Below are 56680 nucleotides of genomic sequence, written 5' to 3'. Positions count from 1 at the left end.
CGCAGCACCCATCCGACCGATGCGATCGCCCGGGTCATGGTGTGGCCCGTGGCCATCGTGCCCGGCGAGGCCACGCTGCTGGAGGTCGCCGAGGCGCTGGCGGCCGACGGCATCGGCGCCGTCGGCGTCGTCGAGAACGGCCACCTCGCCGGTGTCATGTCCGAGCGCGACATCGTGCACCACCTCGCTCAGGGGTCGAACCCCGAGCACGTGACGGCCGCCGACGTGATGGCCACCGACCTGGTCACCGCCCGCCCGGACGACTCGATCCTCGACACCGCCCGGCGGATGCTCGAGGCGCAGGTCCGGCACGTGCCCGTGATCGAGGGTGACACGATCGCCGGCTTCGTCTCGATGCGCGACCTCTTCGAGGTGCTCGTCGACGTCGCGTCGCACGAGGAGGACGTGGTCGTCGTCCCGAGCGGCACCCGGGTCGTCGTACGCCAGGAGTGAGCCTCAGAGTGCGGCGACGACCTCGGTGCCCTGCTTGATGGCGCGCTTCGCGTCCAGCTCGGCAGCGACGTCGGCCCCGCCGATCAGGTGGGCGGCGGCGTGGTCGAGTGCGTCGTAGACGTCCCGCACCGAGTCCTGGCCGGCGCACACCACGATCGTGTCGGCCTCGACCACCCGGGCCACCCCGTCGACGGTGACGTGGAGGCCGTCGTCGTCGATGCGGTCGTAGGTCGCACCGCTGACCATCGTCACCCGCGACTGCTTGAGCACCGCGCGGTGCGCCCAGCCCGAGGTCTTGCCGAGCCCGATGCCGATCGGCGTGGTCTTGCGCTGGACGAGGGTCACCTCGCGCGCGGGCGTGCGCGGCTTCGCCTCGGTCAGGCCGCCCTCGTGCAGGGCCGGGTCGCCGACGCCCCAGTGCGCCATCCAGTCCTCGAGGTCCTCATCCTCGTGCGTGAGGAAGACGCTGACGTCGACGCCGATGCCGCCCGCGCCGATGACGGCGACCCGCTTGCCGGGCGTGACGGCGCCGCTCAGCACGTCGGCGTACGACGCCACGCTGGGGTGGTCGATGCCCGGGATCTCCGGGATGCGGGGCTCGACGCCGGTGGCGACGACGACCTGGTCGAAGCCGGCGAGGTCGTCGGCGGACGCGGGGGTCGAGAGGCGTACGTCGACGCCGAGGACCTCGAGCCGCCGGGTGAAGTAGCGCAGCGTCTCGGCGAAGTCCTCCTTGCCGGGGACCTGCATCGCGAGACGGAACTGGCCGCCGATGGCGGGCGACTTCTCGAAGAGCGTCACCGCGAAGCCGCGCTCGGCGGCGGACGTCGCGGCGGCGAGGCCGGCGGGCCCGGCGCCGACGACGGCGACCGTCTGCTTGCGCAGGGTCGGCATCAGCACGAGCTCGGTCTCGTGGCAGGCGCGCGGGTTGACCAGGCAGCTCGCGCGCTCGTTGCTGAACACGTGGTCGAGGCAGGCCTGGTTGCAGGCGATGCAGGTGTTGATCTCGTCGGCGCGCTCGTCCATCGCCTTGGCGACGAAGGCCGGGTCGGCCAGCAGTGGCCGCGCCATCGAGACCAGGTCGGCCTCGCCGGCCGCGAGGATGTCCTCGGCCAGCTCGGGGGTGTTGATCCGGTTGCTCGCGCAGACCGGGACGTCGACGACCTGCTTGAGTCGCGCGGTGTGGGACCGCCACGCCCCGCGCGGGACCTGCGTGATGATCGTCGGCACCCGCGCCTCGTGCCAGCCGATGCCGGTGTTGAACACCGTGACGCCGGCGGCCTGGAGGTGCAGCGCCAGCTCGGCGGTCTCCTCCCAGGTCTGGCCGCCCTCGACCAGGTCGAGCAGGGAGATCCGGTAGACGATCGGGAAGTCGGGGCCGACCAGCTCGCGCGAGCGGCGTACGACCTCGACGGCGAAGTGCATGCGGCGCGCGGCCGAGCCGCCCCACGCGTCGTCGCGGTCGTTGGTGCGCGCGGCGAGGAACTGGTTGATGAGGTAGCCCTCGGAGCCCATGATCTCGACCGCGTCGTAGCCGGCCTTGCGGGCCAGCGCGACGCTCTTGGCGAAGGCGGTCGCGGTGTGGTCGACCTCCTTGCTCGACATCGCGCTCGGCTTGAACGGCGTGATCGGCGACTTCTTGTCCGAGGCGCTCTGCGAGAGCGGGTGGTAGCCGTAGCGGCCGGCGTGCAGCACCTGCAGCGCGATCGCCCCGCCCGCGTCGTGCACGGCGCCGGTGATCCGCTCGTGGCGCATCGCGTGCAGGCGGTTGGTCATCTCGCTCGCGAACGGCTTGAGCCAGCCGCGCTTGGTCGGCGCGTAGCCGCCGGTGATGATCAGGCCCACCCCGCCGCGCGCCCGCTCCGCGAAGAACTCGCCCAGCTTGTCGATGTCCCACGGGTGGTCCTCGAGCCCGGTGTGCATCGAGCCCATCACCACGCGGTTACGCAGGGTGAGCGGTCCGAGCGTGAGCGGCTCGAGCAGGTGCGGGTAGGTGGGGTGCGTCATCTCAGTCTCTTCCATCGAGGTGGGCGTCGAGGTACTCGGTGAGCCAGTCGATCCAGAACTGCTCGAGCCGGATGCCGCCGCGCAGCACCAGCCAGCGGTCGCGCACCCCGGGCTCGAGGTCGTCGGGGTGCGGGAACTGCTCCTTCTCCATCTGCTCGTACGCCGCCAGCCGCAGGGCGTGGTCGGCGCGCGCGTCGGCCAGGTGGCGCAGCAGCGTCGCGCGATCGCCGTACGACGCCCCGCGCAGCTTCACGGCCACCTCGCTGCGGAACGCCTCGACGGGCATCGGCGTGGCCAGCCAGTCGGCCAGCACCTCGCGCCCGACGGCGGACGGCGTGTGCACGCGCTTGTCGGGGCGACCCTCCTGCTCGACGACCTCGACCGTGACCCAGCCGTCGGCCTCCATCCGGGCGAGCACGCGGTAGATCTGCTGGTGGGTGGCCTGCCAGAAGAAGCCGAGCGACCGCTCGAAGCGCCGGGTCAGCTCGAGCCCGCTCGCGGGGCGCTCGCTGAGCGCGACGAGGAGGGCGTGCTCGAGGGCCATGCCCGGCAGTCTGGCGCACCTATGCAACGAGTTGCAAGGTGGGGTGGGTCACGGCCCGCCTGCCGGGGTAGTCCAGTGGGCGATGGTCGCGAAACCGGCCCGCCCACGACCATCTGCCACTGGACTACCCCGGAGAAGCGACCATCTGTCACTGGACTACCCCTCCCGACGGTGACAGTGGTGCTGTCATGATCGGCGGCATGACGTACGAGCTGGGGCAGGGGACGGGGCCGCTGCGGGGCGTGCGGGTGGTCGAGATCGCCGGCATCGGCCCGGGGCCGCACGCGTGCATGATCCTGGCCGACCTGGGGGCCGACGTGATCCGCGTCGACCGGCCGGGCGGCAACCCGCTGTCCGCCGGCGACAAGGACCTGCTCAACCGCGGGCGGCCGAGCGTCGCGCTCGACCTCAAGCGGCCCGAGGCGGTGGCGACGGTGATCGACCTGGTCGCGCAGGCCGACGTGCTCGTCGAGGGGATGCGGCCGGGTGCGGTCGAGCGGCTCGGCCTCGGCCCGGACGACTGCTGGGCGCGCAACCCGCGCCTGGTCTTCGGCCGGATGACCGGCTGGGGGCAGGAGGGTCCGTGGAGCCAGGTCGCCGGCCACGACATGAACTACATCGCGACCAGCGGCGCCCTGCACGGCCTCGGCCAGGACCGCGACCGCCCGCACTTCCCGAGCAACCTGCTCGGCGACTTCGGGGGAGGGTCGACGTACCTCGTCATCGGCGTCCTCGCCGCGCTCCTCGAAGCGCGCGTCAGCGGCCGCGGCCAGGTCGTCGACGCCGCGATCGTCGACGGCACCGCCCACCTCAACGCGATGGCGTCCACCTTCGCCGCGCTGGGGCTCGACTCCGGCCGCCGCCGCTCGGGCCTGCTCGACGGCGGCACTCCCTGGTACGACCTCTACGAGACCGCCGACGGTCGGCACGTCAGCGTCGGCGCGCTCGAGCCGCAGTTCTGGGACGAGCTGGTGGCGCGCATCGGCGTCGACCTGCCCGACCGCGACGACCCCGCCAACCTCCGCGCCATCCGCGAGGCGCTGACCGCCCGCTTCAAGGAGCGGACGCAGGCCGAGTGGGCCGAGGTGTTCGACGGGACGGACGCGTGCGTCGCCCCGGTCGTCCCCCTGGCCGACGCACCCGACCACCCGCACCTCGCCGCCCGCCAGACCTTCGTCTCACTCGACGAGGTCACCCAGCCGGCGCCCGCGCCGCGCTTCTCGCGCACCGCGTCGACGATCCGCAGCGCCCCGCCGCTGCCCGGCGAGCACACGCGCGAGGCGCTGACCGCGTGGGGGATCGCCGACGTGGACGCCCTCATCGAGTCCGGCGCCGCCGTGCAAGCCTGACCCCGTGCGCCCCTTCCTGTTCCTCGGCACCCGGGCCGAGGACGACGTCGCCCAGCAGGAGTACGACGCCGTGCTGGCCGGCTGCGGCCTCCACGCCGACGAGCTGGTGCGGGTCCGTCTGGAGCAGCGGCCGCTCGGTCCGGTCGACCTGGCCGACTGGTCGGGCGTCATCCTCGGCGGCGGCCCGTTCAACGCGTCCGACCCGGAGGAGGTGAAGTCCGACGCCCAGCGCCGGGCCGAGGCCGACCTGCGCGGGCTCGCCGAGCAGGTCCTCACCGCCGACTTCCCCTTCCTCGGCGCCTGCTACGGCATCGGCGTGCTGGGCGGCCTGGGCGGCGGCGTCGTCGACCGCACCTTCGGCGAACCCATCGGCGCGCTGCCGGTGCGGCTGACCGCGGACGGGCAGGCCGACCCGCTCTTCGGCGTCCTGCCGAGCGAGTTCACGGCGTACCTCGGGCACAAGGAGGCGGTCTCGCGGCTGCCCGAGGGCGCGGTCCTGCTGGCGTCCACGGACACCTGCCCGGTCCACGCGTTCCGGCTCGGGCGCAACGTCTACGCCACGCAGTTCCACCCCGAGCTCGACGCCGTCGCCATCTGCGACCGCATCGACGCCTACAGCGCGCACGGCTACTACGAGCCGCACGAGCGCGAGTCGCTCAAGGCCGCCGCGCGCGAGGCGATGGTGACCGAGCCGGTCCGGCTGCTGGCGAGGTTCGTCGAGCTGCACGCGCGCGGCTGAGGTCGGGACGTTCGGCCCTACGGCGGCCCGCGGGGACCGACCTACCGTCTAGTCATGGACGAGCCGATCACCCGGATGAGCACCGAGCAGTGCTGGGACTTCCTGGACCGCCACGAGCTCGGCCGACTGGCGTACCACCTCCTCGAGGAGGTGCACATCGTGCCGGTCAACTACGCCGTCGACCGCGACCACAGCGGCCACCGCACCCTGCTGTTCCGCACGGCCGAGGGGTCGAAGCTGATCGGCGTCGTGATGAACGCCGACGTGGCCTTCGAGGCCGACGAGATGCTGGACGACGCCGCGACCAGCGTCATCGCCCGCGGTCGCGCCCGGGTGCTGGACGAGGTCGAGGAGCACCGCGCCGAGAACGTCCCGCTGCGCCCCTGGGTCGCGACGCCGAAGTACAACGTGGTGGAGGTCGAGATCACCGAGATCAGCGGCCGCCACTTCGAGCTGTCCCGGCCGTGGGAGCACATGATCCCCTAGTGATGTAACTCGTAGTTACAAACTCGGGTGGATCGCCTAGTCTCGGAGGTGTGACCGACCACGTCGACGTGCTGATCATCGGTGCCGGGCTGTCCGGCATCGGCGCGGCCGCCCACCTGGCCAAGGACCTGCCCGGGACGTCGTACGCCGTCCTCGAGCGGCGCGAGGCCAGCGGCGGCACGTGGGACCTGTTCCGCTACCCCGGCGTCCGCTCGGACTCCGACATGTTCACCCTCGGCTACCGCTTCCGCCCGTGGCGCGGCACGACGGCGCTGGCCGACGGTGCGTCGATCCTGCGCTACGTCCGCGACACCGCCAGCGCCTACGGCGTGGACCGCCACATCCGCTACGGCCACCGGGTCACCTCCGCGGCCTGGGACAGCACCACCGCCCGCTGGACGGTGACCGTCGAGGTGGACGGCGAGACGCGACAGCTCACCGCCGACTTCCTCTGGGCGTGCAGCGGCTACTACGACTACGACCAGGGCTACGCCCCGCACTTCGAGGGCCAGGAGCGGTTCGCCGGCCGCGTGGTGCACCCGCAGCACTGGCCGGAGGACCTCGACTACGAGGGCAAGCGGGTCGTGGTCATCGGGTCGGGCGCCACGGCGGTGACGCTGGTCCCGGCGATGGCCGCCGGCGGGGCCGGTCACGTCACGATGCTGCAGCGCTCGCCGACGTACGTCCTGCCGCTCCCGGCCCAGGACGGCTTCGCCCGACGTGCCCGCCGGGTCCTCGGCGACCGCCTGTCCTACCCGCTCGTGCGCGCCAAGAACATCGGGCTGGCGACCGCGCTCTACGGGCTGAGCCGGCGCCGGCCACGGCTCGTCCGGCGGCTGATCCGGGCCGCCAACGTCAAGCTGCTGCCCGAGGGCTACGCCGTCGACACCCACTTCAAGCCGGACTACGACCCGTGGGACCAGCGGCTGTGCCTGGTGCCCGACGGCGACCTCTTCCGCGCGATCAGCGAGGGAGGGGCCGACGTGGTCACCGGCCGGATCCGCACGTTCACCGAGACCGGCGTCGAGCTGGAGTCCGGCGAGCACCTCGAGGCGGACGTCGTCGTCACGGCCACCGGGCTGAACGTGCGGATCTTCGGCGGTGCCGACCTCGTCGTCGACGGGGCCGCGGTCAAGCCGCACGAGACGATGGCCTACCGCGCGATGATGCTCAGCGGCGTGCCCAACTTCGCCTTCACCATCGGCTACACCAATGCCTCCTGGACGCTGAAGGCCGACCTCGTCGCGGAGTACGTCGTCCGCCTGCTGCGGCACCTGCGCGAGACCGGCGCCCGGACGGTCGTCCCGGTCCGGGACCCGGCCGTAGGCGAGGTGCCGCTGATGGACTTCGACGCCGGCTACGTGCAGCGGGTCATCCACACGCTGCCGCGGCAGGGCGACGTCGCACCGTGGCAGCTGAAGCAGAACTACCTGCACGACTCGCGCACGCTGCGACGCGCGCGGATCGATGACGGGGTGCTGTCCTTCCGGTGAGGGAATGGGCGACCCGCCGATGTGGTTGAGTCTTCAACCAACTCACGCCCCGGAGGCCCGTATGACCAGCCCGTTCCCCGATCCCGTCGTCGCCTGGTCCGGAGGCGCCGACCGTCCGGACCTCCCCCTGGTGGTGCTGCTCCACGGCCGCGGCGCCGACGAGCGCTCGATCCTCGGCCTCGCCGGCCACCTCCCCGGCCACCTGTCCTCCGTGTCGTACGCCGCCGTGCGCGCGCCGATCGCGGAGGGAGGTGGCTACGCGTGGTTCGCCAACCGCGGGATCGGCCGGCCGCTGCCCGAGTCGCTGGCCGCCACCACCGCGTGGTTCCGGACCTGGCTCGACAGTGTCGCGCCCGAGGGCCGTCCGGTCGTGCTGGTGGGTTTCAGCGGTGGGGCGGCCTTCGCCGGCGGCGTGCTGCTCGACGACCCGCAGCGGCTCGCCGGGACCGCCGTCCTCCACGGCACGCTGCCCTTCGAGGACGCCGGCGTCGACGTCACCCCCGGCCGGCTCGCGGGCTCGTCGGTGTTCCTCGCCCACGGCGACGCCGACACCGTGATCCCGCTCGAGCTGCAGGCCCGCACGTGGTCGTGGCTGCACGAGGAGTCCGGCGCCACCGTCACCTCGCGACGCGACCCGGGCGGCCACGGCCTCTCCGCGGAGACGGTCGCGGAGCTGGCCGACTGGATCGCCGGCCGCACCGGCACCGAGGCGTGAGGGAGGATCACGGACATGTCCCGCGACGAGAGCTACGACGTCCTCGGCACCCGCGAGAACCCCTCGCTCGGCCTGGACACCTTCGGTGACGCGCCGGTCGGCGCCGCCCCCGCCAACCATGCCGCGACGATCCGCGAGGTCGTCGCCGAGGCGGCCCTGGCCGACCGGGTCGGCGTCGACTACATCGGCCTCGGCGAGCACCACCGTCCCGACTACGCGATCACCGCACCGGACGTGGTGCTCGCGGCGATCGCCGGCCGGACCGAGCGGATCCGGCTCGGCACCGGCGTGACGGTGCTGTCGAGCGACGACCCGATCCGGGTCTACCAGCGCTTCGCGACCCTGGACGCCGTCTCGGACGGGCGTGCGGAGGTGCAGCTCGGGCGCGGCTCCTTCATCGAGTCGTTCCCGCTCTTCGGGCTCGACCTGAAGGACTACGACCGTCTCTTCGCCGAGAAGCTCGACCTCTTCGCGGCGCTGCAGGCCGAGGGGCCGGTGACCTGGGAGGGCACGGTCCGGCCGCCGATCGAGGGCAGGCGGGTCTACCCGACGACGGCCGCCGGACGGCTCCCGGCCTGGATCGCCGTCGGCGGCACCCCGGAGTCGGTGGTGCGCGCCGCGAAGTACGCCATGCCGCTGGTGCTCGCCGTGATCGGCGGCTCGCCCGAGGGGTTCGTGCAGTTCGCCGACCTCTACCGGCGTGCCCTCATCGAGTACGGCCACCCCGAGCTGCCCATCGGCATGCACTCGCCCGGCCACGTCGCCGCCACCGACGCGGAGGCGAAGGAGCAGCTCTACCCCCACCAGGCCGAGCTGTTCACCCGCATCGGCCGCGAGCGCGGCTGGGGTCCCTACAGCCGCACCGCCTTCGAGCAGGGCGCCTCGCCCAAGGGTGCGCTGTTCGTCGGCTCGCCGGACACCGTGGCGGCCAAGATCGCCTGGGCCGTGCGTACGCTCGGGCTCTCCCGCTTCCAGCTGAAGTACTCGGTCGGCGAGCTCCCGCACGAGCAGCGCCTGGAGTCGGTCCGGCTCTACGGCGAGGAGGTCATCCCCCGCGTGCGGGCCCTGCTCGCCTCGGACTGAGGGTCGTGTGAAGTGGTCTAGAGTGGAAGCGCTTTCAAGCACTTGAACGTGACAATCACGCAGACCATTGACACTCCCTGTGACGGCGGTCATAGTGAGGGACGGACGGAAGTGGAAGCGCTCTCACACCTCGCTCACCGTCCACCTCCCCCAGCCGGACACCCCGTCCGGCGCCTCAGGACGGCAGGAGTGCAGTGGTGCAGACACGGAAGACCCGGCGGGTACGAATCGCCACGAGCGCGCTGGTGGCGCTCACCCTCGCGTCGACGGCTGCCGCGTGCGGCGGCAGCGACGACGACGGCACGACCGCGGACGGCAAGATCAAGCTGACCGTCGCGACCTTCAACGAGTTCGGCTACGAGGAGCTCATCGAGGAGTACAACGCGATGCAGGACGACGTCGTGGTCGAGCAGAAGAAGGCCGGCACGGCCAACGAGCACCAGGACAACCTCTACACCAAGCTGGCGGCCGGCTCGGGCCTGTCGGACATCGAGGCGATCGAGGTCGACTGGTGGTCCGCGCTGATGGAGCAGTCCGACGCCTTCGTCGACCTCTCCGATCCCGAGGTCGAGGGCCGCTGGCTGGACTGGAAGACCGAGGCGGCGACGACGCCCGACGGCAAGCTGATCGGCTACGGCACCGACATCGGCCCCGAGGGCATGTGCTACCGGTCCGACCTGTTCAAGAAGGCGGGCCTGCCCACCGACCGCGAGAAGGTCGCCTCGCTGTTCGCCGACTGGGACACCTACTTCGAGACCGGTCGCGAGTTCGTGAAGAAGGTGCCCGACACCGCCTGGTACGACAGCTCCGGCGGCACCGCGCAGGCGATGATCAACCAGACCGAGTACTCCTTCGAGGACGAGGACAACACCGTCATCGCGGCCGACAACGCCGACGTGAAGGCGGTCTTCGACACCGTCACCGCCAACGTCGCCGACGGCCTCACCACCGGGCTCACCCAGTGGAGCGAGGACTGGACCGCGGCGTTCCAGAACGACGGCTTCGCCACCATGGCGTGCCCGGGCTGGATGCTCGGCGTCATCGAGGGCAACGCCGAGGGCATCGAGGGCTGGGACATCGCCAACGTGTTCCCCGGTGGCGGCGGCAACTGGGGCGGCTCCTACCTCACGGTGCCCGCGCAGGGTGACCACCCGGAGGAGGCCAAGGCGCTCGCCGCCTGGCTGACCGCGCCCGAGCAGCAGATCAAGGCCTTCGAGGCCAAGGGCACGTTCCCGAGCCAGGTCGACGCGCTCGACGACCCGGCCCTGACCGGCGCCACCAACGCGTTCTTCAACGACGCCCCGACCGGCGAGATCCTCGCCGAGCGCGCCGAGGCCGTGCCGTTCATCCCGCACAAGGGCCCGAAGTTCGCCGACATCAACACCGCATTCCAGCAGGCGATCCAGCGGGTCGACGAGGGTCAGGAGACCCCCGACGAAGCCTGGGACTCCTTCCTGGCCGACGTCGAGCGGCTCGGCTGACCCGACCCATGGATGCAGGTTCCACCGCCGTGAAGCCGGTCGGGGACGCCACTCACCTGGCGTCCCCGACCGGGGACCGGCACGACGGACGGCGCGGGCCGCGCCCGGAGTGGCGGCAGCGACTGTCGCGGCTCGACGTGCGGTTCACGCCGTACGTCTTCGTCTCACCGTTCTTCCTGCTGTTCCTGCTGGTCGGGATGTTCCCGCTCGGCTACACGGCCTGGGTCTCGGTGCACCAGTGGGGCCTGCTGTCGGGGCAGGGTGACTTCTCCGGCCTCGACAACTACCGCCGCGTCCTGGAGGACCGCTACTTCTGGAACGCGCTGCGCAACACGATCAGCATCTTCCTGCTCTCCTCGGTGCCGCAGGTGATCATCGCGCTCGCGCTCGCCGGCCTGCTCGACACGCAGCTGCGGGGGCGCACCCTGTGGCGGATGAGCGTGCTGCTGCCCTTCGTGGTGGCGCCCGCGGCCGTCGCGCTGATCTTCGGCAACGTCTTCGGCGACCGCTACGGCCTGGTCAACGAGGCCCTCCAGGGCATCGGCCTCGACCCGATCCGCTGGCACGTCGACCGGCTCTCGAGCCACCTCGCGATCGCCTCGATGGTCAACTGGCGCTGGACCGGCTACAACGCGCTGATCTTCCTCGCCGCGATGCAGGCGGTGCCGCGCGACGTCTACGAGTCCGCCGAGCTCGACGGCGCCGGCAAGGTACGCCAGTTCACGAAGATCACCGTCCCGCTGATCCGCCCCACGCTGATCTTCGTCATCATCACCTCCACCATCGGAGGGCTCCAGATCTTCGCCGAGCCCCGGCTCTTCGACACCCAGGGCCTCGGCGGCTCCGACCGGCAGTACCAGACGCTGACGATGTACCTCTGGGAGCTCGGCTGGCGGGTGCGCGACCTCGGCATGGCCTCGGCCGTGGCCTGGCTGCTCTTCCTGATCATCATCGTCTTCGCGCTGTTCAACCTGTTCCTCAGCCGGCACACCGGCGCGTTGAAGGGACTGCGCCGATGAACCGCCGCCCCGGCCTCTTCGTCTACGGCCTGCTCACCGCCTTCCTGCTGGGCTCGTGCGCCCCGCTCTACTGGTCCTTCCTCGTCGGCTCGCACAGCCGCGACGTGCTGACCAAGCGGGTGCCGCCGCTGATCCCCGGCGGTCACTTCTGGGACAACGCGCAGCGGGCGTTCGACGCCGTGCCGTTCTGGAAGGCGATGGGCAACAGCCTGATCGTCTCCGGCACGGTCGCCACCTCGGTCGTCTTCTTCTCCACCCTGGCCGGCTTCGCCTTCGCCAAGCTCGCCTTCAAGGGACGTACGCCGCTGCTGGTCTTCGTGGTCGCGACCCTCGCGGTGCCGACGCAGCTCGGGATCATCCCGCTCTTCATCGTGATGGCCAAGCTCGGCTGGGTCGGCTCGCTGTGGGCCCTCATCGTGCCCGGCATGGTCACCGCGTTCGGTGTCTTCTTCATGCGCATTCCCCTCGTCCCCGCGCCCCCCGCCGTCGTCCTGGTGGGCGGGGGGGGGGTGGGTGGCGGGTTGGTCCGCACTTTCTGCACGGGCGGGGCCCCGGCCGGGGGCCCGCCCGCCGGGATCCTGTGGCTGTTCACCTTCATGGCCACCTGGACCGACTTCTTCTGGCCGCTGGTCGTGCTGCCCGCGAGCAACCCGACCATCCAGATCGCCCTCCAGCAGCTGCAGAGCGGCTACTACGTCGACTACAGCCTGGTGCTCGCCGGCGCCACGTTGTCGACGGTCCCGCTGCTGGTCCTCTTCGTCCTCACCGGCCGCCAGATGGTCGCCGGCATCATGCAAGGAGCAGTCAAGGGATGAGTGTGCAGAGCAGGCCGGAGACGGCCGCAGTGACCCATGCCGAGGCGCGGTTCCCGCGCGACTTCGTGTGGGGCATGGCGACCGCGTCGTACCAGATCGAGGGTGCCGTCGCCGAGGACGGGCGCACCGACTCGATCTGGGACACCTTCTCCCGGGTCCCCGGAGCGATCCTGGGCGGGGACACCGGCGAGGTCGCCTGCGACCACTACCACCGGATGCCGGCCGACGTGGGCCTCCTCGCCGACCTCGGTGCCACGTCGTACCGCTTCTCGGTGGCGTGGCCGCGGGTGCGCCCCGACGCGGGGCCGGTCAACGCGGCCGGCCTCGCGTTCTACGACCGGCTGGTCGACGAGCTGCTGTCCCGCGGCATCGCGCCGTGGCTGACCCTCTACCACTGGGACCTGCCGCAGGTGCTCGAGGACGCAGGCGGCTGGACCAACCGCGACACGGCGCACCGCTTCGTCGACTACGCCACGGCGGTGTACGACGTGCTCGGCGACCGGGTGCCCACGTGGACGACCCTCAACGAGCCGTTCTGCTCCTCGCTGCTGGGCTACGCCGCGGGCCACCACGCGCCCGGGCGCCAGGAGGGAGCGGCCGGGCTGGTCGCCGCGCACCACCTGCTGCTCGCCCACGGCCTGGCCACCGAGGCGCTGCGCGCCCGCGGCGACGACGTGCGCTTCGGGCTGAGCCTCAACCTGACCGTGCCCGACCCGAGCGACCCGACCGACCCGGTCGACGTCGACGCGGCCCGGCGCATCGACGCGCTGCACAACCGGCTCTTCCTCGACCCGGTCTTCCGGGGTGCCTACCCCGCCGACCTGCTCGAGGACACAGCCGACCTCCAGTGGCAGGGCCGTCCCTGGCACGACGTCGTGCGCGACGGCGACCTGGCCACGATCTCCACGCCGATCGACGTCCTGGGCGTGAACTACTACCACGGCAACGAGGTGTCGGGTCACCCGCGCACCGACGTCGTCGGCATCGGCGCCGACCACCCCGACCGGGTCGCGCTCTCGCCGTTCGTCGGCTCGGAGCACGTCACCTTCCCGAGCCGCGGACTGCCGGTCACCGACATGGGGTGGGAGATCCAGCCCGACGGGCTCCACCGCCTGCTCCGGCGGCTGCACGACGACTACCCGCACCTGCCGATCTACCTCACCGAGACCGGAGCGGCCTTCGCCGACAGCCCGGGCGACGACGGCGAGGTGCACGACCCCGACCGCATCGCGTTCCTCGACGCCTACCTCCGCGCCGTGCACCGCGCGGTCGAGGAGGGGGTCGACGTGCGGGGCTTCTTCCAGTGGTCGTTCTGCGACAACTTCGAGTGGGCCTTCGGCTACGCCAAGCGGTTCGGCCTCGTCTACGTCGACTACGAGACCCAGCAGCGGATCCCCAAGTCCAGCGCCCACTGGTACGCCGCGCTGTCCCGCACCGGCACGCTGCCCGCGGTGGACGGCTCGGCCCACTAACGTGGCGCGCGTGAACACCCCGCGGACCCCTCACGGCTCCGGGACCCCCACCCTGGACGAGGTGGCCCGAGTCGCGGGTGTCTCGCGCGCCACGGCCTCGCGTGCGATCAACGGCGGCCAGCGGGTCAGCGCCCGCGCGCAGTCCGCGGTCGACCTCGCCGTGCGCGAGCTCGGCTACGTCCCCAACCCGGCGGCGCGCAGCCTGGTCACCCGGCGCACGGACTCGATCGCCGTGGTCGTGCCCGAGCCCGACGACCGGGTCTTCTCCGACCCCTTCTTCGCGGGCACGCTGCGCGGTGTGAACCGGGTGCTCGCCGAGCGCGACATCCAGCTGGTGCTCCTGCTCGCCCGCCCGGGGGCCTCCTCGGCCCGCACCCTGCGCTACCTCACCGGTCGGCACGTCGACGGCGCCCTGGTGACCTCGCACCACCGCGACGACCGGCTCGCCGAGCACCTCTCCGACATCGGCCTGCCGTGCGTCTTCGGCGGGCGGCCCTGGACCGGTGGCGACCGGGTGGCCTACGTCGACGTCGACAACACCGCGGGTGAGCGCGAGGCCACGGAGGTGCTCATCTCCCACGGCCGCAGTCGCATCGGGCACGTCGCCGGACCCTTCGACATGACGGCCGCCGCCGACCGGCTCGCGGGCTGGCGGCAGGCGATGGTCGCCGCGGGACTGCCGACCGACGCGGTGGAGCACGGCGACTTCACCGAGGAGAGCGGCGTGCACGCGACGCGCGCACTCATGGAGCGGTGGCCGGACCTCGACGGGCTCGTCGTCGCCTCGGACCTGATGGCGATCGGTGCCCTCCGGGTGCTCGCCGAGCTGGGCCGCAAGGTCCCTGACGACATCGCGGTCGTGGGCTTCGACGACCTCGGTGTCGCGGAGCGCGCGACACCGCGGCTGACGACCGTGCGCCAACCGGTCGTGGCGATGGCCGAGCGCGCCACCCGGCTGCTGCTCGAGCGGGTCGACCACACCGAGGGCAGCCACCCGATGCGGCTGATCATCCCGCCGACGCTCGTCCACCGCGACAGCGCCTGACCCCTCGTCAGCGCGGCGACGGCTCCCGCGCGCCGGCCAGCACGAGCACCGACACCGCCGCGAGGCCGGCGAGCAGCGCGAACGTCGCGTCGTACGAGCCGAGCACCGCGGCGAGCACGGCGCCCACCCACGGCGCGAACGCCGACACCACGGTGATCGCGCCGGTGAGGATGCCGTTGCGGTGCCCGATGTCGCCGATGCCCCACCTGTCCACGACGGCCGTGGCCTGGATGAGGGTGAAGATGCCGCGCACGGTGCCCGACAGGAACGTCAGGACGCACACGAGCACGAACGGCGACTGCCACACCGCCAGGGCGCCGGTGGTCACGACCACTCCGACGATCGTCACGACCGCGCGGAAGGTCGGGCCCGTCGCGCTGAGGACAGGGCCGTAGAACAGCCGGCCGACGACCTGCCCGACCCCGCCGACGCCGAGCGCGGTCGCCGCCTGTCCGGTCGTGAGCCCGTTGCCGGTCAGCAGGGGCACGAGGTTGATCACGACGGCATAGACGGCGAACCCGGCCAGTGCCATCGCGACGACCAGGAGCGTGAAGGCCCGGCCGTCGAAGCCCTCGGGGTGCGTGGCCGCGTCGGTCCCGGTCGTCGGGGTCGTCCGCAGCCGGGTCGACGTCCAGGGCAGCCGGAGCGCCCAGGCGTGCAGCGGCACCGTCGCCAGCAGCACGACCGCGAGCGCCAGGTAGGTGCCCCGCCACCCCAGTCCGGAGAGCAGGTACGCCGTCAGCGGCGCGAAGACCGTCGAGGCGAGCCCGGCGACCAGGGTGATGGCGGTCAGCGACCGCACGCGGCGCACGGCGTCGTCCCCGCTCCATCCGGTCACCGCGGCGAACGCCGGCGCGTACAACGTCGCGGACATGGCCGCGCCGGCGAGCACCCAGGCGGCGAAGAACCACGGCAGGGACGGTGCTGCGGCCAGGGCGAGCACCGCGGCGACGGCCAGCGCGGAGCCTGCGGTCATCACGGTCCGCGGGCCGGCGTGGTCGATGCGCCGCCCGACCCGGACACCGCACACGCCGGACGTCACCAGGGCCAGCGTGAACGCCGCGACCAGCCACACCATCGGCCAGCCCTCCTCGGTGCTGATGCTGCTCGCCAGCACGGGGAAGGCGTAGAACAGCACGCCCCACGACACGATCTCGGTCAGGCACAGCACCGCGACCACGCCGGAGAGCCCCGGGACCGCGCGTGCTGCGGTCCCGGGGTCGACGAGGCGGTCCTCGGTCATCCGCAGCAGCTCGAGCTGCTGTCCTCCTGCGCGACGGGCACGGCGGTGGCCGGGGCGCCGATCGTCACCAGCTGGGGCGTCGTGGCCGCGGGGGCGCCGCAGCAGCCGCCGGCACCCGCGAGGGCCACGGCGTCGGGGTCGTCGAACGCCCCGGCACCGTTGCAGACCCCGGTCTCGGGCAGGACGAGCTCGACCCGGTCGGCTGCTTCGAGGTCGCCGTCCAGCGCCGCCACCACCGAGCGGACCTGCTCGTAGCCGGTCATCGCCAGGAAGGACGGCGCACGGCCGTAGGACTTCATCCCGACCAGGAAGAGGCCCTGCTCGGGCTGCGCCAGCTCGCGGTGGCCGTGCGGGGCGACGTCGCCGCAGCTGTGGTGGTCCGGGTGGATCTGGTCGGCCAGGATGCGGGCGGAGCCGAGGGCGGGGTCGAGGTCGAGTCGGACCTCCGACAGGAACGTGAAGTCGGGGCGGAAGCCGGTCACGACGATGACCTCGTCGACGTCGACGACCTCCTGGCCGTCAACCGAGGCGATGGTCAGGCGGCCGTCGTCCTGCCCGGCGACCGACACCGTGCGGAACTGGGTGACGCTGGTGACGATGCCGCTCGAGGCAGCCGCCCGGGCGTCCTGGCCGAGCTTGCCGCGCTGCTCGAGCTGGTCATTGTCGCCCCCGCCGAAGGCGTCCCCGACCGACGGACGACGGAGCAGCCAGGACACACGCGTGCCGGCCTCGGTCCGGGCGAGCCGGGCGAGGCCGATGAGCACGCCCTGCGCCGAGGCGCCCTTCCCGGCGACGGCCACGTGCTTGCCGGCGTAGCGAGCCGCCACGGCCGGGTCGCGGAAGTCGGGGATGCCGTAGGTGATCCGCGCCGCGTGCTCGGTCTCGCCGAGCGCGGGGTAGCCGTCGGCGCCGAGCGGGTTGGGGTGCGTCCACGTGCCGGAGGCGTCCACGACCGCCCCGGCGAGCAGCCGCTCCGGTCCGTCCGGCCCGTCGACGTGGAGGGCGAACGGCGCGCCGTCACGCCCCGAGTCGACCATCAGGTCACGACCGGCGCGGCCCACGCCCACCACCCGGGTGCCGTAGCGCACGGAGCCGCCGGGGGTCGCCGCCAGGAGGTCGGCCAGGGGCTGGAGGTACGCCGCGCGCCACTCGCCGCCGGTCGGGTAGACGCTGTCGTCGGGGGCCGTCCACGACCCGGACTCCTCGAGCAGGCGACGTGCCGCCGGGTCGACGAGCTCCGACCAGGACGAGAACAGCCGGACGTGGGACCACTCGCCCACGGCGGCACCCGCGTCCGCGCCGGCCTCGAGGACGACGAAGTCCAGGCCGCGCTCGGCGGCGTACGCCGCGGCGGCGAGGCCGATCGGGCCGGCGCCGATGATGGCGACGGGGAGGGTGGCGGGGAGGGTGGCGGTGGTGGTGCTGGGCGACGTGGTCACGGCGGTGCTCCTGCGAACATTGACGGGGATCGATGTAGTGGGACAGTATCGACCCGAATCGATGAAAGCAAGGGTTTCATCGACGAACTTCGATGTAAGGTGGACCCGTGACCACGACGACCCACGCCGAAGCTGCCCAGACGCTCGAGCGAGACCCGGTCGAGGTCGCGCCGGGAGCCGGGTGCGACGACCCCTCCTGCGAGCCGACCGGGAACGACTCCTCCCTGGTGCTGGGGCGCGACGAGGCCGAGACGTTCGCGAGCTGGTTCGCGACGCTCTCCGACCCGACGCGGGTGCGCCTGCTCCACGCGGTGTCGACCGCGCCCGCCGGGCACATCCGCATCGGCGACCTGGCGCTGGAGCTCGGCATCGGCCAGCCCACGGTCACCCACCACGTGCAGAAGCTCGCCGAGGTGGGCTTCGTGTCGGTGGACCGCGTCGGCACCAGCAAGCACGTCTCGGTCAACCCGGCCTGCTGCTCCGGGCTCCCGCACGCCGCCGACGTCGTCATGGGCACCCTCGCCGCCCGGCCGTGCTGCCCCGAGGACCTGCCGGCCGACGTCACCACCCGCGCGATGACCGACGCCGACCTCCCCGTGGTGCGCGACATCTACGCCGAGGGCATCGCCACCCGCAACGCCACCTTCGAGACCGAGGTCCCCGACCTCCCCGCGCTGTCGACCAAGTGGCTGCCCGGCCACCGGTGGGTCGCGGAGGCCGAGCTCGACGGCACCACCCGGGTCGTGGGGTGGACGGCGATCTCGCCCGTCTCCGAGCGCGCCTGCTACGCCGGCGTCGGTGAGAGCTCGGTCTACGTCACCGAGGCCGCCCGCGGCCGCGGCGTCGGCAAGGCGCTGCTCTGGCGCCAGGTCAACGAGGCCGACGCCGGTGGTCTGTGGACGCTGCAGACCGCGATCTTCCCGGAGAACCGCGCCTCCATCGCGCTGCACCACTCCGCCGGCTACGCCACCCTCGCGGTCCGCTCCCGCATCGCCCAGCTCGACGGCGTCTGGCGCGACACCGTGCTCCTCGAGCGCCGCCGGGCCGACTGACGCAGGAGTGCTGCGGCGCGTCGATCAGGCGAGGACGGACGGAGGCAGCTCGAGGTCCGGGACCAGCTCGACCAGCAGCGCACGGACCCGCCCGTCGATGTCGGCGATGATGCCTCTCACGGTCTCCTCGTCCTGGCCGCCCGGGTCGGCGACCGGCCAGTCGACGTAGCGCACGCCGGGGACGTACGGGCACTCCTCCCCGCAGCCGAGGGTGATCGCCATGACGGACGCCGCGATGGTCTCGCGGGTCAGCTTCGTCGGGGTCTCGGCGGACGTGTCGAGGCCGAGCTTCTCCAGCGCCTCAGCGACCTCGGGGTGGATGTGCTCGCCCGGCTGTGTGCCGGCCGAGAGAGCGACCACGCGGCCACCGGCGTAGTGCTCGGCGAGGACTCGGGAGATGACGGAGCGGCCGCCGTTGCGGATGCAGGCGAAGACGACCTGCGGTGCGTCGGTGGGGGTCGTTGTGCTCATCGAGGGCTCCTGGTGCCTGCTGGTGCGGGGGACGAGGTGGTGTGCGGGACGACGACGTCGTCGGCGGTGCCGGCGACGTCGGGGAACAGGTAGCGGACCAGGAGGATGCCGACGAGTCCGCCGACGACCTGGGCGCCGACGAAGCCCGGCACCGAGGCCGGGTCGATGCCGGCGAAGGAGTCGGAGAAGACCCGGCCGATCGTGACGGCGGGGTTGGCGAAGGACGTGCTCGAGGTGAACCAGTAGGCCGCGCCGATGTAGGCGCCGACGGCCGGCGCGGCCACCGCGCCGCGCCCCGTGCGGGCGAGGGCGAAGACGAGTGCGACCAGTCCCGCGGTGGCGACGACCTCGGCGACGAGCAGGTGCGAGCCGGTGCGGTCCTTCACCGACAGCTCGGTGATGCTGAGGTCGAACATGGTGTTGGCCAGCACCGCGCCGGCGACGGCACCGACGGTCTGCGCCAATGCGTACGCACCCACCTCCGCGGCCGTGAGCCCGGTGCCGGCGCGACGACCGAGCAGCCAGTCGGCCGCGGACACGACCGGGTTGAAGTGGGCGCCCGAGACCGGGCCGAACAGCAGGATGAGGACGGTCAGGCCGAGGACCGTCGCCGTCGAGTTCTGCAGCAGCTGGAGTCCCACGTCGTCCGGCGAGAGCCGCTGGGCCGCGATGCCCGAGCCGACGACGACGGCGACCAGGAGCGCGGTGCCGAGCAGCTCGGCGACCAGGCGGCGGTGGAGGGGCGGGTTCACGGTGTCTCCCCGGAGGCGGCATGGAGGCGCTGGGCCAGGTCGGCGACGCGGACGGCGATCTCGTCGTGTGCGGCGTCGAAGGCGGCTTTCGTCCCTGTCGCGACCGGGTCGGGCACCGACCAGTGGCTCACGCCCGCCAGGCGGACGGTTGTCGGGGACGCCTCTCCGACGACACGGAGCTCCTCGTGCGCGGCGTCGCACACCGTCACGACGTAGTCGCCGTCGCGCAGCACGCCCTCGAGGGACTGGGGGCGGTCCCGGACCAGGGTCAGTCCGTGTCGGTGGGCCGCCGACACGGCGCCGGGGGCGATCGCCGTGCCCGGGTGGGTGCCACCGGACGCCACGGGAATCGGGCTGGCCTCCTGCCACAGCGCGGCGGCGAGCTGCGACCGCGCCGAGTTCGCGGTGCACACGAACACCACCCGCTCCACCCCGCCGACCTCACCGCTCTGTGACCTGGCACTGGGCAGCAGTCCGGCCAGCCGGTCGCGGTGCAGCCGCAGGTAGGTCCGCCGCTTGTCGGCGTGCGAGCGGTGGCGCGACACGATGCCTGCCTCCTCCAGCACCTTGAGGTGGTGGGCGAGCAGGTTCGACGAGAGCCCGACCTGGGCACGCAGCTCGCCGGGGGACGCGTCGCCCTCGCCGAGCAGGTCGACGAGCCGCAGGCGCGCCGGGTCGGCCAGCGCGGCCAGACCCTGCACTCGTGCCTCGAAATCCACCCTCGTCCCTTTCGCTCAACTGCGATTGAGTCAATCATCACTGACTGAGTTGCGAGCGCGCAAGTGGGCTGAGGGCGGGCTCACACGGTGCCCGATTCACGGGAACACCACCCGCACCACTAGCGTTGACCCCACAGACGCCCGGCCGGTCTTGCCCCGGGCGCAGGTCGTCGCCACGTGCGACACCTCCCTCACTCTGAGGCACGTACGCCGCTCCCACCTGATGGCAGGGCGGCTCACGGTGGCGAGACGCCAACCGAAAGCAACGCACATGACCTTCGCCGACCTCGGCGTTCCGTCCTCGCTCGCCCAGATCCTGGAGCAGCAGGGCATCACCACTCCCACTCCCATCCAGGCCGCAACGCTGCCCGACAGCCTCGCCGGCCGTGACGTCCTGGGCCGCGGCCGCACCGGCTCGGGCAAGACGTACGGCTTCCTGCTCCCGCTGGTCGCCCGTCTCGACGCGAGCAAGCTGCCCGCGATGCCGCGCAAGCCGCGCGCCCTGATCCTCGCCCCGACCCGCGAGCTCGTCGGCCAGATCCACGCCTCGCTCGCGCCGCTCGCCAAGGCCGCCGGCCTGTCGACCGTCGTGGTCTTCGGCGGTGTCGGCCAGGGCCCGCAGGTGACCGCGCTCAAGAAGGGCGTCGACATCGTCATCGCCTGCCCCGGCCGGCTCGAGGACCTGATGGGCCAGGGCCACGCCGACCTCTCCGCCATCGAGATCACCGTGCTCGACGAGGCCGACCACATGGCCGACCTCGGCTTCCTGCCGGGCGTCCGTCGGATCATGGACAAGACGCCGCAGCCGGGCCAGCGCCTGCTGTTCTCGGCCACCCTCGACAAGGCGATCGACGTCCTGGTGAAGCGGTTCCTCACCAACCCGGTGACGCACGAGGCCGACTCGGCGCAGTCGCCCGTCGCGACGATGCACCACCACGTGCTGCACCTCTCCCGCGAGCAGCGGGTGCCGGTGCTGGTCGACCTGACCAGCGCGCCGGGCCGCACGGTCGTCTTCACCCGCACCAAGTACGGCGCCAAGGCGCTGGCCCGCCAGCTCAACAAGTCCGGCGTGCCGAGCGTCGAGCTGCACGGCAACCTGTCGCAGAACGCCCGCACCCGCAACCTCGACGCGTTCCACTCGGGCACGGCCACCACGCTGGTCGCGACCGACATCGCCGCGCGCGGCATCCACGTCGACGACGTGTCGCTGGTCGTGCACGCCGACCCGCCGGTCGAGCACAAGGCCTACCTGCACCGCTCGGGCCGTACGGCACGCGCCGGCAACGAGGGCACCGTCATCACCCTGATGACCGACGAGCAGGTGCGCGACGTGCGCGACCTGACCCGCCAGGCCGGCATCAAGCCGGTCACCACCAAGGTGAACGGCCCCGACCACCCGGTGCTCGTGCAGCTGGCCCCGGGCGAGCGGTCGCTCGTCCCCGGCGGTCTCGTGGTCGAGACGCCGACCGGTGCCGGCGCCCAGGGCTCGCGTGCCGGCGGCGGCGGGCGCAACCGCTCGCGTCGCCGCGGCAACGGCGGCGGCCAGTCCGCCGGCCAGGGCGGCGGCCGTCGCTCCGGCGGTGCCGGTGGCCAGGGCGGCAAGCCGCGCACCGGCCAGTCCGCCGGCCAGTCCGCCGGTCAGTCCGGCAAGGGCGGCCAGTCGCAGGGCGGTGACCAGCGCCGTCGTCGCAGCGGTGGCCAGTCCGGCGGCCAGTCGCGCAGCGGCGGCCACAGCGCGGCTGGCTTCTCCGGCCGCCGCTGACCTCCTGACGCACCTCGCTCGCCCGTGAGTCTCTCGGAGACTCACGGGCGAGTCTGTGTCCTGGGTCAGCCTCCCAAGGTGGCGGCTGAACGGCGTTACCTAGGCTGGGCGCCATGCGCACCTGGATCCGCCGATCGTTGTGGGACGTCGTCCCCCGCGACCAGCGCGACACCGACGCGGCCTTCCGGCGCCGGCAGGTCGTGGCCGCGGTGGTGGTGCTCGTCGGTGCCGGCGTCCTCGGCTGGTCGCTGCGGCTGGAGCCGGGCGGCACGACGTTCTACGTCGCCGCCGTCGTCCTCGCGGGCGTGTGGGCCGCCGGCGCGTTCCTGTCGGGCCGGCTGCACCTCGGTCGCATCGCCGGCGAGGGCGAGCTGTTCGTCCGACCGATCCTGGCGCCGATCCTGCTGGGCCTGCTGATGGTCGGCGTCTTCGTGCTGGGTGCGCTGGTGGTGCGCGAGATCGACCCGCTGGCGACGTACGTCTCCTCCGTCCTGGAGTACGCCGACGAGGGTTCGCTGACGGCCCTGGCGGTCATCACGTTCTTCAACGGCATCGCCGAGGAGCTCTTCTTCCGGGGCGCGATGTACGCCGCGATCCCGCGGCACCCGGTGCTGTGGACGACCGTGGCCTACGTCATCGCGACGCTCGCCACCGGCAACGTGATGCTGGCCTTCGCCGCCGTCCTGCTCGGCGCGGTGTGCGGCCTCGAGCGGCGGGCGAGCGGCGGGATCCTGGCGCCGATCCTGACGCACATCACGTGGTCGCTGTCGATGCTGTTCCTGCTACCCCTGCTCTTCGCCTGAGCCGTCGCGCTCGGCCAGCGCCCGGCGTACGGACTCGCGGTAGGTCAGCGGCTCGCCCGGCACGACGTCGCGGATCGAGGTGTCCCTGACCACCACCTCGGTCGACATCGAGTCGATGAGGTTGCGCCCCGTCGTGACGTCGACGTCGGTGACCAGCGCCAGCCAGTACGACGACAGCCGCGGCGTCAGCAGCGGGACCACCACGATCGGCAGCGGGCGGCTGCCGGCGACCTCGTTGGCGACGACGAGCATCTCCTTGTAGGTCAGCTGCTCGGTGCCGCCGATCTCGAAGGTGCGGCCGACGGCGTCGGGGTGATCGACCACGCCGGCGAGGTAGCGCACCACGTCGTCGATCGCGATCGGCTGGGTGCGCGTGCCGACCCACTTCGGCACGACCATGGCGGGCAGGTTCTTCACCAGCTGCCGGGTGATCTCCCAGGAGATGCCGCCGTGCCCGACCACGATCGCCGCGCGCAGCACGGTGACCGGGACGCCGTCGGCGGCCAGCAGCCTCTCCACCTCGCGACGCGAGCGCAGGTGTGCGGAGAGGTCCTGGTCCTCGTCGCCCAGACCGCCCATGTAGACGATCTGCCTGACCCCGGCGCCGGCCGCGGCGGCGCTGAAGTTCCGCGCGGCCTCGGCGTCCTTGCGCTCGAAGTCGGGGTCGTCGAGGGAGTGGACGAGGTAGACCGCGACGTCGACGCCGTCGAGCACCGGGGCCAGCGAGTCGGCGTCCATCACGTCGGCGCCGACCGGCTCGCCCGGCCCGTCGTAGGTGTCGGGGTGGCGGGTCATCGCCCGCACGTCGTGCCCGGCGTCGAGCAGGGCGGGGACGAGGCGACGACCGATGAAGCCGGTCGCGCCGGTCACGAGAACAGTCGCCATGCCCCCATGCTGTCAGCCCGGGCGAACGGGGTGCCTCATCCCTGCGTGCCTGTGCGTCCGCGGCGCGCGTCGAGGCGGGCCATGGCCGGCGTGGCGGTGACGCCGTGCAGCAGCACCGAGATGATCACGGTGAACGCGACGGTCGACCACAGCCACGGCTCGTCCGGGAGGTGCTCGTGGGAGGCGGCGTACGCCAGGTAGAACAGCGAGCCGACGCCACGGACGCCGAAGAACGCGACGGCAGCCATCTCGCCGCGGTCGAGCCCGCCGTCCTCCTGCTCGTCGCGCGCGAGCACGGCGACCGCGAGCCACCCGGCGACGGGCCGCACGACCAGCACGAGGGCCGCGGCCACGACGATGCCCCGCCAGTCGAGGTGGGCCAGCAGGCCCTGCGTCATCGCCATGCCGAGGACCAGCAGCACGAGGAGCGTCATCAGTCGCTCCAGGCGCTCGACCACCGCGTGCATCGCGCGCTGGTAGGAGTGCCCGTGGTGGGACGCGCGCAGGGTCATCGCGCAGGTGAAGACGGCGAGGAAGCCGTAGCCGCCGACGAGCTCCGCGGCGCCGTACGCCGCCAGCAGCGCCGCGAGGGCCAGCAGCGGCTCGCCCACGTCGGCCAGCCGGAGGTTGTCGCTCTTGGCGCGGAAGGCCTGGCGGCCGAGCAGCCACCCGAGGACGAGACCGACCGCCACGCCGACGGCGACCTTCCCGAGGACGTACCAGCCGAGCCAGGCGACGCCGTCGACCAGGGTGAAGCCGCCCGCCATCACCAGGAGCGCGAGGTGGACGAAGGGGAAGGCGAGGCCGTCGTTGAGCCCCGCCTCCGCGGTCAGGGCGAACCGGATGTCGTCGTCCTCGTCGTGCCCCTCCTCGTCCTCGGGGTCGTCGATGTCGTCGGTGAGCGGCTCGCCGACCTGCACGTCGGAGGCCAGCACGGGGTCGGTGGGCGCCAGCACGGCGCCGAGCAGCAGCGCCACCGACGGCGCGAGGCCGGCCACCCACCAGCCGAGCAGCGCCACGCCGGCGATGGTGAGCGGCATGGTCACCAGCAGCAGCCGCCAGACGGGCGACCAGGTGCGCCAGGACCGCCACGAGGTGAGCTCGAGCATGCGGTCGATGGCGAGCCCGACGCCCATGAGGGCGACGAGGACGGTGAACTCGGTGACGTGGGTGATCAGCGCGTGGTGGTCCTGCGGCTCGAGGTTCGCGCTGTCCGCCTGGGGGAGCAGGCCGAACAGCATCCCGAGCGCGACGAGCACCATCGGCGGTGACAGCGCGATGCGGCGCGTCACCTGGGGCAGGACCGTCGCGACGAGCAGCGACAGGCCCAGCAGGAAGTAGACCGCGGCTGCGGTCATCAGGTCCGCGGGTGGCTGCTCGGGCGGGTCACCCCCTCAGCCTCCCAACTCCCGCCGAGTGGGCGAACACCCCGATGGGCGGTCAGCGCACCCGCTTGCCGTCGTACGACGCCTGGCTCTCGTCGATCGCCTGCTCGTAGGCGGTGACCAGGCCGGCGATGGTGAGCGGCTTGAGGCGGTGGATGAACTCGCGCAGCTGCTCGGCGGTGTAGCCGTGCTCGCGGAACTGCGGCCACACCATGGTGCGCACGATCTCCGACAGCTCCTCGGCGACCTGCCGGCCGTGCTCGGCGTACACCTCGGCGACGGCCTCGGCCGCCTCGGGCGAGATGCCCATCCCCGACAGCCCGCCCGGCACGTCGACGTCGCGGTCACCGGTGACCGGGGCGAGCAGCGAGAGGTGGCGGGCGATGTCGGACGGGGTGGCGCTGTCGGGGATCTGGTCGACGTACTTCTCGATAGCGGCGAGGGTGAAGCCGTGGCCCTGGAGCTCACGGACCAGCTCGAGGCGGGCGACGTGGTCGGGGCCGTAGTAGCCCGAGCGGCCGCGGCGGATGGGGGAGGGGACCAGGCCGCGGGAGGCGTAGAAGCGCACGTTGCGCGCACTCACCCCGGTGCGCTCCGTGAGCTCGTCCAGCGTCAGCAGCTCGGTCTCCACGCACCCATCCTCTCGTCGTCGGTCCGCGGGACCGACGTGACGCCGACCACACCTGTTGGACTGTGACAGTAATGGTGTCACAATCGCCCACATGGCAGAAGCATTCGTCTACGACCACATCCGCACACCTCGCGGCCGCGGCAAGGCCGTCGGTTCGCTGCACGAGGTGAAGCCGGTGGACCTGGTCGTCGGACTCCTCGACGAGCTCAAGACCCGCAACCCCACTCTTGACCCCGCCCGCGTCGACGACGTGGTGCTCGGTGTCGTGACCCCCATCGGCGACCAGGGCGGCGACATCGCCAAGACCGCCGCGCTCAAGGCCGGCTACCCCGAGACCGTCGCCGGCGTGCAGCTCAACCGCTTCTGCGCCTCCGGGCTCGAGGCCGTCAACCAGGCCGCGCAGCGTGTGCGGTCGGGCTTCGAGGACCTGATCGTCGCCGGTGGTGTCGAGTCGATGAGCCGCGTGCCGATGGGCAGCGACGGCGGCGCCTGGGCGATGGACCCGGCCACCGCGCTGCAGACCGGCTTCGTGCCGCAGGGCATCGGCGCCGACCTGATCGCCACGATCGAGGGCTGGAAGCGCGAGGACGTCGACGCGTACGCCGCCGAGTCCCACCACCGCGCCGCGAAGGCGTGGGCCAACGGATACTTCGACGACGCCGTCATCCCGGTGCGCGACCTGAGCGGGGTCACCGTGCTCGACCGGGACGAGACCGTCCGGCCCGACACCTCCGTCGAGGGCCTCGCCGGCCTGAAGCCGTCCTTCGCCCAGATCGGCCGCGACGCCGGCTTCGACGACGTGGCCCTGGAGAAGTACCACTGGGTCCCGGCGATCGACCACGTCCACCACGCCGGCAACTCCTCGGGCATCGTCGACGGCGCGGCCCTGATGGCGATCGGCACCGAGGAGGTCGGTACGTCGCTCGGGCTGACCCCGCGGGCCCGGATCATCTCGACCGCCGTCTCGGGCGCCGACCCGACGATCATGCTCACCGGGCCGGCCCCGGCCGCCCGCAAGGCGCTCGCCCGCGCCGGCCTCGAGGTCGACGACATCGACCTGTGGGAGATCAACGAGGCCTTCGCCGCCGTGGCGATGCGCTTCATGCGCGACATGGGCATCAGCTACGACGTCACCAACGTCAACGGCGGCGCCATCGCCATGGGCCACCCGCTCGGCGCCACCGGCGCGATGATCCTCGGCACCCTCGTCGACGAGCTCGCCCGCCGCGACCAGAAGCGCGGCCTCGCCACGCTCTGCGTCGGCGGTGGGATGGGCATCGCGACGATCGTGGAGCTCGTCTGAGGTTCCCTCCGGTCCGGGGTGGCGGCAGATCGCACCTCACGAGCCACGTGGCCCGCAATGTGCCGCCACCTCCGCCGGCCCGCCGCCCGTGGTGGCGGCAGAACGCAGCTGACACCCCGACTTCCGTGCAATGTGCCGCCACCCCGAGCGGCGCGAAGGAGAGCACCAGCATGAGCACCACCGACACCCAGACCGCCGTCCGCTACGACCAGGACGCCGACGGCATCGTCACCCTCACGCTCGACGACCCGAACGCGAGCGCCAACACCATGAACGAGCTGTACGTCTCGTCCATGGAGGCCGCCGTGCAGCGGCTGCACGACGAGCAGGACGGCGTCACCGGCGTCGTCATCGCCAGCGCCAAGAAGACCTTCTTCGCCGGCGGCGACCTCAAGAGCATGGTCACCGCGACACCGGACGACGCGCCGGTGCTCTTCGCCACGGCGGAGGCGATCAAGGCGAGCCTGCGCCGGCTCGAGACGTTCCCGCGTCCGGTCGTCGCCGCCATCAACGGCGCCGCCCTCGGCGGTGGCCTGGAGATCGCGCTGGCCGCCAACCACCGGATCGCGGTCGACGACCGCTCGGTGAAGATCGGGTTGCCCGAGGCGACGCTCGGCCTCCTGCCCGGCGGCGGCGGGGTCACCCGCGTCGTACGCATGCTGGGGCTGCAGTCAGCTCTGATGGACGTGCTCATGCCGGGCACGCAGTTCGACCCGCAGGGCGCACTGGCCAAGGGCCTCGTCGACGAGCTCGTGCCGACCCGCGAGGAGCTCCTGCCCGCCGCCAAGGCGTGGATCCTGGCCCACCGCGACGACGAGGAAGCGGCGCGGAACCCGTGGGACCGCGCCGGCTACAAGATGCCCGGCGGCACCCCGAAGACCCCGGCGCTCGCGCAGTTCCTGCCGGCGTTCCCCGCCCTGCTGCGCAAGCAGACCAAGGGGGCGGTCTACCCGGCGCCGCGCGCAATCATGAGCGCCGCGGTCGAGGGCGCTCAGGTCGACTTCGACACCGCCTCGCGCATCGAGACCCGCTACTTCACGAACCTGGTCGTCAACCAGCAGGCCAAGAACATGATCCAGGCCTTCTTCTTCGACCTCCAGGCGATCAACTCCGGATCGCTGCGCCCGCAGGGCATCGAGCGCTGGCAGGCCACCAAGGTCGCCGTCCTCGGCGCCGGGATGATGGGCGCCGGCATCGCCTACTCGTGCGCTCGCGCCGGGATGCAGGTCGTGCTCAAGGACGTCTCGCTCGAGGCGGCGGAGCGCGGCAAGGCGTACACCGAGAAGCTCAACGCCAAGGGCGTGGAGCGCGGCAAGATCACGCAGGACAAGGCCGACGAGCTGCTCGGCCGGATCACGCCCACCGCGGACGCGTCGGACCTGGCCGGGTGCGACCTCGTCATCGAGGCCGTCTTCGAGGACCCGTCGCTGAAGGCGAAGGTGTTCGCCGAGGTGGCGCCGTTCATCAACGACGACGCGCTGCTGTGCTCCAACACCTCGACGCTCCCGATCACCGAGCTCGCCGAGGGCGTCGACCGCCCGAAGGACTTCATCGGCCTGCACTTCTTCAGCCCCGTCGACAAGATGCCGCTGGTCGAGATCATCCGAGGCGCCGAGACGTCCGACGTCGCGCTGGCCAAGGCGTACGACGTCGTGCAGCAGATCCGCAAGACGCCGATCGTGGTCAACGACTCGCGCGGCTTCTACACCTCCCGCGTCATCGGCACCCAGATCAACGAGGGCCTCGCGATGCTCGCCGAGGGCGTGCACCCGGTCTCCCTGGAGCGGGCGGCCACGTCCGCCGGCTTCCCCGTCGGGCCGCTGCAGATCAGTGACGAGCTCAACATGGAGCTGATGGCCAAGATCCGCAAGGCCACCGAGGACGCCGCCGCCCGCGACGGCATCGACCTCGGCGACTACCCGGCCGGCGCGGTCATCTCGACGATGATCGGGATCGGTCGCCCGTCGCGGCTCAAGGGCGCCGGCTTCTACGACTACGACGAGAACGGACGGCGTACGACGCTGTGGCCCGGGCTCGCCGAGACGTTCCCCGTCGCCGAGCAGCAGCTCCCGATCCGCGACGTCCGTGACCGGATGCTGTTCATCGAGGCGCTCGAGACCGCGAAGTGCTTCGAGGAGGGCGTGATCACCTCGGCCGCGGCGGCCAACATCGGCTCGATCATGGGCATCGGCTTCCCGGCGCTCACCGGCGGTGCTGCGCAGTTCATGACCGGCTGGCAGGCCCTCGACGAGACCGGCAAGGGCGTGGGCCCGATCGGCCTCGAGGCCTTCCTGGCCCGCGCCGACGAGCTGGCCGACGCCTACGGCGAGCGCTTCCGCCCCACGGCGTACCTCCGCGACCTCGCGGCGAAGGGCGAGTCCTTCCCCGCCTGACCGGGCGCTTCCTCCCCGTCCTGCGTGCCGACCGGGCACTTCCTCCCCGTGAGTGGGGAGGAAGTGCCCGCTCGATTCTCCTGTGCGGATGCGCCGACTCGGGGACGATGGTGCGGTGAACCACAGCCCCGCCGTCGTCGTGCGCGACCTCCACGTCCGCTTCGGCGACGTCGAGGCGGTCTCCGGCGTCGACCTGACCGCCGCGAGCGGGCAGGCGACCGCGCTGCTCGGGCGCAACGGCGCGGGCAAGTCGACGACCATGAAGGTGCTGGCCGGGGTCGTCCCGCCGACCGCGGGTGAGGTGACCGTCGCCGGTCACGACGCCGCGACCGACGCGCTCCGGGTGAAGCGGGTCGTGGGCTACTGCCCGGACGTCGGCGGCCTGGTGCCGCGGGCCACGCCCTGGGAGCACCTGCAGCTCAGCGCCCACCTGCGCCGGATGGATGACTGGGAGGAGCGCGGTCGCGACCTGCTCGAGCGGTTCGAGCTCGGCGACGTCGCGCACCGCGTGGTCGGCGGGTTCAGCCACGGCATGAGCCGCCGGCTCAGCGTCGTGCTGGCTGCGCTCCACGAGCCAGCGGTGCTGCTGCTCGACGAGCCCTTCGACGGCGTCGACCCGCTCGGCGTCGAGGCCACCCTCGAGGTCGTCGCCGACGCGCGGGCCCGTGGCGCCTGCGTGCTGCTCTCCACCCACCTGCGCGAGCTGGCCCTCGAGGCCTGCGGCACGGCTGTCGTGCTCCGCGGCGGCAACCGCGTCGCCGCGATGCAGGCCGCCGAGCTCACCGGCGAGGCCTACCGTGACCTCCTCGACTGACTGGGTCGAGGCCGCACGCGACACCGGCCAGCTGGTGCGCTTCCGCGCCCGGACCGTACGCCGTCCCGCTGCCGCGGTGACCGGAGCCGTCGTGGTCCTCCTTCTGACCCTCGGCTTCGCCGTCACGCCCGCCTTCCTCGACCTCGAGTCGGTCCGCAGCGAGACCGTGCAGAAGGCGGTCACCGCCCTGCAGGCCAACCTCGGCGCGACGTTCGTCGGCTTCCTGCTGCTCTCGGTCAGCTCGGCGATGAGCAGCGGCGGCGGTCGCGAGCTGCTGTCGCGCAGCGAGGCGGCGATCCACCCGATCAGCCCGGTCACCGAGCACCTCGGCGCGCTCCTGCTCGCGCCGGTCAACCTGGCGTGGCTTGTCCAGATGTGGGGCCTCCTCGCCGTCTCCGCGCTCGTGGCCGCGCCCGAGCACCTGCTCGGCGCGCAGCTGGTCGTGCTGGCCTGGGTCGTCGCCGCGTCGGCTGCCGGGCAGGCGATCGGCTGGACGGTCGAGGGCGTACGCCGCACCGCGCACGGCGTCGTCGCGGTGCGGGTGGCGAGCGGGCTCGTCCTGCTCGGGCTGGCCGGGCTGCACCTGGCCGGCGCGCTCGGGTCGCTGGTCCGGGCGCTGCCCACGACGTGGCTCGCCGAGGCGGCCCCGACCTCGCGCTGGCCGCTCGCCGTCCTCGTGCTGCTGGTCCTCGCCGCGGCCGCGGTCGTCGTCGGCGCACGCCCGGCGACCTGGGCGCTCGGACTGCCGCCCCGCGAGGAGCTGCGCGTGCAGTCCGGCGTGCACGAGGCGCGGCACGTCCCCGAGCCGCGCTGGGGCACGACCGAGCGAGCGCTGCTGCGGCGGCTCGACCGGGGCTCGGTGTGGCGCTCCGTCGGGATGCGTCGCGGCCTGCTGGTCCTCGGCTTCGGTCCGGGCCTGATCGCGCTGGTCGCCGGGCTCCAGTGGAGCTCGGTCATGCTGCTGCCCGGACTGACCGCGAGCGGCGCCGCGCTGCTCTTCGGGGTCAACGCCTGGTGCCTCGACGGCAAGGGGATGGTCTGGCGGGAGACCCTGCCGGTGTCGGCACGCGACGTGTTCGACGTACGGGCGCTGGTGGTGGCCGAGTGCATGGCGATGGTGTCGGGGGTGACGGTCGTCCTCGCCCTGCTGCGCAACGGCCTGCCGCCCCTCGTGACCGGTGTCGCCGTCGTCTCCTGCTGGCTCGTCGTGCTCGTCCAGGTGCTCGCGATCGTGATGACGTGGTCGGTGCGCTCGCCGTACTCCGTCGACCTCTCCTCGCCACGCGCGACCCCCGCGCCGCACGGTGCCATGGCCGGGTACGCCGGCAAGCTGTCGCTGGTCACGACCCTCACGGCGATGCTCTTCACCGCCCTCGCCGCGCTGCCCTGGGCCTGCCTTCCGGCCGCCTTCGCGGTGCCGTTCCTGGCTTGGTCGACCCGCCGTCTCCTCCGCGCCCGCCGGCGCTGGCTCGACCCCGCCGACCGGGCCCGGGTCGTCCTCACCGTCGCCGCCGTCTGACGTCTTTCAGCCTTCGAAGTCCCGGGGTAGTTAGGGACGTTTCGGTAGGTCATCAGGGCGTGCGGCCTACCACAACGTCCCTAACTACCCCCCGCTCGGGAGACGAAGAAGGCGGCGGCACGACTGCATACGTGGTATACATACCCGGTATCCATCGCTCACGGGGGGCGACGGACGGGACCACGGAGGCGCGGATGTCGATCCGACAGGCGATGCTGGCGATCCTGGAGCAGGGGCCGATGTACGGCTACCAGCTGCGGGCGGAGTTCGAGCAGCGGACCGGCGAGACGTGGCCGCTCAACATCGGGCAGGTCTACACCACCCTCACGCGACTCGAGCGTGACGGACTGGTCGAGGTCGTCGAGCTCGGGGGAGCCGACGACCACCAGTCCGGATCGGAGCGGCACGTCAGCTACCGCGCCACCGAGGCCGGGCGGGGCGAGGTGTCGGAGTGGTTCGCCACCCCGGTGCCTCGCTCCCAACCCCCACGCGACGAGCTCGCCATCAAGCTCGCGATCGCGGTGACGCTGCCCGGCGTCGACGTCGGCACGATCATCCAGCGCCAGCGCAGCGCGACCATCGCCGCGCTCCAGGACTACACCCGCCTCAAGCGCACCGGCCGCGCCGCGGCGCCGGAGGCGCCCGAGGACCTCGCGTGGAGCCTGGTCCTCGACTCCCTCGTCTTCGACGCCGAGGCCGAGGTGCGCTGGCTCGACCACTGCGAGGCCCGCCTGCGCCGCGCGGCGCTGGACCGCGAGGACGTACGCCGTGACGCGCCCGCCGCGGCGACCACCGAGGAGGTCACCCGGTGAACGCCGTCCTCCACCTCGCCGCCGTCACCCGGGTCCACGGCGAGGGTGCCACCGAGGTGCACGCCCTCCGCGGCGTCACCTTCCGCGCCCACCCGGGCGAGCTGGTCGCGGTGATGGGCCCGTCGGGCTCCGGCAAGTCGACCCTGCTCACCCTGGCCGGCGGCCTCGACGCCCCGACCGCCGGCTCGGTCTGGATCGAGGGCACCGACCTGGCCTCGCTCGACCACGCGGGTCGCGCGCGCATGCGGCGTACGTCGGTGGGCTACGTCTTCCAGGACTTCAACCTGATCCCCGCGCTGACCGCCGCCGAGAATGTCGCCCTGCCCCGCGAGCTCGACGGCGAGAAGTCGCGGATCGCCCGCCGCCTCGCGCTGACCGCGCTGGAGGAGGTCGGCATCGTCGACCTCGCCGACCGGTTCCCCGACGAGATGTCGGGCGGTCAGCAGCAGCGCGTGGCGATCGCCCGCGCGATCGTCGGCGAGCGCCGCCTGATCCTCGCCGACGAGCCGACCGGCGCCCTCGACACCGATACCGGCGAGGAGATCCTGCGGCTGTTGCGCGCCCGTTGCGACGCCGGCGCGGCCGGCGTGATGGTCACCCACGAGGCCCGCCACGCCGCCTGGGCGGACCGGGTGGTGTTCCTGCGCGACGGCGTCATCGTCGACGAGACCGGGGCCGACGAGCCCGAGGAGCTGCTGGTCGAGGAGGCCGGCCGGTGAGCGGTTGGCGCCCGGCGCTGCTGATCGCCTGGCGCGACGCGCTGCGCCACAAGGGTCGCAGCATCCTCGTCCTCGTGATGATCAGCCTGCCGGTGCTCGCCGTCAGTGCCGCCGCGGTGATCATCAAGACCTCCGAGGTCAGCGGCATCGAGGGCGCCGACCGCACCCTCGGTGCTGCCGACGCGCGGGTCCGGACCGAGGGCCGGGGTCGGGTCGTGCAGTCGGCCGATCCGATGCGCGGCCAGTGGATGCAGCTCGGCGACTTCGACTACGACGACCCGCTCGACGAGGCTGACGTGCTCGGCGTCCTGGGCGACGACGCCCGGCTGGTGCCGATCGCCACCGGCTGGCAGCGCGCGCGGTTGGGGAGCAAGGTCATCAGCTTCACCACGACCGGCGTCGACCTCTCCGACCCGGTTGCCGAGGGCCTCTTCGAGGTCGAGTCGGGGCATCTCCCCGAGGGCACCGGCGAGGTCGTCGTCAACGACGCCATGCTCGACAAGGGCTTCGCCGTCGGCGACGAGCTGGACGTCGACGGCTCCACGCTGACGATCGTCGGCGTCGGCCGTGACGCGACCGCCCGCGACTACCCCGTCATGCTCGGTTCGGTCGCCGACCTGCCCGGCGACTCGACCAACGTCCACGAGTGGCTCGTCGACGCCGGACCTGTGTCGTGGTCGACGGTCCAGCAGCTCAACGAGATCGGTGGTCTCGTGACCTCGCGCGCCGTCCTCGCGGACCCGCCCGACCTGGCCTCGATGGCCGAGCAGATGGGCTACGACACCGGCACCGACGAGATGGTCGCCGTCGTCGTGCTCATCGTCGTGATGGCCCTGATCGAGGTCGTCCTGCTGGCCGGACCGGCCTTCGCGGTCGGTGCCCGCCGCCATGCCCGCACGCTGGCCCTCATCGCCGCCTCGGGAGGTACGCCGCGGCAGTCGCGGCGGGTGATCCTGGGCAGCGGGCTCGTCCTCGGGATCGTCGCCTCGGCTGTCGGGCTGGTGCTCGGGATCGTCGTGGGCTGGGCGCTGCTGCCGCTGGTGCAGCGCTTCAACGGCGACTGGTTCGGCCCCTTCGAGCTGCCGTGGCGCTACCTCGCCGCCATCGTCGCGTTCGGCCTCGTCTCCGCGCTGCTCGCCTCCGTCGTGCCGGCGTTCCTCGCCAGCCGCCAGGACGTCGTCGCCGTGCTGGCAGGACGTCGCGGCGACCGGCGCCCGCGCGCGTCGACCCCGGTGGTCGGCGTGGCGCTCCTCGGTGCCGGCATCGCCGCCTCGACCTACGGGGCGTTCACCTCCGACAGCGGCAACGGCGCCTACTGGATCGCCGCCGCGGCCATCGTGTCCGTGCTCGGCATGATCCTCGTCGTCCCCGTGGTCGTCTCGGCCGTCGCGAGGGCGTCGGGCCGGCTGCCCCTCACGGCGAGGTACGCCGCCCGCGACGCCGCGCGCCACCGCACCCGCACCGTCCCCGCCGTCGCCGCGGTCGCGGCGACCGTCGCCGGTGTGGTCGCCCTCGGCATCGCCAACGCCAGCGACGAGCTCGAGAACGAGAGGACCTACACCCCGCAGGCGCCGATGGGCGGCGGTTACGTCAGCTGGGCGCCGGACGTGCTGCCGGGCGAGGACGCACCCGACACGGTCGGCACGTGGACGCGCATCCAGGAGGCAGTGGAGGCGGCGGCGCCCGAGGTCGAGGTCGGCGTGGTGCGCGGCCCCAACGACACCTACTCGCCCAGCGGCTACACGAGCACGTGGGTCGAGGTGCCCGGTGCCGAGGACGAGTGCTGCCTCAACGTCTACGGGCCGGTGATGGCCTTCGCCGACAGTGCTGCGGAGCTCGGCATCGAGGGCGAGCCGGCGGGCGCGATCGACGAGGCCCTCGCGGCGGGCCGCGCGGTCGCACTCACGACGAGCACCGACACGGTCTCCGACGTCGTCGTCAAGCAGGAGACCTGGGGTGTCAGTGACTCCGAGCCGGAGTCGAGGCGCCGCGACACCGTCTCGGCGACCCTGCTGGCGTGGGACGACGACTGGGGGCCGGCGCCGGCCTTCTCGATCCTGCCGACGTCGGTCGTCGACGAGCTCGGGCTCGAGGTCGCGACCGCGAGGCTGAGCCTGGACGGGGACATGTCCGCGGCCACGGAGACCCGCATCAGGGAGGCCGTGCAGGGAGCGGCTGACGGGTCCGACCTCTACGTCGAGCGTGGCTACCAACGTCCTCCGGAGGCCGTGATCGTCCTGCTGGTGCTCGGCGCCCTCGGCGGTGTGCTGATGCTCGGCGGCACCCTGACCGCGACCTTCCTCGCGCTCTCCGACGCCCGTCCCGACCTGGCCACGCTCGCGGCCGTCGGCGCCGCGCCCCGCACCCGGCGGCGCGTCGCGGCGGCGTACGCCCTCGTCCTGGGCTTCGTCGGTGCGGTGCTCGGCGCCGCGGTCGGCTTCATCCCGGGCATCGCGATCTCGCGGCCGCTCACTTCGTTCAGCGAGACCGGCCCCTACCTCGACGTCCCGTGGCTGCTGATCGCCGTGATCGTGCTCGCGCTGCCGCTGCTCACCGCCGCGGTCGTCGGCCTGACCGCCCGCTCGCGGCTGCCGCTGGTCGCCCGACTCGACTGAGCCCCGCGGTCAGCGGCTCAGCTCCACGTCCGCGGAGACCGCCTCGGCGTCGAGCGCGTCGGTGAGCAGCGCCTCGAGATCGGCCAGCGCGGAGCCGGCGTCGCGCCGCATCAGCCGATCGGGCTTGATCGGACCGTTGCCGACCGGCTTCGTCGGGGACGACGTCGGGACGGTCCCCGTCGGCGTCGGCTCGGTCGGCGTCGGCTCGGTCGGGGTCGGCTCGGGTGTCGGCGGCTCGGTGACCGACGCGCGGACGACGGCGGCCTGCTCGTCGAACCACGCCCGCAGCCCGGCCAGGTCGGCCTCGCCCATCGGCTCGGCGTCGTCGGCGACGAGCACGACCTGGAAGGCCAGCGCGGACGTACGACACGTGTCGCACGCCGCGGTCACCGACAGCGCGCGGTTGTTGGGCACCGCCGTCGGCCGGCCGCGCAGCACCACGACCTGCACCGACAGTGCGGTGCCGGTGCACCCGGTGCACTCCTGCGCCCAGGCGTTGGCCACGTTGTCGAGGTGCGCCCGGCGCGGCCGGCCGGCGTAGATGACCTGGAGCGTGGTGCTCTCGCCGGCGCATCCGTCGCAGGTGGCCGAGGTGAGCGCCGCGGTGTCGGCGGAGACGTCGGAGCCGCGGACCCAGCCGCGGGCGTCGTAGGCGCGGTCGACGACGGTCGGCATCGCACCCGACGGGTGCGCACTGGCCAGCAGGTCGATGGTGCTGGTCCGGCTGCGCTCGGGATGGGCGGCCGGCGAGGAACCGCCGTACGTCGCCACGAGGACGAGCGCGGCCGCGACGGCCGGGAGCACGACGGCGCGGCGGTTCACGGTCGTGCCTCCATCCGGGCGAAGTTGTCGGCGACCGCGGCGGCGATGTCGACCAGGCTGTCCCGGGTCTTGCGGTGCAGGGAAGACATGTCGGTCAGGGCTCCTTGCTCGAGGGCTCCGTCCCACGGGACGGTGACCACGCGTTGGCAACGTTTCTCGAAGTGACGTCGCATCCTCTCGGGAGGTGCGGCGCCGTGGCGCTGCGCATTGACGACGACGACCGCCCGCGAGACGAGGTCGCCGAAACCGTGCTCGTCCATCCAGTCCAGGGTCAGTGCCCCGGCCCGGCCGCCGTCGAGGCCGGCGCGGACGACGAGGACGACCTGGTCGGCCTCGCTGAGGAGGCCCTGGTTGGCGCTGTCGAGGATCCCGGTGCCCGTGTCGAGCAGGATCAGGTTGTAGAAGTGGTCCAGCAGGCCGACGAGACGGTGGTAGTCGTCGCGGTCGAGCGCCATCTGGATGCGCGGGTCGTCGTCGGAGGCCAGGACCTCCAGGCGCGACTCGATCGCCTGGGACGTGTAGCCCCGCAGCGCGGCATAGCTGGTGATGTCGTCGAGGTCGCGCAGCACGTGGGTGATGTTCATGTCGTGCGGTGGCGCGACCCGGTGGGCGAGGTTGCCGGCGTCGGGGTTGGCGTCCACGGCGATCACGCGGTCCCCGCGCAGCATCGCGAAGGTGCTGCCCAGCGCGAGGGTGATCGTGGTCTTGCCGACGCCGCCCTTGCGGCTGAGCACCACCACGCGTCGGGACCCCTCGATGGGCGTGCGCAGTCGTCGCTCGAGCTCCTGGCGGCGCTGCTCGGTGGGGCTGGGGCCGGGATTCACCACGTGCCCGCTGCCCTGGTAGACCGCGCGGCGCCAGCCCTGGCGCGGCGGCGGGACGCGCGGGGCGTACATGATCGCGTCGGTGAAGTCGGCCGCCGAGAGCACCGTGGGCTCCGGGGCGGGTGGTTCGTCGAAGGTGTCCATGCGTCCCTCCTCGGTGCGCAGCCGCGCGGCGACCCGGAGCTCCAGGTGGCGCCGTACGACGGTGGACAGGGTCGTGGTCAGGCGCCACAGCAGCACCGCGATGCCGACCAGCGGCACGAGCAGCAGGGTGATCGAGACGACCGCCAGCGCCATGGCCGGCCAGTCCCGGCGTTGCCAGGCCAGGTCGAAGACCAGCTGCTGGAGGCGGATCCCGTCGCGACCGCGGTCCACGAACTGGGGCAGCGCCCACAGGAACCAGAGGACGGCGCCGGTCAGCAGCGGCACCACCAGCACGACCCAGGTGGTCACGAAGCGGCGCGCCCTCGGGCGGAGCTCGGCGACCCTCGGGTCGACCGGGTGCCCGGGACGCAGGCTGCGGAGCACCGGACCCACCCGGGAGAAGAGGTCCGGGACCCCCGCGAGGTCGGAGAGGATGAAGTAGCCGTCGAAGCGCACCACCGGGATCAGCTGCTGCAGCATCTGCAGCTGCAGGGCCAGCGCGGTCAGCAGCAGCAGCCCGCTGTCGGTCGCCAGGTGGGCGGCGACCAGCACGAGCACGGTCAGCACGTTGAAGTAGAGCCCACCCAGGTCGGTGCGGACCCGGCCGCCACGACCGAGCCGGTAGGAGTCGGTGACGTCGGTGTAGAAGGCGGGGAAGACGATGTAGACGCCCATCCCGATCTCGCCCGGCTCCGCGCCGCCGTAGCGGCAGGCGGCCGCGTGCCCCATCTCGTGCACGACCGCCGAGGCGACGAGGAGGGCGTAGATCAGCAGCGCGGTCGTGGGGGTGGCGAACACCTCCGAGACCGCCTGCCAGAAGCCGCCTCCGGTCACCAGCAGGACGTCCGCGGTGACCAGGGCGACGAGCGCGGCCAGCACGACCGGCGGCCAGAACAGCGGTGCCAGCAGCGCCGCGAGCACGCGCGTACGTCGTGCCGGGACGAGGGTCGCCTTGAGCGTGAGGGCCAGCAGCGGCCGCGCCTTCGCCGGACGCTGCGGCTCCTCGGCCTCGTCGGCGACGACCAGCCCGAGCGGCTCGAGCCGGGTCGAGATCAGGTGCTCGACGCCCTCGACGGTGAGCGTCCGGCCGTACGCCGCACTCACCGCGTCGGCGAGCTCGGCGGAGGCCCGCGGTGGCTCGGCGTGGACGACGACCAGGTGGAGGAGCTCGGAGAGCTGGACCACCTGGTCGTCGATCCTGCGGACCAGGTAGGCCGGGTCGCGCAGACCCGACCCCTGGACCGGCCCCAGGAACTGCAGGCCCAGTGCCCGTCGCCATCGCGGCCTCGAGGCTCCCGATGAGACGTCCGTGTCGGTGGCGTGCTGAGTAGCAGTCTGGGTGTTGTTCATCGCTCTGGTGTGCTCTGGAGGTCGAAGCTGAGGACGGCGGCTGCGCCAGAGCAACACAGCCGCCGCCTGATCGGGATCACGGCATGTTCACCGAGGCGAGGTACTGCATCGCCAGGGCGTTGGCCTGTGAGTTGATCGTTGCGGCGTTGACGGCGATGGCGAGGTTGACGCCAACGACAGGGCTGACGTTGACGCAGCCGATGAAGCACATCGTCTGACGACGGGGGAGCGGCACTGCCACTTCGGCGTCGAGATCGGCCACGTTCACAAGAGGTCGTCGGGACATTCCGGTTCACCCCCTTCCCTGGATGTCGCCGGCCCGTTCGGGTCCGGTCGGTGCGCGTGGCCCCCCGCGGTGGGGCCACGCCGGGTTGATCAGCCCTGGCCGACGACGATCGTCTGGACAGCGGCGCTGTTGGCACTGGCGAGGATCGACGCGGCGTTGAGTGCCAGCGACGAGTTGCTCGCGTAGACGGCGGCCCAGTTGTTGTTGCCGAAGCCGAACGTGAGCGTCTCCCGGACCGGGAGCAGCTCGGTGAGCTCGGAGTCGAGCTCGGCGATGGAAAGTACGTTGCGCATGGTGATTCACCTCCCCCCTTCTGCGTCTGCGTGCCGGAGAGTGGACGCGCACCGCCGTGACTTCTGCGTGACTGGCACGTGACGAGGGCCGTCGGAGCGATCCGCGGTCTAGACAGAGACGCGAATTTTGGGGATGTTGCGTCGCGCCCTTCTCACCCGCACGGGTGGGGAGGACGCTGCGGAAGGTAAAGAGATCAGACCCCCGACCCGACTGACCTCGCACGTCTTCATGGCTTTCCTTCGGGGGAGGTGCCGTTCCATGTCAGAGCACAGCGCCGTCGCTGTCGCTTCCGCGCGCCTGCGGCTGCTCGGCGGCTGGCAGCTCGTCGTCGACGGGGCCGAGGTGGCCCTCGGGCACCGCGAGCAGCGGCTGGTCGCCCTGCTCGGCCTCGCCGCCCCGGGCACCCGGGCGCAGGTCGCGAGCATGCTGTGGCCCGACAGCACCGACGAGCACGCCCTGGGCAGCCTGCGCCGGGCGGTGTGGCACTGCCAGCGCAAGTGCCCGGGCCTGCTGAGCCCGGGCCGGTCGACCCTGACCCTGGCGCCGGAGATCCGGGTGGACACCGACGACCTGCGACGCGCGGCCGGGCTGACCGAGCTGCCAATGGACGACGGCGCCGCCCGTGAGCTGCTCGACGCGCTGCGCGGTCCCGAGCTGCTGCCCGGGTGGTTCGACGACTGGGTGGTCGAGGAGCGGCCCCGCCTGCAGCAGCTGCGGGTCGAGGCGCTCGAGCGGGTCGCCCAGCACGGCCTCGACCACGACGAGCCGACGCTCGTCGTCGAGGCCGCCACGGCGGCCGGCGAGATCGAGCCGCTGCGCGAGTCGGCACGCGAGATGTCGATCCGCGGCCACCTCGGCCTCGGCGACGTGGCGAGCGCTCGGCACGAGCTGCGGCGCTACCACGACCTGCTCGACGAGGAGCTCGGCGTCGCGCCCTCGGAGCGCATCCAGGCCCTGGTCGACGCAGCGGTCACGGCTCCCGCGCCCGCGCCGGTGCCGCCGCCGGTAGCGGTGCCCCGCCAGCGCGTCGCACCCGCGGACGACGTACGTCCTCGTGCCCGCCTCGAGCCGCCGCCCCTCCCGCCGGTGCAGGGCCTCGCCGAGTTCCTCGGCGACGACCGCCGGACGTCGGGCCTGCGCCGCGCGGGCGCCGCCCTCGTCGGTGCCGCCGGCGTCGCGCTGGCGGTCTCGCTCGGGGTCGCGCTGACCGGGCCGGACCGGTCGCCCGAGGCCAACCGTGACCCCGGTGCCGCCCGGGTGGTCACGCAGGCCGCGCCCACGTCGACGACCACGACCGACCCGGCCCGGACGGTGCGCGTGCGCACCGTCCGCACGGTCGCCGGGTCTGCGGCCTTCGCCGTGCAGGCGAACCAGCGACCCGCGCAGGTGCGGCTGGTCGTGCGTGGCAAGGCTGGCCTGCGCGTCGTACGCCACGTCGTGGTCCGCGGTGCCGGCGGCCGGCAGGTCCTGGTCACCGGGCTCGACGCCGGGACCTACGAGTGGTCGGCGACCTCCGCGTCCGCCCCCGGCGTGCGGGGCGAGGTCTCCGTGACCCCGCCGCCCGTGACCGCCACCCCCGACGTGGTCACGGCAGCGCAGACCCCGTCGCAGGCCCCGTCGCAGGCCCCGACGCAGACCCCGTCGACCTCCCCGTCGCAGACCGCGACGCCGAGTCACACCCCGACCCCCACCCCCACTCCGACCCCCTCCCCGAGCCACACCCCGAGCCCGTCCCCGTCCGCCCGGCCGACCGGGACGCCGACGGACCCCGGGACGGTGGCCCCGACACCGGTGGGCTGAGGAGGCCGACATGTCCGAGCACACGCATCGCCCGCGGAGGCGGGCCGTCCGGCTGGCCGCCTTCTTGCTCGTGGGCGGGGGTCTCGCCAGCGTGACCGGCGCGGCGGCGGCGGGCGACTCCCCAAAGCGCTGGTCCGGCTACCGGATCGCGGTCACTGGCGAGGCGGCCGGAGGGTGGATCGGCGGCTACCAGGTCGGACGCGCGGAGCTGTACCTGACCACCCCGACCCGTGACCCCAACCGCGCCGGGTTCCGCGCACCGAAGCTCGTCGGCAACTTGCCCGGCCGCGCGGTCGCGCGGCGCGAGACCGCCCGGGCAGCCTGGATCCTGTCGAAGTACGGCGCCTACCGCGATGCCACCCAGTCGGCCGCCGTCGACGCGAGCGTCTACCACCTGCTGGTCGGCGGGGCCTGGCGCATCGACCACCGCCTCGGTGCGCGGAGGATCCGCCAGTCCGGCAACGAGGCCGCGGTCGCCCGCTTCGCCCGCATCATGCTGCGCCAGTCACGGCAGAGCGCGGGTGCCTACACGGCTCGTCTCGAGGCCGCGGGCACTGATGTCGGAGGCACCGTGGCGGTCACGGTGAGCGTGCTGGACGGTCACGGAAGGCCCGCGCCAGGGCTGCCGGTGACGCTCGGCATGGCCGGCAGCGACCCGCGCGAGGCGGTCACGGGCGACGACGGCCGAGCCGTCGCCCGCTTCGCCGCCGACGCCCGCGGGTGGCAGGGCGTGACCGCCGAGGTGGCCCACGTCCCGGAGCACCGGCTGCGGGTGCGGCTGCCCGACCGGAAGAGCCAGGCCTCCGCCGCCGAGGGCGGCGTGACCCGCACCCTCGTCGTCTCGGCCAACGCCGCGGTCCGCGGCGCGCAGACGCTCAGCCTCAGCGCCGACCCTTCCCAGCTCCTGGTCGGGGCGCAGGCGCGGGTGGTCGCCACCATCGCCGGCGACGGCACGCAGCGCACGGCCACCGCCACCTTGCACGGGCCATACCCCTCCGCGGGCGCTGCGACGTGTGGGGACAAGACGGTCGGCCAGGTGTCGGCCACAGTGGCCGCGGACGGTGCGTATGCCCTCCCGACCCTCACTCCGCCGGGCGGCTACTACGCCTGGCGCGTCATCATCGCGGGGAACGACACGAACGCGCCCGTAAGCAGCTGCGGCGCGATCACGAGGGTGAGAGCGCGACCGGTCACGAGCGTGGACTGGTCACCGGTCGCTCCCGCAGCCAACTCCAACGTGACGGCGACGGCGTCGCTCACCGGTATCCCGTTCCCGGCTCAGGTCCAGATCAGGATCACGCTCTTCCAGGATGGCGTGTGCGGGAGCGCCATCGACTTCGATGACGTGACCGTTTTCGGGAACGGCTCCGCCGACACCTCGTTCTTCATTCCGAGCGCGGGCACGTACTCGTGGCGTGCCGATACCGCCGCCGGCGATCTCTGGGCGGGCACATCCTCTCCGTGCCGGGTGATGGGTGCGTCCTGACTTAAAGTCAGGCTTGACTGTTTGTTTGTACGACGGCAGGCTGGGCGCATGCCCACCTCGCCTGCGCCGGCCTCCGCCCGCGTGCCGCAGGCGGATCGCAGCCGCGCGATGCGCGCACGGTTGCTGGAGGCGACCGTCGACCTGCTGGTCGAGCGCGGCTTCGCCGGCACCTCCACCACGCTGGTGTCCGAGCGTGCGGGCGTCAGTCGCGGCGCCCAGCTGCACCACTTCCCGACCAAGAACGACCTCGTCGTGGCGGCCGTCGAGCACCTCACCGAGCGTCGGGGCGCCGAGCTGGCCGCCGCCTTCGACCGGTTGAGTGCGGAGCCGGTCGCGACCGCCGCGGACCGGCGCACTCGACTCCGGCGGATGCTGGAGATGCTCGGCGACCACTTCGCCTCGCCGGTGTTCGCCGCGGCCCTCGAGCTGTGGGTCGCCGCCCGCACCGACGAGGCGCTGCTCGCCGCCGTCGCGCCGCTGGAGCAGCGGGTCGGCCGCGAGGCGCACCGGATGACCGTCGCCGCGCTGGGCGCCGACGAGTCGCAGCGTGGCGTCCGCGAGCTGGTGCAGGCGACCCTCGACCTGGTCCGCGGACTGGGCCTGGCCTCGACCATCTCCGACGACTCGGCACGCCGCCGCCGGATCCTCCAGGAATGGGCCGACGTGCTCGACAAGGAGCTGTCATGACGTCCCCCCGGATGAACTTCCACCCGCTCGCGTGGAAGTTCACGGCCGTCGGGCCGGGATCACGCTCAGCCCCCGATGGAGTTCCACTCGCTCGGGTGGAAATCCATCGGGACCGTCACCACCGAGCCGCCTCGAGCACATCAGGAGCGCCCGCATGACCGACGTACTCACCCAGGTGCTCGCCGACCTCGCCGCCGAGGGCGACCGGCTCGACGCGCTGGTCGCCGACCTCGACGACGCCGGCTGGCACACGCCCACCCCGGCCGCGGGCTGGGACGTCGCCGCCCAGGTGGCGCACCTGGCCTGGACCGACGGCGTCGCGCTGCTGGCCGCGACCGACAAGGAGGCGTGGGACGCCGTCGTGCTCGAGGCGATCGCCGACCCGGAAGGCTTCGTCGACACCGAGGCCCTGGCCCTGGCCAAGGAGCCGGACCTGCTCGACCGGTGGCGCGACGGCCGCACCCGGCTGCGCGAGGTGCTGGCGGCGTACCCGTCCGGCGAGAAGATGCCGTGGTTCGGCCCGCCGATGTCGGCGACCTCGATGGCGACCGCCCGGCTGATGGAGACCTGGGCGCACAGCCTCGACGTGCACGAGGGGCTCGGCGCCCCTGTCGAGGACACCGACCGGATCCGCCACGTCGCGCACCTCGGCGTCCGCACCCGCAACTTCGCCTTCGGGGTGCACGGCCTCGACGCACCCGCCGAGGAGTTCCGCATCGACCTGGTCGCGCCGTCCGGGGACGTGTGGAGCTGGGGGCCCGAGGACGCCGCGCAGACCCTGACCGGCAGCGCCGGCGACTTCTGCCGCCTCGTCACCCAGCGGGTCCACCGCGCCGACACCGACCTCGTCGCGACGGGCGCCGATGTCGACCGCTGGCTCGGCATCGCGCAGGCCTTCGCCGGCCAGCCGGGTGAGGGGAGGGCCCCGAGGTGACGGCACTGCGGATCGGCAACTGCTCCGGCTTCTACGGCGACCGCCTCAGCGCGATGCGCGAGATGCTCGAGGGCGGCGAGCTCGACGTGCTGACCGGCGACTACCTCGCCGAGCTCACCATGCTCATCCTCGGCAAGGACCAGCTCAAGGACCCGACCCTGGGTTACGCCCGCACGTTCGTCCGCCAGGTCGAGGACTGCCTCGGTCTCGCGCTCGAGCGCGGTGTGAAGATCGTCGCCAACGCCGGCGGCCTCAACCCGGCCGGGCTCGCCGACCGGCTGCGCGAGGTCGCGGCCGGGCTGGGCCTCGACCCGCAGGTCGCGCACGTGGAGGGCGACGACGTACGCCACCTGTCCTTCGCCGACGCGCTGACCGCCAACGCCTACCTCGGCGGCTTCGGCATCGCCGCAGCCCTCACGGCCGGCGCCGACATCGTGGTCACCGGCCGCGTCACCGACGCCTCGCTCGTCGTCGGCCCGGCGGTGGCGCACCACGGCTGGACCCCGACGTCGTACGACGAGCTGGCGGGCGCGGTCGTCGCCGGCCACGTGATCGAGTGCGGGGCGCAGGCGACCGGCGGCAACTTCAGCGGCTTCCTCACCCTGCCCCACCGCGACCGTCCGCTCGGCTTCCCGGTGGCCGAGGTCGCAGCCGACGGGAGCTGCGTCATCACCAAGCACGACGGCACCGGCGGCGCGGTCACCGTCGACACCGTCACCGCCCAGCTGGTCTACGAGATCCAGTCCACCCGCTACCTCGGCCCCGACGTCACCGTGCACCTCGACTCGGTCCGCCTCGAGCAGGCCGGCGCGGACCGCGTGGCGATCAGCGGCGTGGTCGGCGAGGCGCCGCCCGAGCGGCTCAAGGTCTGCGTCAACGAGCTGGGCGGCTGGCGCAACAGCGCCGAGTTCGTGCTCACGGGGCTCGACGTCGAGGCGAAGGCCGCGTGGGTGCGCGACCAGCTCGGCGCGCGGCTGACCGCCGCGGAGGTCGCCTGGTCCGAGGTCACCCCGCCGCCGGCGGACGCGGAGACCGAGGAGTCGGCCTCGACCCTGCTGCGCTGCACCGTCAAGGACTCCTCGCCCGATCCCGTGGGTCGCGCCTTCACCTCCGCCGCCGTCGAGCTCGCCCTCGCCTCCTACTCCGGCTTCACGATGACCGCGCCGCCCGCGGCCGCGACCCCCTACGGCGTCTACCGCGCCGAGTACGTCGACCGCAGCGACGTCACGCAGACCGTCGTCCACGCCGACGGCCGCCGCGAGGTGGTCGCGGACCCGACGTCGTACGCCTCGGACGAGGAGGCCCCGGGCGCCCGCCCGTCGCCGTACCCGGGGCGCACCGACGTGCTCACCCGCCGGCTCCCGCTCGGCACCTTCGTCCACGCGCGCTCGGGCGACAAGGGCGGCGACGCCAACATCGGCCTCTGGGTCGCGCACGACGGCGTCGACCAGGACCTGTACGACGCCCGCGTGCAGTGGCTGTTCAAGATGATGTCGCCCAAGGGGATCGGCGCGCTGCTCCCCGAGGCCGCCGACCTCGACGTCGAGGTCTGGCTGCTGCCCCACCTCGGCGCGGTCAACCTCGTCGTGCACGGCCTGCTCGGCCAGGGCGTCGCCGCCTCCACGCGCTTCGACCCGCAGGCCAAGGGTCTCGGCGAGTGGCTACGCTCCCGCACCGTCTCGATCGAGGAGAGCCTGCTGTGAGCACCGAGCGGGAGGCGATGCGCGCGACGGCGGCGGAGCTCGTCCGTCGCGAGGTCGTGCCGCACCTCCAGGAGTGGGAGGACGCCGGGGAGATCCCGCGCGCGCTGCACCAGGTCGCCGGCGACCTCGGCCTGCTCGGCGTCTCCTTCCCCGAGGAGGTGGGCGGATCCGGCGGCGACCTGCTCGACTCCGTGGCGGTGCAGGAGGCGATGTTCGAGGCCGGTGCGTCGAGCGGCCTGATGGCGGGCCTCTTCACCAGCGGCATCGCGCTGCCGCACATCGCGGCGAGCGGCAACCCCGACCTCGTCGACCGCTTCGTCCGGCCGACGCTCGCCGGCGACACGATCGGCTCGCTCGCGATCACCGAGCCCGGCGGTGGCTCCGACGTCGCCCGCATCACCACGCGAGCCGTGCGCGACGGCGACCACTACGTCGTCAACGGCGCCAAGACCTTCATCACCTCCGGCGTCCGCGCCGACTTCGTCACCACCGCCGTCCGCACCGGCGGGCCCGGCCACTCGGGCATCTCGCTGCTCGTCGTCGAGAAGGGCACGCCCGGCTTCACCGTCGACCGGTCGCTGCAGAAGATGGGCTGGCACTGCTCCGACACCGCCGAGTTGTCCTACGTCGACGTGCGGGTGCCGGTCGCCAACCTCGTCGGCGCGGAGGACTCCGGCTTCGGCCAGATCGCCGACCAGTTCGTCGTCGAGCGGATCGCGCTGGCCGTGCACGGCTACGGCATCGCGGCCCGCTCGCTCGAGCTGGCAGCGGCGCACTGCCGCGAGCGCACGACGTTCGGCCGGCCGCTGATCAGCAACCAGGCCGTCCAGCACACGCTCGTCGAGATGCGCCGCCAGGTCGAGGTCGCGCGCACCTTCACCCGGTCGGTCGCGGCCCGGCACGCGGCGGGGGAGTTCGTCGTCGCCGAGGCGTGCCTGGCCAAGCAGACCGCCGTGGACTGCGCGGCGTACGTCTGCGACCGGGCCGTCCAGCTCTTCGGCGGCACCGGCTACATGCACGGCACCGAGGTGGAGCGGCACTACCGCGACGCCCGGCTGCTGCCGATCGGCGGTGGCGCCGACGAGGTGCTGCGCGACCTGACGGCGAAGTTGATGGGTTATGCGTCATGAGAGGAAAGCGATGATCAAGCTCCCGTCCCTGGGGGACCAGGTCTCGGTGTGGATGGACGCGCCGCCCGCCGCGGTCTGGGACCTCGTCAGCGACGTGACCCGCATCGGCGAGTTCAGCCCGGAGACCTTCGAGGCCCGCTGGACCCGCGGCGCGACCGGGCCCGAGGTCGGCGCGTACTTCAAGGGCCACGTGAAGCGCAACGGCGTCGGCCCGACCTACTGGAGCCTGTGCCGGGTGACGCAGTGCGTGCCCGAGGAGGTCTTCGAGTTCGCCGTCGGCACCGACGAGATGAACGTCAACAACTGGGGCTACCGCCTCGAGCCGCGCGACGGCGGCACCCTGGTCACGGAGTACTTCCGCCTCGGCACGAACCTCCCGACGCGGGTCTACTGGCTCGTGCTCGGCCCGCTGCGCCGGCGTACGAACCAGCGCGGCATGCGCACCACCCTCGAGCGGATGAAGGCGGTGCTGGAGAAGTGACCAGCAACCGCGAGGCGATGCTCGAGAAGCTCGCCGACCTCGACGCGCAGCACGCGGTCGCGGTGGCCGGCGGTGGTGAGAAGTACGTCGACCGCCACCACGCGCGCGGCAAGCTCACCGCCCGCGAGCGGATCGAGCTCCTCGTCGACCCGGGCTCGGCCTTCCTCGAGCTGTCGCCCCTGGCCGGCTGGGGGTCCGACTTCACCGTCGGCGCGTCCGTCGTGACGGGCATCGGTGTCGTCGAGGGCGTCGAGTGCCTGATCAGCGCCAACGACCCGACCGTCAAGGGCGGCGCGTCGAACCCGTGGACGGTGAAGAAGATCTTCCGCGCCTCGCAGATCGCCGAGGAGAACGACCTCCCGACGATCTCGCTCGTCGAGTCCGGCGGCGCCGACCTGCCGACGCAGAAGGAGATCTTCATCCCCGGAGGCCGGCTCTTCCGAGACCTGACCCGGTCGTCGGCCCGCAAGCAGCCCACGATCGCGCTGGTCTTCGGCAACTCGACCGCCGGCGGGGCGTACGTCCCCGGCATGAGCGACTACACGGTCTTCGTCCGCGGTGGCGCGAAGGTCTTCCTCGGCGGCCCGCCCCTGGTGAAGATGGCGACCGGCGAGGAGTCCGACGACGAGTCGCTCGGTGGCGCCGAGATGCACGCCCGGGTCTCCGGCCTCGCCGACTACCTCGCCGAGGACGAGCTCGACGCGATCCGCATCGGCCGGCGCATCGTGGCCCGCCTCAACCGGACTCCCTCGACCACCCATCGGGGCTTCGCCGCGCCCGACGCCGACCCCGAGGGCCTGCTGGACCTCATCCCGACCGACCTCAAGGAGCCGTTCGACCCGCGCGAGGTCATCGTGCGCATCGTCGACGGGGCCAGCGAGCGCAACGGCCGGCCGTTCGACGAGTTCAAGCCGCTCTACGGCACCTCGCTCGTCACCGGTTGGGCGCAGCTGCACGGCCACCCGATCGGCATCCTCGCCAACGCTCAGGGCGTGCTGTTCTCCGAGGAGGCGCAGAAGGCGACGCAGTTCATCCAGCTCGCCAACCAGTCGGACACGCCACTGCTCTTCCTGCACAACACCACCGGCTACATGGTCGGCAAGGAGTACGAGCAGGGCGGCATCATCAAGCACGGCGCGCAGATGATCAACGCGGTCTCCAACAGCTCGGTGCCGCACCTGTCGGTGATCATGGGCGCGTCGTACGGCGCGGGCAACTACGGCATGAACGGTCGCGCCTACGACCCGCGCTTCCTCTTCACCTGGCCCAGCGCGAAGTCCGCGGTGATGGGCCCGGCCCAGCTGGCCGGCGTGCTGTCGATCGTCGCCCGCGCCGCCGCCGAGTCGAAGGGACAGGCGTACGACGAGGAAGGTGACGCCGGCATGCGCGCCATGGTCGAGGCGATGGTCGAGGAGCAGTCCCTGCCCTACGCGCTGTCCGGGATGCTCTACGACGACGGCGTCATCGACCCCCGCGACACCCGCACCGTGCTGGCCATCTGCCTCAGCGTCATCGCCAACACGCCCTTCCGGGGCGCCGAAGGATTCGGGGTGTTCCGCACGTGATCAACAGACTCCTGGTCGCCAACCGCGGCGAGATCGCCCGCCGCGTCTTCGCGACGTGCCGCCGTCTCGGCATCGAGACGGTCGCGGTCCACTCCGACGCCGACTCCGGGCTGCCGTTCGTGGCCGAGGCCGATCACGCCGTACGCCTGCCGGGCAACGCACCCGCCGACACCTACCTCCGCATCGACCTCGTCGTCGAGGCGGCTCTCAAGTCGGGCGCCGACGCGGTCCACCCTGGCTACGGCTTCCTCTCCGAGAACGCCGACTTCGCCCGCGCCGTGACCGACGCCGGGCTGACCTGGGTCGGGCCGAGCCCGGAGTCCATCGAGGCGATGGGCTCGAAGGTCGAGGCCAAGCGGCTGATGCGCGAGGCGGGCGTCCCCACGCTCGAGGCTCCGGACGACCCGACCGAGGTCGACCTGCCGCTGCTGGTGAAGGCGTCGGCTGGTGGGGGCGGCCGCGGCATGCGGATCGTCCGTTCCCTCGACCGGCTCGACGCCGAGATCGAGGCGGCACGTGCCGAGGCCGAGTCTGCCTTCGGTGACGGCACCGTCTTCGTCGAGCCGTACGTCGAGCGCGGGCGGCACGTCGAGGTGCAGGTGGTCGGCGACGGCCGCGGCCAGGTGCTCGTCCTCGGCGAGCGGGACTGCTCGGTCCAGCGGCGTCACCAGAAGGTGGTCGAGGAGGCGCCGGCGCCGGAGCTCGACGGCGACGTCGCGGACGCCCTGCACGAGGCCGCGCGCCGCGCCGCCGAGGCGATCTCCTACTGCGGCGCCGGGACGGTCGAGTTCCTCTACGACCCCGACACCGAGCGCTTCTTCTTCCTCGAGATGAACACCCGGCTCCAGGTCGAGCACCCGGTCACCGAGCTGGTCTGGGACACCGACCTCGTCGATCTCCAGCTGGCTGTGGCCGAGGCCGCGAACGGCGCCGGGACGCTCGGCTTCTCCACCAGCGAAGACGCGCCCCAGCGACACGCGATCGAGGTGCGCCTCTACGCCGAGGACGCGGCGTACGTCCCGCAGAGCGGTCGCCTGGTGACCTTCGAGGTCGACCACGACCTCGCGTTCGGGCTGGGTGGTGAGCGCGGGATCCGCGTCGACTCCGGCTTCGCGAGTGGCAACGAGGTCTCGACGTTCTACGACGCGATGCTGGCCAAGGTGGTCTCGTGGGCGCCCAACCGCGAGCAGGCGATCCGCCAGCTCGTGGCTGCGTTGAAACGTGCCCGGATTCACGGCGTGACCACCAACCGCGAACAGCTCGTGGAGATTCTCACCGACCCGGTCTTCGTGGCCGGCGAGATGACCACGACGTGGCTGGAGTCGCGTCCGATTTCCGCTGAGTCTCCCAGCGACTCAAGGGCCAGTGTCGTGGCGGGAGCCCTCATGCTGGCGGCCGAGGACGCCGCGCGGCGTACGGTCCAGCAGGGCGTCCCCGCCGCCTGGCGCAACGTCGTCAGCCAGCCGCAGCGCATCACCTTCGAGGGCCACGAGCCGGTCGAGTGGTGGGGCACGCGCGACGGCTTCGTCGTCGACGGCGTGACGGTGCTCGAGGTGTCGCCGACGCACGTGCGGCTGGAGGTCGACGGCGTGACCGTGCAGTACGACGGACTGGTCGACGTCCAGCGACCCTCCGGCACGCGGGAGGTGTACGTCGACGGCGCGCTGCGGTCCGTCCGCCTGCGCGAGGTGCCGCGGTTCACCGACCCCGCCGACGCGGTGGCGAGCGGGTCGCTGCTCGCACCGATGCCCGGCACCGTCGTGGCGGTGACGGTCGAGGCCGGCCGCGAGGTGGTGGCCGGCGACGTCGTCCTCGTCCTCGAGGCGATGAAGATGCAGCACACCGTGACCGCACCGCACGACGGCACGGTCACCGAGATCAACGTCGAGCCCGGGGCGCAGGTCGCGTCCGGGGAAGTTCTTGCCGTAGTGGAGGAGAAGGCATGACCAGCTTCACCGAGTCCGAGGAGCGTCAGGAGCTGCGCCGCCAGGTGGCGAAGCTGGCGAGCGGCTACGGCCGGGACTGGTTCGTCGAGCGTGCCCGCGCCGGCGAGAAGACCACCGAGCTGTGGCTCGAGATCGCCAAGGCCGGCTACCTCGGCGTGAACATCCCCGAGGAGTACGGCGGCGGGGGCGGCGGCATCGGTGACGTGGCCGCGGTGTGCGAGGAGCTGGCCGCGCAGGGCTGCCCGCTGCTGATGATGGTCGTCAGCCCGGCGATCTGCGGCACCGTGATCGCCCGCTACGGCACGGACGAGCAGAAGGAGAAGTGGCTGCCCGGCATCTGCGACGGCACCGCCACGATGGCGTTCGCGATCACCGAGCCCGACGCCGGCACCAACTCCCACAACATCACCACGACCGCCCGCCGGGACGGCGACGAGTGGGTGCTCAGGGGCCAGAAGATCTACATCTCCGGAGTGGACGAGGCGGCCAACGTGCTCGTCGTCGCGCGCACCGAGGACGCGAAGACCGGCAAGCTCAAGCCCTGCCTGTTCGTCGTGCCCACCGACGCGGCCGGCTTCGAGCACACCGTCATTCCGATGGAGATCGTCAGCCCGGAGAAGCAGTTCCAGGTGTTCATCGACGACGTCCGGATCCCGGCCGACGCGCTCGTCGGCGACGAGGACGGCGGCCTGGTGCAGCTGTTCGCGGGGCTCAACCCCGAGCGGATCATGGCGGCCTCCTTCTCGACCGGCCTCGCCCGGCACGCCCTCGCCAAGGCGTCGGCGTACGCCAGGGAGCGGACGGTGTTCAAGGACCCGATCGGCGCGCACCAGGCCATCGCCCACCCCCTCGCGATGGCGCACATCGAGACGGAGCTGGCCCGGCTGATGACCCAGAAGGCGGCCGCGCTGGTCGACGAGGGCGAGGACCTGGCTGCCGGCGAGGCCGCCAACATGGCGAAGTACGCCGCTGCCGAGGCGGCCGTGCACGCCGTCGACGCGGCGGTCCAGACCCACGGCGGGAACGGCATCACGCAGGAGTACGGCATGGCGGGCCTGCTCGTCGCCGCGCGTGCGGGGCGGATCGCCCCCGTCAGCCGGGAGATGATTCTCAACTTCGTCGCGATGCACAGCCTGGGGCTGCCGAAGTCCTACTGACTCCGACGGATCCGTCATACGTTCCCGAACGCATCGGATCGGGAACGTATGACGGACGAGACGAGGGTCAGGCGCCGGCGGCGTCGTACTGCTCCTGGACCTCACCGGAGGTCGCGCCGTTGGGCTGGCTGATGCGGATCTGGTTGCCGAACGGGTCGCGGATGCCGAAGTCGGTGCCGTAGGGCTGCTGGACCGGCTCCTGGGTGACCTCGACGCCGGCGTCGACGAGGGCGGCGTACGTCGCGTGCACGTCGCTGCTCTGCAGGAAGAGCCCGCCGAGCGCGCCCTTCGTGACGAGCTCACGCACCTGCGCGGCGGTGGCCTCGTCGTGCTGCGGCCCGCCGACGAGCTCGAGGAGCAGGGAGGTGTCCTGACCGGGCACACCCACGGTGAGCCAGCGCATGAAGCCGAGGTCGATGTCGTCGCGGACCTCGAAGCCGAGGTGCGAGGTGTAGAAGTCGAGCGCCTCGTCCTGGTCGAGGACGGGCACGGAGCGGATGTGGAGGCTGGTGATGTGGTTGGTGTTCATGACGAGAACGCTATTCAGCCACCGACCCCGGGCGCTTCTCCGAAACCGCTGTCTGCGCGGGCGACGGCGGGGCCGACTCGCGCGGCCGCGTCCAGGCGGCGATGAAGCAGCTCGGCACGTGCACGGGTGCGTGCTGCGCGCGGAAGTCCGACGGCGAGCAGCCGACGATGTTGCTGAAGGTCCGGCTGAAGGTGCCCAGGCTCGCGAAGCCCACGTCCCACGCGACCTCGGTGACCGGCCGGTCCGTCTGGCGCAGCAGCGTCATCGCGCGCTCGACCCGACGGCGCTGGAGGTAGCGGTGCGGGGTCTCGCCGTAGACCGACTTGAAGACCCGGCCGAACTGGGAGGCGGACAGGTGCGCGATCGCCGCCAGGTGGGGTACGTCGAGCGGCTCGGCGTAGCGCCGGTCCATCTCGTCGCGCGCCCGCAGCATCCGGCGGTTGGTGTCCTCCTGCGCAGACAGGTCCACGCTCACACCCAGATGTTGTCGTGCTCGCGCATGAACGCGTCGTACTCCTGCGGCGACATGTCGGCCGTGCCCTCGGCCAGCTGCTCGAAGTAGCGCTCGCGCGGTGCTCCCGGCGCGAAGTGGAGCAGCATCTTGGCCGCGCCGTCCTCGTTGCGGAAGCCGTGCAGCCCACCCGCCGGCACGTGGACGAAGTCGCCGGAGCGGCACCTCACCCACTCGGTGCCGTCGTAGATGGTGACGGTGCCCTCGAGGACGTAGAACGACTCGGTGATCGTGCGGTGGAAGTGCGCGCCCGGCCCGCTCGGCGGACCGCCGAACTCCCAGCGGTAGAGGCCGTACGTCCCCCCGGTGCCGGACCCGAGGGCGAGGTGGAAGACCTTGTTGCCGTTGGGGTAGACCAGCGCGGGCTCGCCGTCGCCGCGCACCAGCCGCGCCGAGACCTCGCCCGAGTCCCCGTGGTAGACCGCCGGTGGGTAGCTCATGAACCTGACCCTAGCCCCGCGGGCCGACTCCCACATTTGGGGTTTGACCTTGCGCGGCGAGTAAAGGAAATGTGCGTGGGGTCCCATTCCCGACCCATCGGACCCGACATGGAACCTGTCTCCGACCGGGTCCGCGGACGACGTCTCGCCGCCAGCGGATCCCTGCTCGCGCTCGTCCTGACGACCGCGCTGACCATCACCTTCGTCGCCCCCGGACCGGCCAACGCCGGGCGGGGCCACCACCCGCCCCCGCAGCCGACCACCCCGGTGGTCGTCGCGACCGGGCTCGACAATCCCCGGCAGCTCTCCTTCGACGGCAACGACCTCTACGTCGCCGAGGCCGGCACCGGCGGCGAGCTCGCGTGCATGCCCGGCCCCGAGGGGGGCGAGGTGTGCATGGGCGAGAGCGGCTCCGTCACCAAGGTCGACCGGTGGGGCCAGCGCCGCGTGCTCACCGGGCTGCCCTCGATCGCCGCCCCCGACGGCACGTCCGCGATCGGAGCCGGCGACGTCGCCGTCGACCACGGTCGGTACGCCGTCCTGGTCGGTCTCGGCGCCGACCCGGCCCTGCGCGACGACCCGGCCGTCCCCGAGTTCGCCGAGAAGTTCGGCACGCTGCTCGGCGGGAAGCTGTGGGGAGGCCGCGGCCACTGGAAGAAGCGCCAGCCGGTCCACGACGACGAGCCGCGCATCCTGGCCGACGTGGCCGCCCACGAGTCGGCAGAGAACCCCGACGGCGCGCAGGTCGACTCCAACCCGGTCGGCCTCTGGAAGGGCCGCTACGGCTGGGTGGTCGCCGACGCCGGCGGCAACGACGTGGTGCACGTGGGCTGGTGGGGCGACGTCTCCACCCTCGGCGTCTTCCCGACGCGGCTCGTGCCGGCGCCACCGTTCCTCCCGCCGGGAGACATCCCCATGGACGCGGTGCCGACCTCGGCGGTGCTCGGTCCCGACGGTGCGCTCTACGTGAGCCAGTTGACCGGCTTCCCGTTCCCCGCGGGCGGTGCGAACGTCTGGCGCCTGGTCCCCGGCCAGGAGCCGACCGTCTACGCCAGCGGCCTGACCAACGTGACCGACCTGGCCTGGCACCGCGGCCGCCTCTACGCCGTGCAGCTCGCCGACGGCGGGCTCCTCGCGGTCCCGCCGGGCCAGCCGCCCGTCGGCTCGCTCCTGCGGGTCTCGACCAGCGGCAACCACGAGACCGTGGCCGGAGGTCTGGTCGCGCCCTACGGGCTCGCCTTCTCGGGTCGCAGCGCGTACGTCACCACGTGCAGCGTCTGCCCGGGAGCCGGAGAGGTGCTGCGGGTCCCGGTGCGCTGAGCGCGTCCGGTTGTCGGCGGCGAGTGGCAGGCTGAGGCCGTGTCACTCGCCGACCGACCGCTCGTCCCCGAGGAGTGGGTGCTGCGCATCGACGGCGTGCTGGGCCGGCTGCCGCGCTGCCGGCAGGAGCAGGCGTGGACGGGCACCCGGTGGCGCGTCGGCAGTGCCACGGTGGCCCACGTCTTCGGCGGTGAGGACCAGCTCTTCCGGATCACCTTCCGGGGCGAGCCTGACGAGGTGGCCGCCTTCGAGCACATGGGCGACCCCTACTTCCGCTCCGGCTGGGGCGGCAACGCGATCGGCATGCTGCTCGACGACGACACCGACTGGGAGGAGCTCGCCGAGCTGCTCACCGACTCCTACTGCGTCCAGGCGCCGGCCGCCCTCGCCGAGCAGGTCGTCCGGCCGGCTCCCTGAGGTCACCTCAGCGGGACGAAGCGATACCACCCGTGCTCGCTGACCCGGCCTCCCGGGTTGGTCACCAGCAGCATCGTGCCGGCCACCGGGATCACCATCCGGCCGTCCTCGCCGAGCTGGTCGACCAGCTCCTGCGGCAGCACCGACGGCTCGGCGGAGACCAGGATCCGGTCGTACGGCGCCCCGTCGGGGTCGCCGAGCACGCCCGGGGTCGCGAGAGTGATCGTCGCCCACGGCTGGCCGGTCGCGGCGAGGTTGCGGCCGCCGAAGCGCACCAGCTCCGGCTCCAGCTCGACGCCGCGGACCTCGCCCGTCGGGCCGACGAGGTGGGCGAGCAGCGCGGTCGTCCACCCGGAGCCGGACCCGACGTCGAGCACCCGATGGCCGGGCCGGACGTCGAGCAGCCGGAGCATGTCGGCGACGGTGCGCGGCTGGGAGTTGGTCTGGCCGGCCGCGATCTGCAGCGGGCCGTCGTACGACGCGCGGCGCCGGACCGCTCGCGGCAGGAAGCCCCGCCGCGGGTGGGCCGCGAAGGCGCGGTCGACGGCGTCCACGCCATCGAGGTTACGCGCAACAGCGGCACGGCCCTGGGTGGGTGGGGTGGGCCGTGCCGCTGCCGGTGTGCGTTGTGGAGCCCGGTCTCCCGCCGTATGCGGGGGGTTGTCCGTACGTCCCGACTGGGGGCAGTCGGGGCGCGCGGGAGCGGGAGGGTGCTCCGCGGAACGCAGCCGCCTCCAGGTGTCACCCGGGAGTCATCGGTCCCCCTCGTGGTCGTGGTGGTCCCAGTCGTGGTCGCCGTCGTGGTCCCAGTCGTGGTCGCCGTCGTGGTCCCAGTC

Annotated in this window: 52 protein-coding genes (1 of these 52 only partly in view); 34 read left to right on the top strand and 18 right to left on the bottom strand. The window is 72.7% G+C overall.

The genetic code is table 11. The features are described 5' to 3' along the window. Positions 1 to 453 carry the 3' portion of a cyclic nucleotide-binding/CBS domain-containing protein gene (locus ACE3QY_RS15400; RefSeq protein WP_374456915.1) on the top strand. It extends 18 nt beyond the left edge of the window, so 453 of the gene's 471 nt are visible here — the last part of the coding sequence; its start codon lies beyond the left edge, outside the window; its stop codon occupies positions 451 to 453. A 3-nt stretch (positions 454 to 456) separates the two neighbouring features. Here the strand turns inward: ACE3QY_RS15400 and ACE3QY_RS15395 are convergent, their stop codons facing one another. Both ACE3QY_RS15395 and ACE3QY_RS15390 read right to left on the bottom strand, forming a co-directional pair. Then, complete coding sequence (locus ACE3QY_RS15395) at positions 457 to 2460, bottom strand: NADPH-dependent 2,4-dienoyl-CoA reductase (RefSeq protein ID WP_374456914.1); 2004 nt, start codon at positions 2458 to 2460, stop codon at positions 457 to 459. Position 2461: 1 nt separating this feature from the next. Beyond that, positions 2462 to 3004 carry a PadR family transcriptional regulator gene (locus ACE3QY_RS15390; RefSeq protein WP_374456913.1) on the bottom strand — a complete coding sequence of 181 codons (543 nt, stop codon included), beginning with the start codon at positions 3002 to 3004 and terminating at the stop codon, positions 2462 to 2464. Between the two features lie 200 nt (positions 3005 to 3204). Here ACE3QY_RS15390 and ACE3QY_RS15385 point away from each other — a divergent pair, with 200 nt between their 5' ends. The 11 genes from ACE3QY_RS15385 (at position 3205) to ACE3QY_RS15335 (ending at position 14701) form a co-directional block, all read left to right on the top strand. Then, on the top strand, positions 3205 to 4353 hold the full coding sequence (locus ACE3QY_RS15385) for a CaiB/BaiF CoA transferase family protein (RefSeq protein ID WP_374456912.1): 1149 nt from the start codon (positions 3205 to 3207) through the stop codon (positions 4351 to 4353). Between the two features lie 4 nt (positions 4354 to 4357). After that, positions 4358 to 5092, top strand: a complete 735-nt coding sequence (locus ACE3QY_RS15380) for a glutamine amidotransferase (RefSeq protein ID WP_374456911.1) — start codon at positions 4358 to 4360, stop codon at positions 5090 to 5092. A 54-nt stretch (positions 5093 to 5146) separates the two neighbouring features. Continuing rightward, positions 5147 to 5578, top strand: coding sequence for a pyridoxamine 5'-phosphate oxidase family protein (locus ACE3QY_RS15375; protein WP_374456910.1), 432 nt, complete (start codon positions 5147 to 5149; stop codon positions 5576 to 5578). A gap of 50 nt (positions 5579 to 5628) precedes the next feature. Continuing rightward, positions 5629 to 7071 (top strand): flavin-containing monooxygenase, encoded by a 1443-nt coding sequence (locus ACE3QY_RS15370; RefSeq protein ID WP_374456909.1) that lies wholly within the window; start codon positions 5629 to 5631, stop codon positions 7069 to 7071. A 61-nt stretch (positions 7072 to 7132) separates the two neighbouring features. Next, the gene (locus ACE3QY_RS15365) at positions 7133 to 7786 is read left to right on the top strand and encodes an alpha/beta hydrolase (protein WP_374456908.1); all 654 of its coding nucleotides are present in this window, start codon (positions 7133 to 7135) and stop codon (positions 7784 to 7786) included. A 15-nt stretch (positions 7787 to 7801) separates the two neighbouring features. Further along, complete coding sequence (locus tag ACE3QY_RS15360) at positions 7802 to 8869, top strand: LLM class flavin-dependent oxidoreductase (RefSeq protein ID WP_374456907.1); 1068 nt, start codon at positions 7802 to 7804, stop codon at positions 8867 to 8869. Positions 8870 to 9066: 197 nt separating this feature from the next. Continuing rightward, positions 9067 to 10350 (top strand): extracellular solute-binding protein, encoded by a 1284-nt coding sequence (locus tag ACE3QY_RS15355; RefSeq protein WP_374456906.1) that lies wholly within the window; start codon positions 9067 to 9069, stop codon positions 10348 to 10350. Between the two features lie 29 nt (positions 10351 to 10379). Then, a complete protein-coding gene (locus ACE3QY_RS15350) occupies positions 10380 to 11369 on the top strand; it encodes a carbohydrate ABC transporter permease (protein WP_374456905.1) in 990 nt (329 codons plus the stop codon). Then, positions 11366 to 12184, top strand: a complete 819-nt coding sequence (locus ACE3QY_RS15345) for a carbohydrate ABC transporter permease (protein WP_374456904.1) — start codon at positions 11366 to 11368, stop codon at positions 12182 to 12184. The genes ACE3QY_RS15350 and ACE3QY_RS15345 overlap by 4 nt, the downstream gene beginning before the upstream one ends. Further along, a complete protein-coding gene (locus ACE3QY_RS15340) occupies positions 12181 to 13656 on the top strand; it encodes a GH1 family beta-glucosidase (RefSeq protein WP_374456903.1) in 1476 nt (491 codons plus the stop codon). Before ACE3QY_RS15345 ends, ACE3QY_RS15340 begins: the two co-directional genes overlap by 4 nt. A 61-nt stretch (positions 13657 to 13717) precedes the next feature. After that, positions 13718 to 14701, top strand: coding sequence for a LacI family DNA-binding transcriptional regulator (locus ACE3QY_RS15335; RefSeq protein WP_374456902.1), 984 nt, complete (start codon positions 13718 to 13720; stop codon positions 14699 to 14701). Positions 14702 to 14708: 7 nt separating this feature from the next. On the opposite strand, the gene ACE3QY_RS15330 is transcribed toward ACE3QY_RS15335, so the two are convergent. Further along, positions 14709 to 15944 carry an MFS transporter gene (locus tag ACE3QY_RS15330; RefSeq protein ID WP_374456901.1) on the bottom strand — a complete coding sequence of 412 codons (1236 nt, stop codon included), beginning with the start codon at positions 15942 to 15944 and terminating at the stop codon, positions 14709 to 14711. Then, positions 15941 to 17383: an NAD(P)-binding protein gene (locus ACE3QY_RS15325; RefSeq protein ID WP_374456900.1), complete on the bottom strand. Its 1443-nt coding sequence runs from the start codon at positions 17381 to 17383 to the stop codon at positions 15941 to 15943. The genes ACE3QY_RS15330 and ACE3QY_RS15325 overlap by 4 nt, the downstream gene beginning before the upstream one ends. A 107-nt stretch (positions 17384 to 17490) precedes the next feature. Here ACE3QY_RS15325 and ACE3QY_RS15320 point away from each other — a divergent pair, with 107 nt between their 5' ends. Next, entirely contained in the window at positions 17491 to 18435 is a 945-nt protein-coding gene (locus tag ACE3QY_RS15320) for a helix-turn-helix domain-containing GNAT family N-acetyltransferase (RefSeq protein ID WP_374456899.1), read from the top strand. 24 nt (positions 18436 to 18459) lie between these two features. On the opposite strand, the gene ACE3QY_RS15315 is transcribed toward ACE3QY_RS15320, so the two are convergent. The 3 genes from ACE3QY_RS15315 to ACE3QY_RS15305 are packed head-to-tail and all read right to left on the bottom strand — an operon-like array spanning position 18460 to position 20377. Then, the gene (locus ACE3QY_RS15315; protein WP_374456898.1) at positions 18460 to 18906 is read right to left on the bottom strand and encodes a low molecular weight phosphatase family protein; all 447 of its coding nucleotides are present in this window, start codon (positions 18904 to 18906) and stop codon (positions 18460 to 18462) included. Then, entirely contained in the window at positions 18903 to 19658 is a 756-nt protein-coding gene (locus ACE3QY_RS15310) for an aquaporin (RefSeq protein ID WP_374456897.1), read from the bottom strand. Before ACE3QY_RS15310 ends, ACE3QY_RS15315 begins: the two co-directional genes overlap by 4 nt. Then, positions 19655 to 20377: a helix-turn-helix domain-containing protein gene (locus ACE3QY_RS15305; protein WP_374456896.1), complete on the bottom strand. Its 723-nt coding sequence runs from the start codon at positions 20375 to 20377 to the stop codon at positions 19655 to 19657. Before ACE3QY_RS15305 ends, ACE3QY_RS15310 begins: the two co-directional genes overlap by 4 nt. Positions 20378 to 20648: 271 nt before the next feature. On the opposite strand from ACE3QY_RS15305, the gene ACE3QY_RS15300 reads away from it, so the two are divergent. Next, positions 20649 to 22139: a DEAD/DEAH box helicase gene (locus tag ACE3QY_RS15300; RefSeq protein ID WP_374456895.1), complete on the top strand. Its 1491-nt coding sequence runs from the start codon at positions 20649 to 20651 to the stop codon at positions 22137 to 22139. A gap of 113 nt (positions 22140 to 22252) precedes the next feature. After that, entirely contained in the window at positions 22253 to 22942 is a 690-nt protein-coding gene (locus ACE3QY_RS15295) for a lysostaphin resistance A-like protein (protein WP_374456894.1), read from the top strand. Here the strand turns inward: ACE3QY_RS15295 and ACE3QY_RS15290 are convergent. From ACE3QY_RS15290 to ACE3QY_RS15280, 3 genes are all read right to left on the bottom strand, one after another. Then, a complete protein-coding gene (locus tag ACE3QY_RS15290; RefSeq protein WP_374456893.1) occupies positions 22922 to 23827 on the bottom strand; it encodes an NAD(P)H-binding protein in 906 nt (301 codons plus the stop codon). The genes ACE3QY_RS15295 and ACE3QY_RS15290 overlap by 21 nt on opposite strands. 35 nt (positions 23828 to 23862) lie before the next feature. Further along, positions 23863 to 25185, bottom strand: coding sequence for a cation:proton antiporter (locus ACE3QY_RS15285; RefSeq protein ID WP_374456892.1), 1323 nt, complete (start codon positions 25183 to 25185; stop codon positions 23863 to 23865). 82 nt (positions 25186 to 25267) lie between these two features. After that, positions 25268 to 25843 (bottom strand): helix-turn-helix domain-containing protein, encoded by a 576-nt coding sequence (locus tag ACE3QY_RS15280; RefSeq protein WP_374456891.1) that lies wholly within the window; start codon positions 25841 to 25843, stop codon positions 25268 to 25270. A 91-nt stretch (positions 25844 to 25934) separates the two neighbouring features. Here ACE3QY_RS15280 and ACE3QY_RS15275 point away from each other — a divergent pair, with 91 nt between their 5' ends. From ACE3QY_RS15275 to ACE3QY_RS15245, 7 genes are all read left to right on the top strand, one after another. After that, positions 25935 to 27146, top strand: a complete 1212-nt coding sequence (locus ACE3QY_RS15275) for an acetyl-CoA C-acetyltransferase (protein WP_374456890.1) — start codon at positions 25935 to 25937, stop codon at positions 27144 to 27146. A gap of 170 nt (positions 27147 to 27316) precedes the next feature. Further along, a complete protein-coding gene (locus ACE3QY_RS15270) occupies positions 27317 to 29539 on the top strand; it encodes a 3-hydroxyacyl-CoA dehydrogenase NAD-binding domain-containing protein (protein WP_374456889.1) in 2223 nt (740 codons plus the stop codon). Between the two features lie 115 nt (positions 29540 to 29654). Beyond that, positions 29655 to 30353, top strand: coding sequence for an ABC transporter ATP-binding protein (locus ACE3QY_RS15265; protein ID WP_374456888.1), 699 nt, complete (start codon positions 29655 to 29657; stop codon positions 30351 to 30353). Then, positions 30337 to 31872 (top strand): hypothetical protein, encoded by a 1536-nt coding sequence (locus ACE3QY_RS15260; RefSeq protein ID WP_374456887.1) that lies wholly within the window; start codon positions 30337 to 30339, stop codon positions 31870 to 31872. The genes ACE3QY_RS15265 and ACE3QY_RS15260 overlap by 17 nt, the downstream gene beginning before the upstream one ends. Before the next feature lie 194 nt (positions 31873 to 32066). Then, complete coding sequence (locus tag ACE3QY_RS15255) at positions 32067 to 32684, top strand: PadR family transcriptional regulator (RefSeq protein WP_374456886.1); 618 nt, start codon at positions 32067 to 32069, stop codon at positions 32682 to 32684. Continuing rightward, positions 32681 to 33403: an ABC transporter ATP-binding protein gene (locus ACE3QY_RS15250; protein WP_374456885.1), complete on the top strand. Its 723-nt coding sequence runs from the start codon at positions 32681 to 32683 to the stop codon at positions 33401 to 33403. The genes ACE3QY_RS15255 and ACE3QY_RS15250 overlap by 4 nt, the downstream gene beginning before the upstream one ends. Further along, the gene (locus ACE3QY_RS15245) at positions 33400 to 36018 is read left to right on the top strand and encodes an FtsX-like permease family protein (protein WP_374456884.1); all 2619 of its coding nucleotides are present in this window, start codon (positions 33400 to 33402) and stop codon (positions 36016 to 36018) included. Before ACE3QY_RS15250 ends, ACE3QY_RS15245 begins: the two co-directional genes overlap by 4 nt. 9 nt (positions 36019 to 36027) lie before the next feature. Here ACE3QY_RS15245 and ACE3QY_RS15240 read toward each other — a convergent pair whose 3' ends face one another. The 4 genes from ACE3QY_RS15240 to ACE3QY_RS15225 all read right to left on the bottom strand — a co-directional run bounded on the left by ACE3QY_RS15240 (position 36028) and on the right by ACE3QY_RS15225 (position 39737). Next, the gene (locus tag ACE3QY_RS15240; protein WP_374456883.1) at positions 36028 to 36840 is read right to left on the bottom strand and encodes a hypothetical protein; all 813 of its coding nucleotides are present in this window, start codon (positions 36838 to 36840) and stop codon (positions 36028 to 36030) included. Then, entirely contained in the window at positions 36837 to 39158 is a 2322-nt protein-coding gene (locus ACE3QY_RS15235) for a MinD/ParA family protein (RefSeq protein ID WP_374456882.1), read from the bottom strand. The genes ACE3QY_RS15240 and ACE3QY_RS15235 overlap by 4 nt, the downstream gene beginning before the upstream one ends. Positions 39159 to 39234: 76 nt before the next feature. After that, entirely contained in the window at positions 39235 to 39420 is a 186-nt protein-coding gene (locus ACE3QY_RS15230) for a hypothetical protein (RefSeq protein ID WP_374456881.1), read from the bottom strand. Between the two features lie 113 nt (positions 39421 to 39533). Beyond that, positions 39534 to 39737, bottom strand: a complete 204-nt coding sequence (locus ACE3QY_RS15225; protein WP_374456880.1) for a hypothetical protein — start codon at positions 39735 to 39737, stop codon at positions 39534 to 39536. A gap of 259 nt (positions 39738 to 39996) precedes the next feature. Here ACE3QY_RS15225 and ACE3QY_RS15220 point away from each other — a divergent pair, with 259 nt between their 5' ends. From ACE3QY_RS15220 to ACE3QY_RS15175, 10 genes are all read left to right on the top strand, one after another. Beyond that, positions 39997 to 41538, top strand: coding sequence for a BTAD domain-containing putative transcriptional regulator (locus tag ACE3QY_RS15220; protein WP_374456879.1), 1542 nt, complete (start codon positions 39997 to 39999; stop codon positions 41536 to 41538). A gap of 10 nt (positions 41539 to 41548) precedes the next feature. Then, complete coding sequence (locus ACE3QY_RS15215) at positions 41549 to 43024, top strand: hypothetical protein (RefSeq protein WP_374456878.1); 1476 nt, start codon at positions 41549 to 41551, stop codon at positions 43022 to 43024. Positions 43025 to 43072: 48 nt separating this feature from the next. After that, positions 43073 to 43711 carry a TetR/AcrR family transcriptional regulator gene (locus tag ACE3QY_RS15210; RefSeq protein ID WP_374456877.1) on the top strand — a complete coding sequence of 213 codons (639 nt, stop codon included), beginning with the start codon at positions 43073 to 43075 and terminating at the stop codon, positions 43709 to 43711. 154 nt (positions 43712 to 43865) lie between these two features. After that, positions 43866 to 44645 (top strand): TIGR03084 family metal-binding protein, encoded by a 780-nt coding sequence (locus tag ACE3QY_RS15205; RefSeq protein WP_374456876.1) that lies wholly within the window; start codon positions 43866 to 43868, stop codon positions 44643 to 44645. Then, entirely contained in the window at positions 44642 to 46348 is a 1707-nt protein-coding gene (locus ACE3QY_RS15200; RefSeq protein WP_374456875.1) for an acyclic terpene utilization AtuA family protein, read from the top strand. The genes ACE3QY_RS15205 and ACE3QY_RS15200 overlap by 4 nt, the downstream gene beginning before the upstream one ends. Before the next feature lie 17 nt (positions 46349 to 46365). Continuing rightward, positions 46366 to 47478 (top strand): acyl-CoA dehydrogenase family protein, encoded by a 1113-nt coding sequence (locus tag ACE3QY_RS15195; RefSeq protein WP_374456984.1) that lies wholly within the window; start codon positions 46366 to 46368, stop codon positions 47476 to 47478. A 10-nt stretch (positions 47479 to 47488) separates the two neighbouring features. Further along, entirely contained in the window at positions 47489 to 47959 is a 471-nt protein-coding gene (locus tag ACE3QY_RS15190; RefSeq protein ID WP_374456874.1) for an SRPBCC family protein, read from the top strand. A 17-nt stretch (positions 47960 to 47976) separates the two neighbouring features. Beyond that, positions 47977 to 49524 (top strand): acyl-CoA carboxylase subunit beta, encoded by a 1548-nt coding sequence (locus ACE3QY_RS15185; RefSeq protein ID WP_374456983.1) that lies wholly within the window; start codon positions 47977 to 47979, stop codon positions 49522 to 49524. After that, positions 49521 to 51470, top strand: coding sequence for a biotin carboxylase N-terminal domain-containing protein (locus tag ACE3QY_RS15180; RefSeq protein ID WP_374456873.1), 1950 nt, complete (start codon positions 49521 to 49523; stop codon positions 51468 to 51470). Before ACE3QY_RS15185 ends, ACE3QY_RS15180 begins: the two co-directional genes overlap by 4 nt. Then, complete coding sequence (locus ACE3QY_RS15175) at positions 51467 to 52627, top strand: acyl-CoA dehydrogenase family protein (protein WP_374456872.1); 1161 nt, start codon at positions 51467 to 51469, stop codon at positions 52625 to 52627. The genes ACE3QY_RS15180 and ACE3QY_RS15175 overlap by 4 nt, the downstream gene beginning before the upstream one ends. A 67-nt stretch (positions 52628 to 52694) precedes the next feature. On the opposite strand, the gene ACE3QY_RS15170 is transcribed toward ACE3QY_RS15175, so the two are convergent. The 3 genes from ACE3QY_RS15170 to ACE3QY_RS15160 are packed head-to-tail and all read right to left on the bottom strand — an operon-like array spanning position 52695 to position 54107. Further along, positions 52695 to 53156 carry a VOC family protein gene (locus ACE3QY_RS15170; RefSeq protein ID WP_374456871.1) on the bottom strand — a complete coding sequence of 154 codons (462 nt, stop codon included), beginning with the start codon at positions 53154 to 53156 and terminating at the stop codon, positions 52695 to 52697. 10 nt (positions 53157 to 53166) lie between these two features. Beyond that, a complete protein-coding gene (locus ACE3QY_RS15165) occupies positions 53167 to 53631 on the bottom strand; it encodes a helix-turn-helix domain-containing protein (RefSeq protein WP_374456870.1) in 465 nt (154 codons plus the stop codon). Further along, entirely contained in the window at positions 53628 to 54107 is a 480-nt protein-coding gene (locus tag ACE3QY_RS15160) for a cupin domain-containing protein (protein ID WP_374456869.1), read from the bottom strand. Before ACE3QY_RS15160 ends, ACE3QY_RS15165 begins: the two co-directional genes overlap by 4 nt. A gap of 108 nt (positions 54108 to 54215) precedes the next feature. Here ACE3QY_RS15160 and ACE3QY_RS15155 point away from each other — a divergent pair, with 108 nt between their 5' ends. Both ACE3QY_RS15155 and ACE3QY_RS15150 read left to right on the top strand, forming a co-directional pair. Then, on the top strand, positions 54216 to 55427 hold the full coding sequence (locus ACE3QY_RS15155; protein ID WP_374456868.1) for a ScyD/ScyE family protein: 1212 nt from the start codon (positions 54216 to 54218) through the stop codon (positions 55425 to 55427). A gap of 39 nt (positions 55428 to 55466) precedes the next feature. Next, the gene (locus ACE3QY_RS15150) at positions 55467 to 55844 is read left to right on the top strand and encodes an MmcQ/YjbR family DNA-binding protein (RefSeq protein ID WP_374456867.1); all 378 of its coding nucleotides are present in this window, start codon (positions 55467 to 55469) and stop codon (positions 55842 to 55844) included. 2 nt (positions 55845 to 55846) lie between these two features. Here ACE3QY_RS15150 and ACE3QY_RS15145 read toward each other — a convergent pair whose 3' ends face one another. Continuing rightward, entirely contained in the window at positions 55847 to 56398 is a 552-nt protein-coding gene (locus ACE3QY_RS15145) for a protein-L-isoaspartate O-methyltransferase (protein WP_374456866.1), read from the bottom strand. Positions 56399 to 56680 lie beyond the last annotated feature (282 nt).

It is taken from the genome of Nocardioides sp. (genome assembly GCF_041913365.1).
GTDB lineage: Bacteria > Actinomycetota > Actinomycetes > Propionibacteriales > Nocardioidaceae > Nocardioides.
The sequence above is the reverse complement of the archived record's forward strand: the minus strand, read 5'-3'. Positions and strand labels throughout refer to the sequence as shown.

Excerpts from the sequence above, each read along its gene's own strand:
- ACE3QY_RS15290 (WP_374456893.1), bottom strand. The coding sequence starts at position 23,827 with ATGGCGACTGTTCTCGTGACCGGCGCGACCGGCTTCATCGGTCGTCGC.
- ACE3QY_RS15195 (WP_374456984.1), top strand. The coding sequence starts at position 46,366 with ATGCGCGCGACGGCGGCGGAGCTCGTCCGTCGCGAGGTCGTGCCGCAC.
- ACE3QY_RS15340 (WP_374456903.1), top strand. The coding sequence starts at position 12,181 with ATGAGTGTGCAGAGCAGGCCGGAGACGGCCGCAGTGACCCATGCCGAG.
- ACE3QY_RS15365 (WP_374456908.1), top strand. The coding sequence starts at position 7,133 with ATGACCAGCCCGTTCCCCGATCCCGTCGTCGCCTGGTCCGGAGGCGCC.
- ACE3QY_RS15300 (WP_374456895.1), top strand. The coding sequence starts at position 20,649 with ATGACCTTCGCCGACCTCGGCGTTCCGTCCTCGCTCGCCCAGATCCTG.
- ACE3QY_RS15210 (WP_374456877.1), top strand. The coding sequence starts at position 43,073 with ATGCCCACCTCGCCTGCGCCGGCCTCCGCCCGCGTGCCGCAGGCGGAT.
- ACE3QY_RS15275 (WP_374456890.1), top strand. The coding sequence starts at position 25,935 with ATGGCAGAAGCATTCGTCTACGACCACATCCGCACACCTCGCGGCCGC.
- ACE3QY_RS15390 (WP_374456913.1), bottom strand. The coding sequence starts at position 3,004 with ATGGCCCTCGAGCACGCCCTCCTCGTCGCGCTCAGCGAGCGCCCCGCG.
- ACE3QY_RS15295 (WP_374456894.1), top strand. The coding sequence starts at position 22,253 with ATGCGCACCTGGATCCGCCGATCGTTGTGGGACGTCGTCCCCCGCGAC.
- ACE3QY_RS15155 (WP_374456868.1), top strand. The coding sequence starts at position 54,216 with ATGGAACCTGTCTCCGACCGGGTCCGCGGACGACGTCTCGCCGCCAGC.
- ACE3QY_RS15235 (WP_374456882.1), bottom strand. The coding sequence starts at position 39,158 with ATGAACAACACCCAGACTGCTACTCAGCACGCCACCGACACGGACGTC.
- ACE3QY_RS15225 (WP_374456880.1), bottom strand. The coding sequence starts at position 39,737 with ATGCGCAACGTACTTTCCATCGCCGAGCTCGACTCCGAGCTCACCGAG.
- ACE3QY_RS15185 (WP_374456983.1), top strand. The coding sequence starts at position 47,977 with ATGCTCGAGAAGCTCGCCGACCTCGACGCGCAGCACGCGGTCGCGGTG.
- ACE3QY_RS15385 (WP_374456912.1), top strand. The coding sequence starts at position 3,205 with ATGACGTACGAGCTGGGGCAGGGGACGGGGCCGCTGCGGGGCGTGCGG.
- ACE3QY_RS15360 (WP_374456907.1), top strand. The coding sequence starts at position 7,802 with ATGTCCCGCGACGAGAGCTACGACGTCCTCGGCACCCGCGAGAACCCC.
- ACE3QY_RS15270 (WP_374456889.1), top strand. The coding sequence starts at position 27,317 with ATGAGCACCACCGACACCCAGACCGCCGTCCGCTACGACCAGGACGCC.
- ACE3QY_RS15205 (WP_374456876.1), top strand. The coding sequence starts at position 43,866 with ATGACCGACGTACTCACCCAGGTGCTCGCCGACCTCGCCGCCGAGGGC.
- ACE3QY_RS15395 (WP_374456914.1), bottom strand. The coding sequence starts at position 2,460 with ATGACGCACCCCACCTACCCGCACCTGCTCGAGCCGCTCACGCTCGGA.
- ACE3QY_RS15285 (WP_374456892.1), bottom strand. The coding sequence starts at position 25,185 with ATGACCGCAGCCGCGGTCTACTTCCTGCTGGGCCTGTCGCTGCTCGTC.
- ACE3QY_RS15215 (WP_374456878.1), top strand. The coding sequence starts at position 41,549 with ATGTCCGAGCACACGCATCGCCCGCGGAGGCGGGCCGTCCGGCTGGCC.
- ACE3QY_RS15175 (WP_374456872.1), top strand. The coding sequence starts at position 51,467 with ATGACCAGCTTCACCGAGTCCGAGGAGCGTCAGGAGCTGCGCCGCCAG.
- ACE3QY_RS15330 (WP_374456901.1), bottom strand. The coding sequence starts at position 15,944 with ATGACCGAGGACCGCCTCGTCGACCCCGGGACCGCAGCACGCGCGGTC.
- ACE3QY_RS15345 (WP_374456904.1), top strand. The coding sequence starts at position 11,366 with ATGAACCGCCGCCCCGGCCTCTTCGTCTACGGCCTGCTCACCGCCTTC.
- ACE3QY_RS15220 (WP_374456879.1), top strand. The coding sequence starts at position 39,997 with ATGTCAGAGCACAGCGCCGTCGCTGTCGCTTCCGCGCGCCTGCGGCTG.
- ACE3QY_RS15190 (WP_374456874.1), top strand. The coding sequence starts at position 47,489 with ATGATCAAGCTCCCGTCCCTGGGGGACCAGGTCTCGGTGTGGATGGAC.
- ACE3QY_RS15375 (WP_374456910.1), top strand. The coding sequence starts at position 5,147 with ATGGACGAGCCGATCACCCGGATGAGCACCGAGCAGTGCTGGGACTTC.
- ACE3QY_RS15255 (WP_374456886.1), top strand. The coding sequence starts at position 32,067 with ATGTCGATCCGACAGGCGATGCTGGCGATCCTGGAGCAGGGGCCGATG.
- ACE3QY_RS15160 (WP_374456869.1), bottom strand. The coding sequence starts at position 54,107 with ATGAGCTACCCACCGGCGGTCTACCACGGGGACTCGGGCGAGGTCTCG.
- ACE3QY_RS15170 (WP_374456871.1), bottom strand. The coding sequence starts at position 53,156 with ATGAACACCAACCACATCACCAGCCTCCACATCCGCTCCGTGCCCGTC.
- ACE3QY_RS15315 (WP_374456898.1), bottom strand. The coding sequence starts at position 18,906 with ATGAGCACAACGACCCCCACCGACGCACCGCAGGTCGTCTTCGCCTGC.